This is a genomic window from Pseudomarimonas arenosa (assembly GCF_014841215.1).
Taxonomy (GTDB): domain Bacteria; phylum Pseudomonadota; class Gammaproteobacteria; order Xanthomonadales; family Xanthomonadaceae; genus Pseudomarimonas; species Pseudomarimonas arenosa.
On the sequence record NZ_JACYTR010000005.1, the window covers coordinates 115,343 to 173,013 of the forward strand.

General features: G+C 62.7%; 49 protein-coding genes and 1 riboswitch (2 of these 50 running past the window's edge). Of the genes, 18 read left to right on the plus strand and 31 right to left on the minus strand.

Features of this window, described 5'->3' with window-relative positions; genetic code table 11:
- The 4 genes in view from IFO71_RS03985 to IFO71_RS04000 are tightly spaced (at most 38 nt apart) and all read right to left on the minus strand, a layout consistent with a single transcriptional unit that may run on beyond the window.
- Positions 1-76: the start of an ABC transporter ATP-binding protein gene (locus IFO71_RS03985; protein ID WP_192028245.1), read on the minus strand. 668 nt of this gene lie to the left of the window's left edge; only the first 76 of its 744 coding nucleotides appear in the window; it begins with the start codon at positions 74-76; its stop codon lies beyond the left edge, outside the window.
- Between the two features lie 2 nt (positions 77-78).
- Positions 79-954, minus strand: a complete 876-nt coding sequence (locus IFO71_RS03990) for an ABC transporter permease (RefSeq protein ID WP_332309314.1) — start codon at positions 952-954, stop codon at positions 79-81.
- Positions 902-3,880, minus strand: coding sequence for a glycosyltransferase (locus tag IFO71_RS03995; protein ID WP_192028247.1), 2,979 nt, complete (start codon positions 3,878-3,880; stop codon positions 902-904). Before IFO71_RS03995 ends, IFO71_RS03990 begins: the two co-directional genes overlap by 53 nt.
- 38 nt (positions 3,881-3,918) lie before the next feature.
- The gene (locus IFO71_RS04000) at positions 3,919-4,470 is read right to left on the minus strand and encodes a DUF4349 domain-containing protein (protein WP_192028248.1); all 552 of its coding nucleotides are present in this window, start codon (positions 4,468-4,470) and stop codon (positions 3,919-3,921) included.
- Between the two features lie 152 nt (positions 4,471-4,622).
- On the opposite strand from IFO71_RS04000, the gene pyrC reads away from it, so the two are divergent.
- Complete coding sequence (pyrC, locus tag IFO71_RS04005; protein WP_425502866.1) at positions 4,623-5,726, plus strand: dihydroorotase; 1,104 nt, start codon at positions 4,623-4,625, stop codon at positions 5,724-5,726.
- A 434-nt stretch (positions 5,727-6,160) separates the two neighbouring features.
- Here the strand turns inward: pyrC and IFO71_RS04010 are convergent, their stop codons facing one another.
- On the minus strand, positions 6,161-7,375 hold the full coding sequence (locus IFO71_RS04010) for an acyltransferase family protein (RefSeq protein ID WP_192028249.1): 1,215 nt from the start codon (positions 7,373-7,375) through the stop codon (positions 6,161-6,163).
- A 23-nt stretch (positions 7,376-7,398) separates the two neighbouring features.
- Between IFO71_RS04010 and IFO71_RS04015 the strand changes: the two genes are divergently transcribed.
- Positions 7,399-7,629 (plus strand): hypothetical protein, encoded by a 231-nt coding sequence (locus IFO71_RS04015; protein ID WP_192028250.1) that lies wholly within the window; start codon positions 7,399-7,401, stop codon positions 7,627-7,629.
- A gap of 181 nt (positions 7,630-7,810) precedes the next feature.
- On the plus strand, positions 7,811-8,107 hold the full coding sequence (locus IFO71_RS04020; RefSeq protein ID WP_332309311.1) for a Fic family protein: 297 nt from the start codon (positions 7,811-7,813) through the stop codon (positions 8,105-8,107).
- 133 nt (positions 8,108-8,240) lie between these two features.
- On the opposite strand, the gene IFO71_RS04025 is transcribed toward IFO71_RS04020, so the two are convergent.
- From IFO71_RS04025 to thiC, 5 genes are all read right to left on the minus strand, one after another.
- Positions 8,241-9,263 (minus strand): DUF2333 family protein, encoded by a 1,023-nt coding sequence (locus IFO71_RS04025; protein WP_332309312.1) that lies wholly within the window; start codon positions 9,261-9,263, stop codon positions 8,241-8,243.
- A gap of 361 nt (positions 9,264-9,624) precedes the next feature.
- Positions 9,625-10,320: a DUF3667 domain-containing protein gene (locus tag IFO71_RS04030; RefSeq protein WP_192028251.1), complete on the minus strand. Its 696-nt coding sequence runs from the start codon at positions 10,318-10,320 to the stop codon at positions 9,625-9,627.
- A gap of 6 nt (positions 10,321-10,326) precedes the next feature.
- Complete coding sequence (locus tag IFO71_RS04035; protein ID WP_192028252.1) at positions 10,327-10,482, minus strand: hypothetical protein; 156 nt, start codon at positions 10,480-10,482, stop codon at positions 10,327-10,329.
- 22 nt (positions 10,483-10,504) lie between these two features.
- Positions 10,505-11,284: an energy transducer TonB gene (locus IFO71_RS04040; RefSeq protein WP_192028253.1), complete on the minus strand. Its 780-nt coding sequence runs from the start codon at positions 11,282-11,284 to the stop codon at positions 10,505-10,507.
- A 98-nt stretch (positions 11,285-11,382) separates the two neighbouring features.
- Positions 11,383-13,260 carry a phosphomethylpyrimidine synthase ThiC gene (gene thiC / locus IFO71_RS04045; RefSeq protein WP_192028254.1) on the minus strand — a complete coding sequence of 626 codons (1,878 nt, stop codon included), beginning with the start codon at positions 13,258-13,260 and terminating at the stop codon, positions 11,383-11,385.
- 30 nt (positions 13,261-13,290) lie between these two features.
- Positions 13,291-13,389: riboswitch (TPP riboswitch) on the minus strand.
- A 433-nt stretch (positions 13,390-13,822) separates the two neighbouring features.
- On the opposite strand from thiC, the gene IFO71_RS04050 reads away from it, so the two are divergent.
- Positions 13,823-14,719: a hypothetical protein gene (locus IFO71_RS04050; protein ID WP_192028255.1), complete on the plus strand. Its 897-nt coding sequence runs from the start codon at positions 13,823-13,825 to the stop codon at positions 14,717-14,719.
- Positions 14,720-15,366: 647 nt separating this feature from the next.
- On the opposite strand, the gene IFO71_RS04055 is transcribed toward IFO71_RS04050, so the two are convergent.
- Entirely contained in the window at positions 15,367-16,101 is a 735-nt protein-coding gene (locus IFO71_RS04055; protein WP_192028256.1) for a TetR/AcrR family transcriptional regulator, read from the minus strand.
- Between the two features lie 151 nt (positions 16,102-16,252).
- On the opposite strand from IFO71_RS04055, the gene IFO71_RS04060 reads away from it, so the two are divergent.
- Positions 16,253-17,386 (plus strand): efflux RND transporter periplasmic adaptor subunit, encoded by a 1,134-nt coding sequence (locus IFO71_RS04060; protein WP_192028257.1) that lies wholly within the window; start codon positions 16,253-16,255, stop codon positions 17,384-17,386.
- A gap of 10 nt (positions 17,387-17,396) precedes the next feature.
- Positions 17,397-20,462: an efflux RND transporter permease subunit gene (locus IFO71_RS04065; protein ID WP_332309313.1), complete on the plus strand. Its 3,066-nt coding sequence runs from the start codon at positions 17,397-17,399 to the stop codon at positions 20,460-20,462.
- Between the two features lie 518 nt (positions 20,463-20,980).
- Here the strand turns inward: IFO71_RS04065 and IFO71_RS04070 are convergent.
- The 7 genes from IFO71_RS04070 to IFO71_RS04100 all read right to left on the minus strand — a co-directional run bounded on the left by IFO71_RS04070 (position 20,981) and on the right by IFO71_RS04100 (position 27,790).
- Entirely contained in the window at positions 20,981-21,778 is a 798-nt protein-coding gene (locus tag IFO71_RS04070; RefSeq protein WP_192028258.1) for an NRDE family protein, read from the minus strand.
- 161 nt (positions 21,779-21,939) lie between these two features.
- Positions 21,940-23,103 carry a trans-sulfuration enzyme family protein gene (locus tag IFO71_RS04075; RefSeq protein WP_192028259.1) on the minus strand — a complete coding sequence of 388 codons (1,164 nt, stop codon included), beginning with the start codon at positions 23,101-23,103 and terminating at the stop codon, positions 21,940-21,942.
- 140 nt (positions 23,104-23,243) lie between these two features.
- Positions 23,244-23,435 carry a type II toxin-antitoxin system HicB family antitoxin gene (locus IFO71_RS04080; RefSeq protein ID WP_192028260.1) on the minus strand — a complete coding sequence of 64 codons (192 nt, stop codon included), beginning with the start codon at positions 23,433-23,435 and terminating at the stop codon, positions 23,244-23,246.
- Positions 23,436-23,484: 49 nt separating this feature from the next.
- Positions 23,485-24,855: a pyridoxal-phosphate dependent enzyme gene (locus tag IFO71_RS04085; protein WP_192028261.1), complete on the minus strand. Its 1,371-nt coding sequence runs from the start codon at positions 24,853-24,855 to the stop codon at positions 23,485-23,487.
- Between the two features lie 274 nt (positions 24,856-25,129).
- Positions 25,130-25,348 carry an HP1242/YdcH family protein gene (locus IFO71_RS04090; RefSeq protein ID WP_192028262.1) on the minus strand — a complete coding sequence of 73 codons (219 nt, stop codon included), beginning with the start codon at positions 25,346-25,348 and terminating at the stop codon, positions 25,130-25,132.
- Between the two features lie 1,165 nt (positions 25,349-26,513).
- Positions 26,514-27,473: an OmpA family protein gene (locus IFO71_RS04095; RefSeq protein WP_192028263.1), complete on the minus strand. Its 960-nt coding sequence runs from the start codon at positions 27,471-27,473 to the stop codon at positions 26,514-26,516.
- Entirely contained in the window at positions 27,470-27,790 is a 321-nt protein-coding gene (locus tag IFO71_RS04100; protein WP_192028264.1) for a DUF4398 domain-containing protein, read from the minus strand. The genes IFO71_RS04095 and IFO71_RS04100 overlap by 4 nt, the downstream gene beginning before the upstream one ends.
- Positions 27,791-28,060: 270 nt before the next feature.
- Here IFO71_RS04100 and IFO71_RS04105 point away from each other — a divergent pair, with 270 nt between their 5' ends.
- A complete protein-coding gene (locus IFO71_RS04105; protein WP_192028265.1) occupies positions 28,061-29,161 on the plus strand; it encodes a PilT/PilU family type 4a pilus ATPase in 1,101 nt (366 codons plus the stop codon).
- 218 nt (positions 29,162-29,379) lie between these two features.
- On the opposite strand, the gene maiA is transcribed toward IFO71_RS04105, so the two are convergent.
- From maiA to hppD, 5 genes are all read right to left on the minus strand, one after another.
- On the minus strand, positions 29,380-30,051 hold the full coding sequence (gene maiA, locus IFO71_RS04110) for a maleylacetoacetate isomerase (RefSeq protein ID WP_192028266.1): 672 nt from the start codon (positions 30,049-30,051) through the stop codon (positions 29,380-29,382).
- Between the two features lie 209 nt (positions 30,052-30,260).
- Positions 30,261-31,262, minus strand: coding sequence for a fumarylacetoacetate hydrolase family protein (locus IFO71_RS04115; RefSeq protein ID WP_192028267.1), 1,002 nt, complete (start codon positions 31,260-31,262; stop codon positions 30,261-30,263).
- Between the two features lie 56 nt (positions 31,263-31,318).
- On the minus strand, positions 31,319-32,659 hold the full coding sequence (gene hmgA, locus IFO71_RS04120; protein WP_192028268.1) for a homogentisate 1,2-dioxygenase: 1,341 nt from the start codon (positions 32,657-32,659) through the stop codon (positions 31,319-31,321).
- On the minus strand, positions 32,656-33,075 hold the full coding sequence (locus IFO71_RS04125) for an endonuclease domain-containing protein (protein ID WP_192028269.1): 420 nt from the start codon (positions 33,073-33,075) through the stop codon (positions 32,656-32,658). The genes hmgA and IFO71_RS04125 overlap by 4 nt, the downstream gene beginning before the upstream one ends.
- 70 nt (positions 33,076-33,145) lie before the next feature.
- Positions 33,146-34,240 (minus strand): 4-hydroxyphenylpyruvate dioxygenase, encoded by a 1,095-nt coding sequence (hppD, locus tag IFO71_RS04130; protein ID WP_192028270.1) that lies wholly within the window; start codon positions 34,238-34,240, stop codon positions 33,146-33,148.
- A gap of 105 nt (positions 34,241-34,345) precedes the next feature.
- On the opposite strand from hppD, the gene IFO71_RS04135 reads away from it, so the two are divergent.
- Positions 34,346-34,804, plus strand: a complete 459-nt coding sequence (locus IFO71_RS04135) for a MarR family winged helix-turn-helix transcriptional regulator (RefSeq protein ID WP_192028271.1) — start codon at positions 34,346-34,348, stop codon at positions 34,802-34,804.
- 153 nt (positions 34,805-34,957) lie between these two features.
- On the plus strand, positions 34,958-37,078 hold the full coding sequence (locus IFO71_RS04140; protein ID WP_192028272.1) for a M13 family metallopeptidase: 2,121 nt from the start codon (positions 34,958-34,960) through the stop codon (positions 37,076-37,078).
- 288 nt (positions 37,079-37,366) lie between these two features.
- On the opposite strand, the gene IFO71_RS04145 is transcribed toward IFO71_RS04140, so the two are convergent.
- From IFO71_RS04145 to kynA, 3 genes are all read right to left on the minus strand, one after another.
- The gene (locus IFO71_RS04145; protein ID WP_192028273.1) at positions 37,367-38,920 is read right to left on the minus strand and encodes a peptide MFS transporter; all 1,554 of its coding nucleotides are present in this window, start codon (positions 38,918-38,920) and stop codon (positions 37,367-37,369) included.
- Positions 38,921-39,095: 175 nt separating this feature from the next.
- On the minus strand, positions 39,096-40,676 hold the full coding sequence (locus IFO71_RS04150) for an AbgT family transporter (protein WP_192028274.1): 1,581 nt from the start codon (positions 40,674-40,676) through the stop codon (positions 39,096-39,098).
- A 41-nt stretch (positions 40,677-40,717) separates the two neighbouring features.
- Entirely contained in the window at positions 40,718-41,575 is an 858-nt protein-coding gene (gene kynA, locus IFO71_RS04155; RefSeq protein WP_192028275.1) for a tryptophan 2,3-dioxygenase, read from the minus strand.
- A gap of 230 nt (positions 41,576-41,805) precedes the next feature.
- Between kynA and pdhA the strand changes: the two genes are divergently transcribed.
- The 8 genes from pdhA (at position 41,806) to IFO71_RS04195 (ending at position 52,004) form a co-directional block, all read left to right on the plus strand.
- Positions 41,806-42,873, plus strand: coding sequence for a pyruvate dehydrogenase (acetyl-transferring) E1 component subunit alpha (gene pdhA, locus IFO71_RS04160; RefSeq protein ID WP_192028276.1), 1,068 nt, complete (start codon positions 41,806-41,808; stop codon positions 42,871-42,873).
- On the plus strand, positions 42,873-43,853 hold the full coding sequence (locus tag IFO71_RS04165) for an alpha-ketoacid dehydrogenase subunit beta (protein ID WP_192028277.1): 981 nt from the start codon (positions 42,873-42,875) through the stop codon (positions 43,851-43,853). The genes pdhA and IFO71_RS04165 overlap by 1 nt, the downstream gene beginning before the upstream one ends.
- Positions 43,853-44,230 carry an SH3 domain-containing protein gene (locus IFO71_RS04170; RefSeq protein WP_192028278.1) on the plus strand — a complete coding sequence of 126 codons (378 nt, stop codon included), beginning with the start codon at positions 43,853-43,855 and terminating at the stop codon, positions 44,228-44,230. The genes IFO71_RS04165 and IFO71_RS04170 overlap by 1 nt, the downstream gene beginning before the upstream one ends.
- Before the next feature lie 54 nt (positions 44,231-44,284).
- Positions 44,285-45,607, plus strand: a complete 1,323-nt coding sequence (locus IFO71_RS04175; protein ID WP_192028279.1) for a dihydrolipoamide acetyltransferase family protein — start codon at positions 44,285-44,287, stop codon at positions 45,605-45,607.
- A 20-nt stretch (positions 45,608-45,627) separates the two neighbouring features.
- Positions 45,628-46,014: a VOC family protein gene (locus IFO71_RS04180; protein WP_192028280.1), complete on the plus strand. Its 387-nt coding sequence runs from the start codon at positions 45,628-45,630 to the stop codon at positions 46,012-46,014.
- 92 nt (positions 46,015-46,106) lie between these two features.
- The gene (gene purD, locus IFO71_RS04185) at positions 46,107-47,390 is read left to right on the plus strand and encodes a phosphoribosylamine--glycine ligase (protein WP_192028281.1); all 1,284 of its coding nucleotides are present in this window, start codon (positions 46,107-46,109) and stop codon (positions 47,388-47,390) included.
- Positions 47,391-47,602: 212 nt separating this feature from the next.
- Positions 47,603-50,029 carry a response regulator gene (locus IFO71_RS04190; protein ID WP_192028282.1) on the plus strand — a complete coding sequence of 809 codons (2,427 nt, stop codon included), beginning with the start codon at positions 47,603-47,605 and terminating at the stop codon, positions 50,027-50,029.
- An 88-nt stretch (positions 50,030-50,117) separates the two neighbouring features.
- Positions 50,118-52,004: an MFS transporter gene (locus IFO71_RS04195; protein ID WP_192028283.1), complete on the plus strand. Its 1,887-nt coding sequence runs from the start codon at positions 50,118-50,120 to the stop codon at positions 52,002-52,004.
- A 241-nt stretch (positions 52,005-52,245) separates the two neighbouring features.
- On the opposite strand, the gene IFO71_RS04200 is transcribed toward IFO71_RS04195, so the two are convergent.
- The 5 genes from IFO71_RS04200 to IFO71_RS04220 all read right to left on the minus strand — a co-directional run bounded on the left by IFO71_RS04200 (position 52,246) and on the right by IFO71_RS04220 (position 55,693).
- A complete protein-coding gene (locus IFO71_RS04200; RefSeq protein ID WP_192028284.1) occupies positions 52,246-53,145 on the minus strand; it encodes a hypothetical protein in 900 nt (299 codons plus the stop codon).
- Positions 53,146-53,251: 106 nt separating this feature from the next.
- Positions 53,252-54,166: an NAD(+) diphosphatase gene (gene nudC / locus IFO71_RS04205; protein WP_192028285.1), complete on the minus strand. Its 915-nt coding sequence runs from the start codon at positions 54,164-54,166 to the stop codon at positions 53,252-53,254.
- Positions 54,167-54,171: 5 nt separating this feature from the next.
- On the minus strand, positions 54,172-54,531 hold the full coding sequence (gene erpA, locus IFO71_RS04210; RefSeq protein ID WP_192028286.1) for an iron-sulfur cluster insertion protein ErpA: 360 nt from the start codon (positions 54,529-54,531) through the stop codon (positions 54,172-54,174).
- Positions 54,532-54,596: 65 nt separating this feature from the next.
- Positions 54,597-55,037 (minus strand): bactofilin family protein, encoded by a 441-nt coding sequence (locus tag IFO71_RS04215; protein ID WP_192028287.1) that lies wholly within the window; start codon positions 55,035-55,037, stop codon positions 54,597-54,599.
- Positions 55,038-55,039: 2 nt separating this feature from the next.
- On the minus strand, positions 55,040-55,693 hold the full coding sequence (locus IFO71_RS04220; RefSeq protein ID WP_225444365.1) for a DUF6776 family protein: 654 nt from the start codon (positions 55,691-55,693) through the stop codon (positions 55,040-55,042).
- Positions 55,694-55,919: 226 nt separating this feature from the next.
- On the opposite strand from IFO71_RS04220, the gene IFO71_RS04225 reads away from it, so the two are divergent.
- Positions 55,920-57,671, plus strand: partial view of an EAL domain-containing protein gene (locus IFO71_RS04225; protein WP_192028289.1) — the 5' portion only. The gene runs 936 nt beyond the window's last position; the window shows 1,752 of its 2,688 coding nt (coding positions 1-1,752); its start codon is at positions 55,920-55,922; the stop codon falls past the right edge of the window.

Sequence of the window (57,671 nt, forward strand, 5' to 3'; positions counted from 1 at the left end):
AGCGCTGCCCCATCAAACGCCTTTGCATGGGAAAGGCGACGCCCACGCCGCAGAGTCGAATAGCCGAGTCAGACATGGTTATCGCGGCAGCTTGGGGTAGTAGCGGTGCAGCCGTTGAATCAGCGCCGCAGCAGCGACTGCCAGCAGCGTGCAGACAACAGTGACCTCGATGAGCCCGACGAAATCCGGCCAGCGCGAATACAGCAACACCTCGCGCGCTTCCTTGATCAGAAAAGCCGACGGATTAAGAAAGAAGACTTCCTGGATTGCCGGCGCCAACGTTGTGGCATCGTAGAAAATGCCGGAAAGAAACATCATCGCCACCAACACGTTCTCGGCAACAAAGCGCAGGTCGGGCACGAAGGGCACAAAGGCCGCCAACCACAGCGTTACCGCCGCAAGGAAAGCCAGCTCAGCTATCAGCACCAGCGGAAGCGCAAGCAGTGCGGGCGAGCGCCCGTAGCCGAGCACCAACAGTATGGCGATCAAGATACCGAGCACGATGGCGAACTTGACCGTATCACTGAGAATGGTTACCAGCGGGAAGACTACTGGAGGCAAACGTACTTGCAGGATCAACTGGTGGGCTTCAAGAATGGCGTTGGACCCATGGGATATGCAGGACTTGATCCACTGCCACATCACCAGGCCGACCAGGATAAAGGGCAGAAAATCTTCGGTGGCACGCCCCAACACTTTGGCAAACACTACCCACAGCACCACCATGAACATCAGCGGCTCGAACACCCACCACATGAAACCGAGATAGGTGCGTTCGCGCTCTGCGCGTAGGTCTGCGTAGGACTTGAAGGTGACGATGTCTACGAAGCGCCGTAGGGACATCTTCTGGTTTGGCGAACGGATCGCGGTTGTTGCCCCGGTTCTTGGCGCCAAGCCCGATTCACTTTCTTGCAACGAACTCACGCAGGATCTCCTTCCATGTCGACTGCACATGCGCTGCAAAGCACGTATCGCGCACTTCCATCTGTGCTCTTTGACCAATCGCTTGCAGCTCGTTGCTGCGCTCGCGCAGCCCCGCCAGCACCGCAAACCAGCTGGGCACATTGTCGCCGACCAGGATTGAATTTACGCCATCTTGCACGGTGAGTGGGAGTTCTGGGCAACGCGGCAGAACCGGGCACAGGCCAGCCGCCGCCAGTCTCATCTGCCACAGCTCCAACCGACCGCCGCCGCCATCCGAGGTCTCGGCCACCACAACGCCAGCGCGCCATGGGCCGCCACACATCAAGAGCTCACGCCAGTCCGACTCGGTGGCCGGCTGCAAGAATGGGTGCTCAAACTGCCAAGCGACTGGTCGCTCACACTCCAAGGCCAGCACGACGTCACCCAGTTGGTCCCCCAGCTCGACCATTGCGGCCGCGGCCGCCGACCGTTCTGCGCCCTCCAGAACGATGAACAGCAAGCGCGGTTGAGTGCCAGCCGAGGTTGGCGGCATCGAGGCAGACCAGTCATCGGACAACACCAGCGGCAGCACCTTGGCAGTCAGCCCGATCGCTTCGGCTTCCATGCGGGTCCATTCTGAGTACACCAGCGTGCCAGCCGCGTGTTGTTTGACCAGCTCTACGGCGACCGTCGACTGGCGCAGTCGACGCCATTGCTCAGCAAAGCGCGGATGAGATGGGTCGGCATCCAGCAGCCAGGGCGGACAACCGTTGCTTGCGGGCACTGGTAACGCGCCCGTGGCATCGATGTGATCGATCATTCCGCACAGGCTGGCGATAGCAAGGTCGGCCTTGGAAAGAGCATCCACGACGTCGGAACAGTGCGAGCTTAAACCTCGCCAGTGCTGTCCCACATGCTGATCTGCGAGAAATATCGAAACGCCGGCCGGCTCTGCTGGCTTGGCAGCGAGTAGGAATGCAGCCAGCTCTGAGCGCGCTGCCGCGAATGGCGTGTACTTCGCCACCGCGGCGATCGCGCGCGCTCGCATGGCGCGCAGAGAATCCTTGGCTTGCAGTGCTTCCACGATGCGCTGTACACACACGGGCTCGTCCTGCACATCCACAACCAGGCTGTTGACGCGGTCTACTGCATACTCGCCTGTCCCGCCGGCCGATGGCACCACCGGCACGCAGCCGCAGGCCATCGCTTCGGCAGCCGTTCGGCCAAATGCCTGGTAGTCGGACAAATCAAGGAACAGATCGGAACGCCGCAGCACGCCTGCTACATCGGCGCGATTGAGTTGCCCAAGAAATTCACTGCTTTCGATCACATCTGCCCAATCGTCGCTGAGCTCGTGTCGCTCGCAACCAAACAGTAGGACGCGAAGCTTGTTGCCCAGTGCCCGGGCAATTTCTCGAATAACCCGGATGGTGCGCTCCGGGCCGCGCCGAGGTGTCGAGGGGCGCAGCATGGCGGAGATCACCGGGACTCCGGTCATCACCCTATCGGCGTTGGGGTAATAGACATCGTGATCAATGCTCGGCAGGACTTTGACAACCCGTTTGGAATGCGCACTGGCAACCTGTGCGCATAGCCACTCTGTCTTGGCATATAGGACCGCAAACTCGACTCGCGTGTAGGAGGAGAATGCTTCTAACCAGGCAGGTTCTGATTCGTCGTAGAACCAGGGCTCGTAGTCCTGCACATAGTAGGCGAACGCTGCGCAGATACCGCGCTGCTGCAACTGCTCAATCATCGCCACAGAAGTGAACACCGTCGCAATGATCAGGTCGACGCCTTCGGTGAGCGCCTCGAGCTCTTCAATCTGCGCAAATGGGCGGACCCACTGGCTAAGATTCTGGATGTCCGGATAGGCATCGAGGTAACTGGCGAGGAAACTCGCCGGCACGGCCAGCCGCGCGTCAACGCCCATGCGGCGCATGGCCTGCGCTTCTTGGACGACCGAATGCACGCCACCGCCTCCGGCGCTGGCCGGCAGCACGAAAAGAATACGCCCACTGAACTTGGGAGTCCGCCTGACTTCGAGCGGAGAGACTATTCGAGATGCCCAAGCCCTCGCACGACGCAATGGCAACGACTCTCGACACTGGGCGACGGCGGAATGCAGGCGTGCAGCACCATGCAGCTCAAGCAATTTCAAGTCGGCAGCGCGAGACAGCTCCAGCCGTTGATCCGTGGTGAAACTCATCGTCTTGTGATGTGAAACAAGCACATCATTGGCGACTGCAAGCTGAAACCCTGCGTACCCCGCACGCAGACAGAAATCGTTTTCTTCACCGTAGCCACGAGGGAAGTTGGCCTGATCGAAAGTGCCCACCGCTCGAAACACTTTCGACTTAACCCCCAGGCAGAAACCATTCAGCAAGGGCACTCTTGGATAGGTCGGGGGACTCTCTGCCGCGAGATCCGTCGCCCAGCGCTTAAGCTGTTCAGTTGTCGGCACCTGATTCTTGCTGAAGCTGCCGCTTTCATCGAACACCTCGGGTACCGACTGCCAGGAAGCGGCGTTCGAAAGGGGCCCAACCAGCCCGATATGGCGATCACTCAGGGCGCAGCGCAGCAGGCCTTCCATCCATCCCGGAGCCACTTCCGTGTCGCTATTGAGTATCACCACAAACTCTGAACGAATCTCGGCGAGACCCGAATTGAGTGCAGCGGTGTATCCGAGATTCTGGTCATGGCGCAAGAGGGAGCCGAACTCGACTTTGTCCACCCACTCTCGCAAAATCTTGGCGACCGTGGGTTCCGAGCCGTCATCGATAATCTGCACACGGTAGGGGACCGTTCGGGCGAAGATAAGTGAATCCAAGCAGCGGGCCACGACGTCGGCGGCATTGAAAACGCAGACCAGCACGACCGGCCCCACTACATCTTGTTCGACCTTGAAGCCGAGCCTTCCCTCGACGTGAGACAGCCACCAGCGCAGCAGCGGCCCATCGGAATCTTCGTGAACCATGGCGCTTGGCGATGCTTGTTGGGCGCCCCTTCTTGAACTCATGACTCCCGCGACCAGCGAGCAACACGGGCATGCGCATGCTCCAGCGCACTGGGTTGCAGGTTCAGGCCTACTCGATTCAGCATCTTGACTGCTAGCCGTGCCAATCGCCATTGCCAGGATCGCATGAACGCCTCGATGCTCAGCTCGACTTCACTGGCCGCGCTTTTCACCTCGGCGCGATAGCTCGCCAGATCGCCCTGGGCCTGGTCAAGCTCGGACTTCAGTTCGGCAATCTGTTTCTCAAGGGTACTGACCAATTCCCAAGATGCGCTTGACATCGCCAGCAAGCGACGCAGCCTCGACACCTCCGCCTGCAGCAAACGTTCCGAAGCGCAATCGCCAGCTTGGCTCTGCGAACCAAACAGGCGGTTGAGTGCGGCCATCGCCACCAAGGCCTCATCGGCGACCAGATCGCTCCGGGCTTCGCGGGCGAGGAGATCAACAAAGAACGACCGAAAGCGCGAGGTCAGTACATCATCCGGTTCGTTTGCATTCAACGCACCTAGAACCGATTGCAATTCTTCGCTGAGCCGGGGTGATTCAGTCAAAACTAGCACCTGTGTTGCGATCGAGGCCACAAAGCATTCCGCCGGGACCGGCCTCAGCCGGCTGCATTTTCACCTGTCGCTCACAGGTTATTCGGCGCACAGTAACAAAAAACGGCTATGCATAGGCAACAAGCCAGAAAGAATGCTAGCAGTTGCCGGAGCGCTCGACGAAGGACCATCATGGTCGACTTGCACTGCACGCCGATCCGAACATGAATACTAAACAACGAATCTCACTCACCCGCCCCGACGATTGGCACCTTCACCTGCGCGATGGCGATGCGTTGCAGGCTGTTCTGCCAGACACCGCGCGCCAGTTTGCCCGCGCCATCGTGATGCCAAATCTGCGCCCCCCGGTAACGACAACGGCGCTGGCATCGGCGTATCGGGAGCGGATCTTGGCAGCCTTGCCTTCCGGCATGAGGTTTGAGCCGCTGATGACGCTGTACCTCACCGACAACACCTCGGCCGATGAGATCGTGCGGGCACGGGAGAGCGGCTTCGTGCATGCGGTGAAGTTGTATCCGGCGGGGGCGACGACCAATTCGGATGCTGGGGTGACGGATCTGCGGCGGTGTTCGGCCGCGCTGGAGGCGATGCAGCGGGTTGGTATGCCACTGTGTGTGCATGGGGAGGAGACGGAGTCGTCGATTGACCTGTTCGATCGCGAGAAGGCGTTTATCGATCGCACCCTGATTCCGTTGCGGCGTGATTTCCCGGGCTTGCGAGTGGTGTTCGAGCACATCACCACGGCGGATGCGGCTGCCTACGTGGCTGAGGCGGAGGGCGAAATCGGAGCCACCATCACCGCGCATCATCTCCTCTTCAACCGCAATGCGATTTTTAAGGGCGGGATTCGGCCGCACTACTACTGCTTGCCGGTGCTGAAGCGGGAGCGGCATCGCGAGGCGCTGGTGGCGGCGGCGACGTCGGGCAACGCGCGGTTCTTCCTCGGCACCGATTCGGCGCCGCATGCCAAGGGCGATAAGGAAGCGGCCTGTGGCTGTGCTGGGTGCTATACCGCGCTGCACGCGCTGGAGCTGTATGCGACGGCGTTCGAGCGGGCCGGCGCGCTCGACAAGCTGGAGGGCTTTGCCAGCTTCTTTGGCGCCGATTTCTATCGCTTGCCGCGCAACAGCGGCACGGTGACCTTGGAAAAGGTGGAGCTGCGTATTCCTGAGTCGCTGCCGTTTGGCGAGAAGCAGCTGGTACCGCTGATGGCCGGGGAGACCTTGGGCTGGCGGTTTGTGGGTTGAGGGGGTGCGGCGGTTTGCTTGGGTTGCGGCGGGGTCATCCCCCTCTCCCCAACCCCTCCCCCTCCAGGGGGGAGGGGCTTTGAGCTTGGCGGGCGGCGGCGTTTGGCGCGACGGTTGCGCCCCGGAACTCCCTCCCCGGTGTTCGGGGAGGGCTGGGGAGGGGTTAGGGAGCCGGCCTTTCCCTACCCAGGCCTCGCGCAGCGAGGTTCCTGGGGAGGGGCTTTGAGCTTGGCGGGCGGCGGCGTTTTGCTGGGTGAGTCGCTGCGTCGATGCCGGCTACCGCGGGCCCGTTCCCAAAGGGGTGGTGCGGCAGATTGTTTGGGTTGCGGCGGGGTCATCCCCCTCTCCCCAACCCCTCCCCCTCCAGGGGGGAGGGGCTTTGAGCGTGAGGGCCTGCGGCGCCTATGGCGGCGGTGACGCGCCGCTGATACCTGCTACCAGGGGCCCTTTCCCACCGCGGGGGCGGTGCTACGGTGGCCGCGGGCCCAGCGCATGACGGGGCGTTCCAGCCAATGCCAGGAGAGGGCCGAGAGGGCGAAGGTGGCGATCACGACCACCGCTGCCAGTTGCCACGGGGTGTCGGCCAGCCAGCGCTGGGCCAGCAACAGCACGCCCATATGCCAGAGATAGATGCCGTAGCTGAGGTCGCCGAGACGCTTTGAGTGGCGCGATAGCGCGGCGCCGGGGTTGGGTGCACGCAGCGCCCAGTGCACGCTGAGGCCGGCGGCAAGGGCAACGCCGCCGTACAGGGCGATCAAGCCGCGTGGCTGGTTCAGGCCTTGGCCTGGATCGGTTACCAGGACAAGAATCCACTGCAGAACCACGGTCCAGGCCAGCACCACCGGCAGCAGCATCAGCAGGGCGCGGCGCCAGCTCCAGGCGCTGCGGGTGGTCAGGGCGAAGCGCCCGGCCAGCATGCCGCCGCCGAAGGTGATCAACACGCCCGGCAGCTGGGTGGAGACGTAGAACACCAACAGCCCGGGGTCGGCGCCTTCGGGACGTACGTGCAACCACCAAAGCCCGAACCGCCAGAGCAGCGAGATCAGCAGACAACTGGCCAGCAGCAGGGCCAAACGCACTCGCAGCAGCGGCCCACCGATCAGCAACAACAGGGCGTAGAACTGCATCTCCACGCCGAGACTCCAGCTCGGGCCATTGATGGCACCGTGGGCCGCGGGGAACCAGTTGTGCACCATCAGTAGATGGGTGATCAGCTGGAACAGGCGATCGGGCGCGGTCAGTTGCTCGGGCGCCACGAAGAGCACGAAGGCGATACAGGTCAGCAGGTAGAGCGGCATCACCCGCGCCACGCGACGACGCCAGAACGGTCGCCGCCAGGCCTCGCCGTAGCGCGCCTGGAGTTGCGCAATCGAGATCACCATTACCGCGCCGCTGATGGCAAAGAACAGATCCACACCCCAGAAGCCGGCGTGAAACCAGATGAGCGGGCCGATCGCCGGCAGCGGCACCTTGCCGATCGCCACGAGGTGGAAGAACAGCACGCTCAACGCCGCAAAGCCGCGCAGGGCATCGAGCCAGACGTAGTGTTTGGCCGCGGCGTTTGGCGGCGGTGACGCGGTCTTCAGGCGAACCTCGCGAATGGGCGGTGTCGGGGGAAGCGGTTCCAGGGTTGCGGCATGATGTCCCATCAAGACAGATCAAGATACTCGCCATGGCCCGAGTTCTTCGCGAAAAGTTCGCCTCACAGGCTGCGCCCGAAGTGTTGGCGGCGCTGCGCAAGATTGCCGAAGTCCAAGGTCGGCAGTTTCAGGCCGTGCTCGATGATGCGCTGCGGGAGTATATCGACCGTCAACAGTCCGAGTCCCCGCGGCGACACGTCATGACGTCATTCGCGACAAGCCTGGAAGAGTTTGATCATCTCTATCGCCAGCTGGCGAAGTAGGCTGTGCCACGCGATTTCCTGACGGTGGCCGATGTACTTGGCATGCACACGGCGCTCATCCAGCGCTACGGTGGCGCGCCGGGCTTGCGCGACCCAGGGGCATTAGCAGGCTGCTGAGACTGATTTCACCCGCCTGCTTTTTGCGCGCCAAGGACGGCGCGCGCGAAAATCAAACGCGTACGTGTTTGATTTCCGGCAAAGGTGGCGCGGCTTCGCCGCGACCGTTTGCGCTGGAAAAACTCCCGGAAGGAGTTTTTCCAGCCTGTTAAAGTCGGCGCTATTTCGGCCTCAGACCGGCTACTACGAAGATGTTGTGGCGGAAGCGGCCGCCCTGATGGAGAGCCTTGCCATCAATCATCCCTTTATCGATGGCAACCAGCGCATCGCGTTTGCCACGGAGGATGTCTTCGCGAATCAAGGGCTGGCGGCTACAACGCTCGTCGGATCAAATCTGCACGGAGATGATGCAGATGTTTGATGCCGGGGGGGATTGATATTGGCCGTCTGCAGCCGTGGCTACCCGCGTTCGCGGGTGCGCTTCTTGTATGACTCGCTCGGCTTCCCCCTCTCCCCAACCCCTCCCCCGCCACGGGGGAGGGGCTTTCAAAGCGTTAGCCGCGCTCCAGCAGTTTGCGCAGATCGATGACGGCGGCGTTGGCGCGCGAGATGTAGTTGGCCATCACCAAGCTGTGGTTCGCGAAGAAGCCGTAGGGTGAGCCGTTGAGCACGATCGGCGATGACAAAGGCTGCTGCGCCTCTTCGAGTTCGCGGATGATCTGCCTCAGCGAGACCAAAGCGTTCTTGTCGCGCAGCACAGGCTCGAAGTCGACTTCAACGGCGCGCAGGAAGTGGCTGAGTGCCCAGACTGAGCCGCGAGCTTCATAAAACACATCATCGACTTTCGACCAGGGGGTTTTCACTACACGGGGACTTTCGCCGGGGGTGGACTGCTGGGCATCCTTGTCGCCGGCAAGGTCGGTGTCGATGCGCTCCTGACCGACACTGGCGGAGAGGCGCTGCGACAGCGAGCCAAGACGCTTCTCCACCACGGCCAGCCAGTCGGCCAGATTGTCGGCGCGGGCGAAGAACTGGGCGTTGTATTCGTCGGCATCGCTGAGACGATCGAGGTAGGCCTCCATGTGGCCAATGGCCTTGCGGTACTGACCTTCCGAGGCGGGCAGCAGCCAACGATCGCTGGGAGTGGAGAACAGCGGATCGGCTTCGAGCAAATCCACGTCTTCGGTGCTCTGGGTCTGCGAGCGCGAGAACTCGTTGCGGAAGGCCTTGGCCAAGTCTCGTACCTGGATCAGCGCACCAAACTCCCAGTTGGGAACATTGTCCATCAATACGCCGGGTGGGCCGAAGTCGTTCGACAGGTAGCCGCCGCGTTTGTCGAGCAGGGTGTTGCCGACGTCGATCAGGGCGACCGTGGTCGCCGTGCCTACGACCACCGGTCGGCCGTCAGCTGCGGCACGTTGCTGGGCAGCCTTGGCCACATCGAAGGGTTCGGGCTCGTAATCCCACCACCACATCAGCGAAAGCGTGATCAGCGCTGCTGCGGCCAGAAAATACGAAACGACCCGCAGCCACACGCGGGCGCGGCGATGCTTGTTGTCGAGTCCAGCTACTTTCACGTGACTCTCCTGTTCAGCGCCGACACGGCGGGTCAGACTGAGATTCTACCATTCGAGCCGGTAGCCATCCCTTACTGTCGATGTTCGACGCTCGCACCAGCTCTAGCGTGACACAGCCGGTAGTTTGCGCGGCATAGCCTCACGCAGGCGCGGTCGGCCAGCACGACTGCACTAGGGAAGGCCTGAACAAGTCCATCCTGGAATTTTCAGACGCGCCGAGTTCGGCACGAATCCGAACTCGTTTCGGCCGCTCCGCGGCTACGTCGAGCTTCGCTCGAATACGCTGATCAACAACGTACGTTGTTGATCGCGGCGGTGCATCCTTGCACCGCGGGAAACTCTGAACTTGTTCAGAGATTCCCTAGGGAATCAAGTGGGCGAACGCGGCCAGGGCGAACAGGCCACTTAGCAGGCCCAAGAACAAGACGACTTGCGCCAGTACGCCACACAACAGGGCCCGCGCCCAGCCGAAACCGTCGGCTCGCGCGTATCCATAGGCGGCGTGGGTAATGACCAGCAGTGGCAATAGGTAGATCAAGTAGACCCACTCGGCAGCCCACGCAACCAAGACCCAGACCAGCAACTGCAAAGGCACGAACAGACACAGGGTGTACAAGCCGAACACCAGGGACTCGGCCAGATTCAAGTTGAGCGAGCGATAGCATTGTTGAACGGCGCCGCCGGTCGCCGGTGCCCAGAGCAAAGTGAGTAGCAAGCTGAAGTGATTCAGCACCCACTGAGCGGCGCCAATCACCTGCGCGTTCATATGGCTGGCTTCTAGTTGGCCAAAAAAGCCTGCGAAGAAATCTTCACCCACGCCATCTGCCTGCCACATCAATGCCGCGATGGCAAATAGCACCAGCAACAGACGACTCGGCCTGACGATCCGGGGATCTCGCCAATCAACATAAAGGCGGATCAGTTGACCTGGTCGAACTACCAGTTGCGCAATCGTCCATAACAGGCCGCGGTCCAGACTGAATAGTTCTTGCCCCCACTCGCTCAGCAGCTGCCGGGCATCGAGTCGAGCGGGACGCGCAGGTTCAGTGCTGGACATCGCGAGCTAGCGTGTGAATGCGAAATAGATCACATAGAACCAGGAAAACAGGCCGTGGATGATCGCCCAGAGGATGCTTTGATGCGCGTGCCAGGAAATGGCGATGGCCAGGGCCGAGCCGAAGCTGATGCCGGCTTTGGCGATGATGGTTTTGTCTTTCATGGTCATCGAGCCCAGCTGAAGACTAGCGATCAAATCCACTAACCAGCCTGAATCGTTCACTTTCAAGCTCGCCATCATTGTCGAGCTTAGCTATCGGCTGGCCTTGATGGGCAATGACCCAGGGCGCCGGCTCGACGTCAACTCGATACGCGGGCCGCCAAGCCCCCGACGCCCGCAACACGAAATATACCGGTAATTGAAGGACCTCATGCCCTTCGGCGGCCAACTCTGGGAAGGACCATTTTTTTACGGCGCTTTCGGCAGCCTTTACGAAAATCCCAAAATGCCGCTTCCTTTCGCTTGTCGAAGTTCTCGGCCCGGTTAGCCAACCGCTCTCCGAACTGGTCTCTTTTACGACTCCGTTCTCGTCAATTCGAACGTTGAGCACGATTTCTGCGCCGAAGCGGCGCACCGAGGATTCTCTTGGGTAAACCGGGGCAGGACGATTTGGATCCGTCTTTGATCGTTTCCCGCTAGGAGGTTCGCGCAAGCGGAAATTTTCGATTCGAACTTCCTGACTACTTAAGTCTGCTTGCAGCCATAAGCTGACATAGGCCACGGCCACTGCCGGCTTGCCATCAGAGAGAACCGGCTGAAGTACCCACCTGCTGATCTTCTGGGTAAGCGCGGCGTCAAAATTGTCCCCCAGCGAAGTCTCAAACGTAACGTCCATTACACTGCCGTCAGTGTCGATAACCACCGTGCCTTCGAGCGGTGCACGGTAAATCTTCGGCTCCCGCGCTGAGGCGAGCAAAGGCAGACACAGAAGGAGGACGGTGAACAGCGCTTTGGACGTTTTCATGCTCGCTACCGAAATGAATCTGCAAGGTGGCAGTCAGGTGGAATGCAGAGTGAGTGTAGAGGTCGTTCGTTCAAACAGTGAATTCGCGCTAACCATTCCTACTCCGGCTGATACACCTCAGCCCCCTTGGCGCGGAACTCGGCGGCTTTTTCTTCCATGCCCTTGGCCAGCGCCTCGTCTTCGTTCAACCCCTTTTCGGCGGCGAAGTCGCGGACGTCCTGAGTGATCTTCATCGAACAGAAGTTGGGGCCGCACATGGAGCAGAAATGCGCCTGTTTGTGCGCCTCTTTGGGCAGGGTTTCGTCGTGGAATTCCTTGGCTTTCTCTGGATCGAGGCCGAGGTTGAACTGATCTTGCCAGCGGAATTCGAAGCGGGCCTTGGACAGCGCATTGTCGCGGGCCTGGGCGGCGGGATGCCCCTTGGCGAGATCGGCTGCATGGGCGGCAATCTTGTAGGTGACGATGCCGTCGCGAACATCCTGTTTGTTCGGCAGGCCGAGATGCTCCTTCGGGGTGACGTAGCAGAGCATGGCGGTGCCGTACCAGCCGATCATCGCTGCGCCGATCGCGCTGGTGATGTGGTCGTAGCCGGGGGCGATGTCGGTGGTTAAGGGGCCGAGGGTGTAGAACGGCGCCTCACCGCATTCGCGCAGCTGCTTGTCCATGTTCTCCTTGATCAGCTGCATCGGCACGTGACCCGGGCCTTCGATCATGGTCTGAACATCGTGTTTCCACGCAATCTGGGTCAGCTCGCCCAGGGTTTCGAGTTCGGCGAACTGGGCGCGGTCGTTGGCATCGGCGATGCTGCCGGGGCGCAGGCCGTCGCCGAGCGAGAAGGCTACGTCGTAGGCCTTCATGATCTCGCAGATTTCCTCGAAGTGGGTGTAGAGGAAGCTTTCCTTGTGATGGGCCAGGCACCATTTGGCCATGATCGAGCCGCCGCGCGAGACGATGCCGGTGACGCGCTTGGCGGTGAGCGGGATATAGGGCAGGCGCACGCCGGCATGGATGGTGAAGTAGTCCACGCCCTGCTCGGCCTGTTCGATCAAGGTGTCGCGGAAAATCTCCCAGGTCAGCTCTTCGGCGCGACCGTCGACTTTTTCCAGCGCCTGATAGATCGGCACGGTGCCGATCGGCACCGGCGAGTTGCGCAGAATCCATTCGCGGGTTTCGTGAATATGCTTGCCGGTGCTGAGATCCATCACCGTGTCGGCACCCCAGCGGATCGCCCAGACCATCTTTTCGACTTCTTCGGCAATCGAGCTGGTGACCGCCGAGTTGCCGATATTGGCATTGATCTTCACCAGGAAGTTGCGACCGATGATCATCGGCTCCGATTCCGGGTGGTTGATGTTGTTGGGAATGATGGCGCGGCCGCGAGCGACTTCGTCGCGCACGAATTCAGGGGTGATCAGCTTTGGCAGGTGGGCGCCGAAGTCCTCGCCCGGATGCTGCTTGAGCAAATGAGCTTCGCGGATGGCCTCCAGCTTCTGATTCTCGCGAATGGCGATGTATTCCATCTCCGGCGTGATGATGCCGCGCTTGGCGTAGTGCATCTGGCTGACGTTCATGCCAGCCTTGGCGCGCAACGGGCGACGCTCGCCGGGGAAACGCACTTCCGCCAGCTTGGGGTCGGCGGCGCGCTTCAGGCCAAACTGCGAGCTAAGGGTGGCGAGCTGCTCGGTATCGCCGCGTTCGGCAATCCATTGAGCGCGCAGCGCCGCGAGGCCGGCGGTGAGGTCGATATCGGCAGCTGGATCAGTGTACGGGCCGGAGGTGTCGTAGACGGTGAACGGCGCGTTCTTGTCGGCGCCGAACATTTTCGGCGTATCGGCCAGCTGTACTTCGCGCATCGGCACCTGAAGATCGGGCCGCGAGCCCTGAACATAGACCTTGCGCGACCCGGCAATCGGGCGGGTGACATCGGCCGACAGGGCCTGGGTGGCAAGGAAAACGTCAGACGGTTGGGCATTCATGGCTTCGTTCCTACGGTACGGGGACGAAGCAGAGGCGAGCTCGAAGCTCCCTACGGCGGTGCGAACCGCATCAGGTGCCAAGGGACTCTCTCAGCCCGACCTGGTGGATGGGCACCCCTGCTTCAGGGGTGCATTTCAACATGAAGCGGGGTTGGAGGCGAGTCAGATGAGAGTTTGAGCGAGCGGGCTCGCGTTGCGGGCGTTGTGGCGTGATTGGCTCAGGTGCGCTTGCCCCCCTATCTAGCCCTCGTCGAACATCGGGGAGGGAGTTCCGGGTCGCCAGCCGGTGCGGCGAAGATCGCCACACATCGGTCTCTCCCGGGAGGGGGGACGGGGGTGAGGGTCGGGCGAAGCTACGCGCGCGGCTATGCCGAAGCGGACGGGCTATGAATCGGACGTGAGGACACCCGGCCCTCACCCCAACCCCTCTCCCACGGGGGCCTGCTCACTTCGGTTCAAGATTTGTGCTTCGGCCCCTCCCCTTGCGGCGCGAAGCGCCGGAGGGGAAGGTTGGGAGGGGGGACGTATACTCGGGGCGATCCGTTGTGGGGGTGACTCGCCGATGCCAAAGCCGTTCAATGCCTGGATTACGGGCACCTGGCTGTTGCTGACGTCGCCGGTGCTGCCAGCGCAGTCGCTGCCGGTGAGTGAAGGGGTCGATCGGGTCGGCGTGCACAGCGAGGAAGGCTGGGCGGTGCGTTATGTGGGGGCCAGCAGTTTGATGACCGGGTTCGGTGCCCTGCCCGAGCTGGCGCCCGGCGAGTGGCTGTTGGCGGGGGAGCTGGGGCATATTCCCAGTCTGTCGGCCAGGCAGCAGGAGGTTGGCCTGGGCGGAATCAAGCAGGAAGATCTGAACAAGTCGCCGATATTTGGCCGGGTTCGCGGCTGGATGGGCTTGCCCGGCGGGTGGGTTGCCGAGCTGGGTTACACACCGCCGCTGGAGATCGATGGCGCCAAGCCGGTTGACTTGTTCGCCGCTGCCGTCGGCAAGCGCTTCAGCGTCGGCGAACGCGCCGCATTGTCATTGCGTGCACTGGGCCAGCATGGCGCGGCGCGGGGCGATATCACCTGCTCCGATCATCTGGTCGGCCGCGATGTCGAGGCCAATCCGTTTCGATGTGCCAGGCCGTCGGATGATCGGATCGCGCTTAGCTACTACGGTCTGGAAGCTACCGGCAGTTGGCGATTCGCTGACTGGGAGGCCCATTTGACCGGCGGAACGGTGCGTTATGAGCCAGAAGTGCAGGTGAATGCGCAACTGGAGAGTTATATCGAGCGGATTCGGCTGATCAATCGCGGTCAGATGCCCTATTTTGCCTTGGGCGCGCAGCAGAACTCGGGAACCTGGCGCTTCGGGGCTGAGCTGCTGTATGTGCCGCTGGACGTGCGACGCGATGGTGGGCCGCTGGAAAATGATCCGTTGTGGAGCCTACGGTTAAGTTTGCGCTGGCGGCCATAGGAGGCGATGGTGGGCCACAGGCCTGTCGTGAGCTTGTCGAACGGCCTGTCGTGAGCCTGTCGAACGGCCTGTCGTGAGCCTGTCGAACGGCCTGTCGTGAGCCTGTCGAACGGCCTGTCGTGAGCCTGTCGAACGGCCTGTCGTGAGCCTGTCGAACGGCCCACCCTACGTCGGTGCGGTGTGATGGTGGGCCATAGGCCCACCCTACGAAGGGCGAGCCGCGCTGGCGTAGGGTGGGCGTGTCGCCCACCATCGTAACCTTCGGATTTGCGCTGACGTCGGGTCTTGCGCCGGTGGGCCACAGGCCTGTCGTGAGCCTGTCGAACGGCCCGTCGTGAGCCTGTCGAACTGCCCACCCTACGTCGGTGCGGTGTGATGGTGGGCCATAGGCCCACCCTACGAAGGGCGAGCCGCGCTGGCGTAGGGTGGGCGTGTCGCCCACCATCGTAACCTTCGGATTGGCGCTGACGTCCGGTCTTGCGCCGGTGGGCCACAGGCCTGTCGTGAGCCTGTCGAACGGCCCACCCTACGTCGGTGCGGTGTGATGGTGGGCCATAGGCCCACCCTACGAACGGCGACCCGCGCTGGCGTAGGGTGGGCGTGTCGCCCACCATCTAGCTCGTGCGCGGCGTTGGCGCACCCTATGGTTACGATTTGCGGGCGTAGGCGCGCAGGAACAGATCGACCACGCTGTCCACATGCGCGGCGCAGGCGGCGCGCGGCAGGCTGTCGCAGCAGCCCACGACCAGGCGGGAGAAATCCTCGCCTTTCAGCAGGCAGAAGAAGTGCCCGGCAGCGCGATGCGGGTCGTCGATCTTGAGCAGGCCCAGCTTGACCGCCCGGCGCAGGAAGGTTTCGAACTCCAGCACGGTCCGACGCGGGCCGGCTTCATAGAACAAGGTCGCCAATCGCGTATCGGTGAGCGCGCGGGCGGCCAGGGTGCGGTGCAGCTGGACCGCCTCTTCACTGGTGATCAGGGCATGAAATGCGCGGCCGATTTCCAGCAGTACCTCGCGCAGCGGCGAAGCCTGCAGGTCGACCTCGAACAGACGATGCGGCAGCTGTTCCTCGCAGCGGCATTTGACCGCCTCACTGAACAGCGTTTCCTTGTCCTGAAAGTGGTTGTAGACAGTGAGCTTGGAAACGCCGGCTTCAGCTGCGATCGCCTCCATGCTGACCCCTTCGTAGCCGCGCTCGGGAAACAGGCGCTTGGCGGCATCGAGAATGGCGGCGCGCTTTTCCAGATCTTTTGGTCGACCAGGCCCGGCGGCGCGATCGGCATCCTGCGCCAATGCACGATTCTGACGCGGCTTGGCAACGGCGCTCGACGTTGCCTGCAAGGTGGAACGGGATGTTTTTCGGGCGGGCTTGGAAGATGGCATGATGCTCAAAGTGTGAGAACGATCACGCATCGCAATGCGGACCTGAACCTATGACTGAATTCAGCATAGCCGAACTTGACTGAATAGTGGACTGCTCGGTTTTTTAATTTTAGTATACCGGCCAGTTCACTAACCACCAGGGACCTCCCCCATGGCCCGACGCTCGTCGCAATTTAGCCTTCTCTCGATGGCCCTGATCCTGTCGGGCAGCCTGCTGCTCGCTGCCTGCAGCCCACAGGATGACGCCGAATCACGACCGCGGCCGGCCCTGGTGGTCAAGCCGCAGCCGGTGCAGTCGCGCTTTGCGGTGTTTCCGGGCGAGGTGCACGCACGCACCGAGAGCGCACTCAGCTTTCGCGTCGGCGGCAAGCTGGCAACGCGCCACGTCGACATGGGCGACCGCGTGGTAAAGGGCCAGGTACTGGCCGAACTCGATCCCGATGATCTCAAGCTGCAGGCCGGATCGGCGCGTGCGCAATTGGCCGCGGCTGAGGCCGATCTGGCCCTGGCCCGCAACGAACGCGATCGGCACAAATCCTTGCTGGATCGACAGCTGATCAGCGAAAGCCTGTTCGACGCCCGTGAGAGCCAGTTCCAGGCCGCCTTGGCGCGCCGTGAGCAGGCCAAGGCGCAGGTCGACGTGGCGCAGAACCAGGCCAGCTATGCCAAGCTGCGTGCCGATCGCGATGGCGTCATCGCCCAGCGCAACGCCGAAGCCGGCCAAGTGGTGGCCGCCGGCCAGCCCGTGTTCGTCCTCGCCGCCGATGGCGAACGCGAAATCTCGATCAGCCTGCCGGAGTTCGGCATCGATAACTACAAGGTCGGCCAGCCGGTATTGATCAGCCTGTGGTCAAAGCCTGATCAGCGTATCGCCGGGCGACTGCACGAGCTGTCGCCGGCGGCCGACGCCGGCGCACGCACCTATGCCGCACGGGTGGAGATCGAAGGCGACAGTAGTGGCATCGAGCTCGGCCAGAGTGCCCGCGCCATCTTTGCCCTGAATGGCGCCCAGGCGCTGGCCGTACCGCTGCCGGCAGTCACCGCCGATGCCGGGCGTCACTACGTGTGGGTGGTCAATCCGGACACCTCGACCGTGCACCGGCGCGAAGTGCAGATCAGTGCCTTTCTCGATGAACAGGTACCGGTGACCTCGGGCATCGAGGCCGGTGACTGGGTGGTGGCAGCCGGCGTACATCTGCTGCAGGAAGGTCAGCCGGTGCGGCCGGTCGACTACGACAACCGGCCATTGCAGGCCGACCCGTCCGCCGACGCACCGGCAGGTTAAGGAGTCGCCCGTGGCCTCGCGATTCAATCTCTCCGAATGGGCGCTGAAAAACCGCTCACTGGTGCTGTTCAGCATGCTGGTGCTGGCCATTGTTGGCGCCTTCTCCTACACCCGGCTTGGGCAAAGCGAAGACCCGCCGTTCACCTTCAAGGTGATGGTGGTGCGCACCCTGTGGCCGGGAGCGACCGCGGAAGAAATGTCACGCCTGGTCACCGAGCCGATCGAAAAGAAGCTCATGCAGACCGGGCAATACGAGTTCATCCGCTCGTTCTCGCGCCCCGGCATCTCGCAGGTGATGTATGTGGCACCCGACGGCATGGTCTCCGAGCACATTCCCGATCTCTGGTACCAGATCCGCAAGAAGGTCGGCGATATCAAACACACCCTACCCCAGGGCGTGGTCGGGCCATTCTTTGATGATGAGTTCGGCGACACCTACGGCAACATCTACGCGCTGACTGGCGAAGGTTTCGATTACGCCACGATGAAGGACTATGCCGAGCGCCTGCAGCTGGAACTGCAACGGGTGCCGGATGTGGCCAAGGTCGAACTGATCGGCCTGCAGGACGAGAAGATCTGGATCGAGATCAGCAACACCAAGCTGGCCCTGCTTGGCGTGGCCTTGCCAGCGGTTCAGCAGGCGCTGAACGAGCAGAATGCGGTGATTGGCGCCGGCTTCTTCGAAACCAACAGCGAGCGGGTGCAACTACGTGTTAGCGGGCGCTTCAGCTCGGTGGAAGAGATTCGCGGCTTTCCCATTCGGGTGGGTGACCGCACCTTCCGCATCGGCGATGTGGCCGAGGTGAAACGTGGCTTCTCCGATCCACCGGCCCCGCGCATGCGCCTGTTTGGCGAAGACGCCATCGGCCTGGCGGTGTCGATGCGCAAGGGCGGCGACATCATTCAGCTGGGCAGAGCACTGGAAAAGGAATTCGATCAGCTACAGCAAACCCTGCCGATCGGCCTTGAGCTGCGCAAGGTCAGCGACCAGCCCGCCGCAGTGAAGGCCTCGGTCGGCGAATTCGTGCAGGTGCTGGCCGAGGCGGTGGCGATCGTGTTGCTGGTCAGCTTCTTCTCGCTGGGATTCCGTACCGGTCTGGTGGTGGCCTTGTCGATCCCGCTGGTTCTAGCCATGACCTTCGCCAGCATGCAGTACTTCGGCATCGGCCTGCACAAGATCTCGCTGGGTGCGCTGGTGCTGGCACTGGGCCTGTTGGTCGACGACGCCATCATCGCGGTGGAAATGATGGCGGTGAAGATCGAACAGGGCTTCGATCGCCTGCGTGCCGCCGGCTTTGCCTGGGAAACGACTGCCTTTCCGATGCTCACCGGCACCCTGGTGACGGCGGCCGGCTTTCTGCCGATTGCCACGGCACAAAGTGGCACCGGCGAATACACTCGCTCGATTTTCCAGGTGGTCACCCTGGCCTTGATAGTGTCCTGGATTGCCGCCGTGGTGTTCGTACCCTATCTCGGCGAACGCCTGCTGCCGGCCAAGGGGCACGGCCATGGCGGCGAGGGGCACGATCCCTATCAAACCAGGTTCTACAGCCGCTTCCGCCAGGTAATCGACTGGTGTGTGCGGCGGCGCTGGCTGGTGATCGGCCTGACCATCGGCCTGTTCGTCGGCTCGGTGGCACTGTTCCGCTTTGTGCCGCAGCAGTTCTTCCCCTCTTCAACGCGCCTGGAGCTGATGGTCGACATGCGTCTGGCCGAGGGCAGCTCGCTGCGCTCAACGGAAGCCGAGGTCAAGAAACTCGAGGCCTTGCTCGAAGGCAAGGAAGGCATCGAGAACTATGTGTCCTATGTCGGCACCGGCTCACCGCGCTTCTACCTGCCGCTGGATCAGCAGCTGCCAGCGGCCAACTTTGCCCAGTTCGTCATCCTGACCGAGGATATCGAAAGTCGCGAGGCGCTGCGTCGCTGGCTGATCGATATTCTGCCTGAGCAGTTTCCGACCTTGCAGGGCCGCGTGACGCGCTTGGAGAATGGCCCGCCGGTCGGCTTCCCGATCCAACTCCGTGTTAGTGGCGAGCATATTGACGAAGTGCGGCGCATCGCGCGCCGGGTGGCCGATCAGATTCGAGATCACCGGGCGCTGACCAATGTCAGCCTAGATTGGGAAGAGCCGAGCAAGGCCATTCGCGTTGAGATCGACCAGGAGCGCGCACGCGCCCTGGGGGTGAGCTCGGCCCAGGTGGCACAGTTCATCCGCGGTTCCTTGTCCGGCTCGCACGTCAGCTACTTTCTGGAAGGCAACGAACAAATTGAGATCCTGCTGCGCGGCCCGGAGGAAGAGCGCCGACGCATGAGCCTGATCGGCAGTCTGTCGGTGCCAACCGCCAGCGGGCAGAGCATCCCGCTGTCGCAGATCGCCACCCTGGACTACGTGTTCGAAGAAGGGGTGATCTGGCATCGCGACCGTCTGCCCACGGTAACGGTGCGCGCCGACATTTACGGCGAACAGCAGCCGGCCAGCGTGGTGCAGGAATTGATGCCGGTGCTTGAGGCTGAACGCAGCGGCTTGCCGGATGGCTATCGCCTGGATGTCGGCGGCACAGTGGAGGATTCCGCCCGCGGCCAGCGTTCGGTGAACGCCGGCGTGCCGCTGTTCGTGCTGGTGGTGCTGAGCTTGCTAATGCTGCAGCTGCGCTCGATGTCGCGCACCCTGATGGTGTTCCTGACCGCGCCGCTGGGCTTGATTGGCGTGGTGCTGTTCCTGTTGGTGTTCCAGGTGCCATTCGGCTTTGTGGCGATGCTCGGCACGATTGCGCTATCCGGCATGATCATGCGCAATTCGGTGATCCTGGTGGATCAGATCGAACAGGACATCGCCCATGGACTGGAGCCGGCCAAGGCGGTGATCGAAGCCACGGTGCGCCGCTTCCGCCCGATTGTGCTCACCGCACTGGCGGCTGTGTTGGCGATGATCCCGCTGTCGCGCAGCGTGTTCTTCGGACCGATGGCAGTGGCGATCATGGGCGGATTGATGGTGGCCACGGTGTTGACCCTGTTGTTCCTGCCGGCCCTTTATGCGGCCTGGTTCAGGGTGAAGCCGTTGGCTAAGGGGGCGTGATCGCGGGCCGCTAGCTAGGATGCGTCATAGGGTGACGTGTCGCCCAGCGATGTGGCGCGATGGTGGGCCACAGGCCCACCCTACGAGGCCGGAGCATGGTGAATCCGTTGGCTAGGGGCTCGTGATGGTGGCCGCGGCGATGCTTCGTAGGGTGGGTCACGCCCACCGATGGTGCTCGATGGTGGGCCACAGGCCCACCCTACGAGGCCGGTGCATGGTGAATCCGTTGGCTAGGGGCTCGTGATGGTGGCCGCGGCGATGCTTCGTAGGGTGGGTCACGCCCACCGATGTGGCGCGATGGTGGGCCACAGGCCCCACCCTACGAGGCCGGTGCATGGTGAATCCGTTGGCTAGGGGCTCGTGATGGTGGCCGCGGCGATGCTTCGTAGGGTGGACGTGTCGCCCACCGATGTGGCGCGATGGTGGGCCACAGGCCCACCAAGTCGCCGTCCATGGGGTGCGCCTTGGCGCACCGACGAGACTTGCATAACGCAACATTGGTGCGCCCAAGGCGCACCCTATATCTGGCCGCTGTATTCGCTTTGACCGAGATCGATGCCCAGCGGGCCGAAGCGGCGTTCGATAAACAGCCAGCGGCCATCGGCCCATTCGATGATCAGGGTGGTGCAACGCGTGCCGTATGACTCCGACTCGATGAATGGCGAGGACAATAGCCGCTCGCGTTCCAGGCCTATGCCGGTATCCGGCAGATCCTCGTCGGGCGCCGGAGAGGTATCGCGCATCAACACAAACAATGGGTTAAGGAGAAGCGGATCCAGCGCCTGCTCTGCCTGCAGTTGATCGCCCACGGCCTGCAGCCACTGCCGCATTGCCTGGGTGATTTTTTGCAGCTTGGGCCAGGGCGTGTCCAGGGCGGCATTGGAGACGGCGTGGACGCCGTGGGTCAGTGTGTCGGCGTGCCAGGCCGGTCGATTACCGCAATAGCGCAAGGCTTCGTCATCGCGCAACAGCAGGTTGTAGGGACCGGTGTCGGTGGATTCGGCGTCGGCCTTCTTGGCGAAACTTGCCCAGTCCTGCCCGAGGCTCATCCAATCGACCACCAGGCGGCCGCGCGAGTGCCGCCAGTCATCGCGAAACGGCAGCTGACGCACATTGGTCACCGCCGCCAGTCGTCCTCCGGGTTGATAGGCCAGCCAACTGCCACCGGCCTTGGCATCGAGCCCGGCCAGATAAGGCGGGGCGGCCGCGCGCCAGTCGGCCGCAAGGCTGGGTCGGGCATGCAGCTCGTCGCGATTGGCCAGCAGGACGAAGGGCAGTCCGGGGTGGACGCGGTCAGCCCAGGTGATCAGGCACATCGAGGCTTGCCCCCTTCCCAGGAACCGATGTCATAACCCATTGTTTCGCCAACACATCGCTCTGCCCCTCTCCTCGTGGGAGAGGGGCTTGCTCGCCGCGACTCAAAATCCGCGTACAGTTTGCCGCAGAGAAGCTCGCCTAACATCAATCAAGACTGATGTTAGGCGAGTGCGTTGGCCAACTCGGCCTGCAGATCTGCCACATCTTCCACGCCGACACTGAGACGGACCAGATTGTCGCTGATGCCGAGCACAGCACGGCGTTCCACTGGAACTGAGGCATGGGTCATCAAGGCGGGGTGATTGGCCAGACTCTCGACGCCGCCCAGCGACTCGGCACAGGTGAACAGTTCCAGACGCTCCATGAAGCGCCTGGCGCCTTCAAAGCCACCTTTGACGTAGACGCTGATCATGCCGCCAAAACCCTTCATCTGCTGCTTGGCCAGGGCGTGCTGCGGATGCTGCGGCAAACCAGGATAGATAACCTTCTCCACCGCGCTTTGAGTGGTGAGAAACTCAGCCAGCTGCTGGGCGTTCTCGCAGTGGGCACGCATGCGCAGATGCAAGGTTTTCAGACCACGCAGGGCAAGGAAGGAATCGAACGGACCCTGCACGCCACCGACCGAGTTCTGCAGGAAGGTCATCTGCTCGCGCAGTTCGGCATCGTCGCCGACCACGATCATGCCGCCCACCATGTCGCTGTGGCCATTGAGGTACTTGGTGGCCGAGTGCATCACCAGATGCGCACCCAATTCCAGTGGCCGCTGCAAGGCGGGGGAACTGAAGGTGTTGTCGACCGCGAACCAGATGCCGCGACCGCGGCAGAACTCGGCCAGGCGGGCGATATCGACGATCTTCAGCGTCGGGTTGGTCGGCGTTTCGCACCAGATCATCTTGGTGTTCGGCTTGACCGCCGCTTCGACTGCGGCCATGTCGTTCAGATCGACAAAGCTGAAATCGAGCCCGGCACTGCGGCGACGCACTCGCTCAAACAGCCGATAGGTGCCGCCGTAGACGTCGTCCATGCAGACCACATGACTGCCGGTGTCGAGAATATCCAGCACCGTCGAAGTGGCGGCCAGACCGGAGGCGAACGCGTAGCCATTCGTTCCGCCTTCGAGCGCGGCCACGCAGCGTTCGTAGGCAAAGCGGGTCGGGTTGTGGCTGCGAGAGTACTCATAGCCCTGATGCACGCCCGGACTGGACTGGGCATAGGTACTGGTGGCGTAGATCGGCGGCATCACCGCGCCGGTGCTGGGATCAGGCGACTGACCACCGTGGATGGCCAGGGTGCCGATGCCGTGATTGGAGTGGTTTGCGCTCATAGGATGCCGAGTTATTTCCTGATGTGTTTGGCCAGCGCATCATCGATCTCTCGATGGCGTGGAATGGGCTGCTTCTGCCCGGTTTGCGGATTCTGGTAGATGTCCTGCCGCCAGAATGAGTCGAATTAGCTCATTGCGCTTCAAAGCGCGATGTACTTGACCTCGAACTCCTCCGCAACGTCGTCAAGCAGCATCTCGCGATAGGCGCTACGAAGATTCTCTTCAAGTTCCTCCAGAGACTCCCCCTGGCTCAATATTTCCGGGTGGTCGACGAGCTTGCCGATCCAGTATTGCTCGCCTTTCCAAAAATCAATCTTGAGCTGCGCGGACACAGGGCACCTCGCTGCCTGGGGCAACTGAATTATCTCACCAGCGCAGGCCCTACTGCACCCGCCGGCGCAGATAGTTCAGCAGGTCAATACGGGTAATGAGACCGAGGAAGCGCTCGCCGTGCATGACAATGGCGACGTGGCCCTTGTCGAACACCGGCATCAGCGCCTCGATCGGCGACTTCACATCGAGTTTGTCCAGGGTGGTGATCATCGCGGTGGAGACCGGATTGCGGAACTTGGCTTCGTCGCCGTACACATGCAACAGCACATCGCTTTCGTCGATGATGCCAACGATGCGGTCTTCCTCCATCACCGGCAGCTGACTGACGTCGTACAGTTTCATCCGCTGATAGGCCACGGTGAGCAAATCATTCGGCGCCACCACGACGGTATCGCGCTGCGAGTAGGGGCGCAGGATCAGATCACGCAGATCACCATGCGTATCGCGCTGGATGAAGCCGTTGTCCAGCATCCAGTAGTCGTTGTACATCTTCGAGAGGTACTTGTTGCCGGTGTCGCAGACAAACACCATCACCCGCTTGGGCATGGTTTGCTCGCGGCAGTACTTCAGCGCAGCGGCGAGCAAGGTGCCGCTGGACGATCCGCCCAGCACGCCCTCCTTCAGCAGCAGTTCGCGGCCTGCAGCAAAGCTCTCGGCATCGCTGATCGAATAGGCTTTCTTGACCCGGCTGAAGTCGGAGATGCTGGGCAGGAAATCCTCACCGATGCCCTCCACCAGCCAAGAGCCGGATTTCTCGCTCAGGGTGCCTTCGTTGATGTACTGGGTCAGGATCGATCCAACCGGGTCGGCCAACACCAGTTCGGTATCTGGTGAAGCCTCGGCGAAGTACTTCGACAGGCCGGTCATGGTGCCGGAGGAGCCGCAGCCAAACACGATGGCGTCGAGCTTGCCGTCCATCTGCCGCAGGATTTCCGGACCGGTGCCTTCGAAGTGGGCGCGCGGGTTATCCGGGTTTCCGAACTGATTGATGAAGTAGGCGTTCGGCGTTTCCTTAGCAATTCGTTCCGCCATGTCTTGATAGTACTGCGGATGTCCCTTGGCAACATCCGAGCGAGTCAGCACAACCTCGGCCCCCATCGCCTTGAGGTTGAAGATCTTCTCGCGACTCATCTTGTCCGGAACGACCAGGATCAGCTTGTAACCCTTCTGCTGGGCCGACAAGGCAAGGCCGATACCGGTGTTGCCGGCGGTGCCTTCGACCAGGGTGTCACCGGGCTTGATCTTGCCGGCCGCTTCGGCCGCTTCGATCATCTTCAGGCCGATGCGGTCCTTGATCGAGCCGCCAGGATTCTGGCTTTCCAGCTTCAGGAAAAGCTCGCAGGGCCCGGTATCCAGGTTGCGTGCGCGCACCACCGGAGTGTTGCCGATCAAATCCAACACACTGTTATGAATCGTCATGCAGCGGTTCTCTTGGCAGATCGCCGACAGACTCCATGGCGGGAGTCGTTCGGCTTGAACGGTCGCGGCCAGGCCGCACCACCTGTGACCTCCGCGTGCCTGCAACGGCCGACCGCGGGGAATGGGGCAGCATGATAGCCCAGGCCAGACTTTCTCTCAGGCAAAAAACAAATCGCCGCCCGTGGGCGGCGATTGTCCTGGCAGCCGGCTCGGCGTGGTCGGCGCGGCGCACTCCTGTGCGGCGCGACCGCCGGGCCCATCAACTGAGAGAGTGTCAGTGCACCCGTTGCTCGAACATCCGGGTCAAGCGGTCTTTGGCAAACAGCTTCTCTTTCTTCATACGCGCAAGGGTGACGTCGTCGAGCGGCAACACGCCCAGCTCGGCGTCGAGAACTTGCTTGTCGAGCTCCTGATGACGGCGATACAGGCGGCGAAACTCAGCATCGCGCTGCATCAGATTCTCGAGTTCCTTGTGCGGCTGTGATTCAAACATCGGCAGACCTCCTCAGGCTGAAAACAACAACGCCCCGCTGGCGTAGCCGGCGAGGCGTTGGCGGAACGAGCAATGTGTGGATGCGGGTACCGGTGGTGCACTCGGAACCCGCCACCTGTCGTGAGGCGGCGGTCTCGGCGCTGTCGCAGTCATGCTTCATCGGCCTGCACCCTCTTACTCTGTGCCAGAGCACAGGCCTCTCACCCTACGCCTGCCCCGAAGGGGTCGCAACCACCGCTCGTCGGGTGGCGGGGCCCGGCGCGGCAGGCTCATTCAAGCACTTGGCCGGGCCAGCGAAGGGTGGTCCGAGAACCCTTGCGAGGGTGTCAGATCCTGTCGCTCCGTCGAGGCTGGCTTCGGCAGGCTCAGCCAGCGGGGAATGGCGCTTGCTGTCAGTCGCGGCGCCGGCGTAACGCGCCCGGAGCATCGAAGGGCGCCTCATCTCGCCGCTTCGTCGAGGCTGGCTTCGGCGAGCTCAGCCAGCGGGGAATGGCGTTTGCTGTCAGTCGCGGTCCAGCGTAACGCACCCGGAGCATCGAAGGGTGCCTCATCTCGCCGCTTCGTCGAGGCTGGCTTCGGCAGGCTCAGCCAGCGGGGAATGGCGCTTGCTGTCAGTCGCGGTCCAGCGTAACGCACCTGGAGCATCGAAGGGGCCTCACTCGCCGCTTGGTCGAGACTGGCTTCGACTGGCTCAGCCAGCGGGGAATGGCGCTTGCCGTCAGTCGCGACGCCCCGGCGTAACGCGCCCGGAGCGTCGAAGGTTGCCTCATCTCGCCGCTTGGTCGAGGCTGGCTTCGGCAGGCTCAGCCAGCGGGGAATGGCGCCTGCTGTCAGTCGCGACGCCCCGGCGTAACGCGCCCGGAGCGTCGAAGGGTGCCTCATCTCGCCGCTTCGTCGAGGCTGGCTTCGGCGAGCTCAGCCAGCGGGGAATGGCGCTTGCTGTCAGTCGCGGCGCCCCGGCGCAACGCGCCCGGAGCATCGAAGGGTGCCTCATCTCGCCGCTTCGTCGAGGCTGGCTTCGGCGAGCTCAGCCAGCGGGGAATGGCGCTTGCTGTCAGTTGCGGTCCAGCGTAACGCACCCTGAGCGCGTCGAAGGGTGCTTCATCATGCCGCTTGGTCGAGGCTGGCTTTGTCTGGCTCAGCCAGCGCAGGACGGCCTCGGCCACTAGCCGCCGCTGAGGACAATCTCCACCCGACGGTTGCGGGCGCGGCCGTCGGCACTGCCGTTGTCAGCCACCGGCTGATCCATACCACGGCCCACGGCGGTCATCCGACTGCCGTCGACGCCCTCTTCGATCAGGGCCTGACGCACGGCGTCGGCGCGCTTTTGCGACAGCACCTGATTGAGATTGGCGCTGCCGCGGTTGTCGGTATGCCCCTCGATGATCACGGCGCCGGGCTTGCTCTGTAGAAACTCGACGATGCGCCCGAGATTGCCGCGGGCTTCCGGGCGCAGGTTCGATTGCCCACTGGCGAAGGCATCGCCGGACAGGGTCATGACCTCGCCGCGGGCATCGCGCTTGGAGGTGATGCTCTCCAGCTGGATACGCAGGCTGTCGGCGGCAGCCAGGGCCAGTTCGGCCTCGCGCTTGGCCAGATTGGCCTCGGCGGCCTGCGCTTCGGCCAGTCGCTTGGCTGCTTCGGCTTCCGCCGACGACAGCTCGCTGGCCAGCCGGGCCGCTTCGGCCTCTTCTTGTGCGCGCGCTGCTTCTTCGGCTCTGGCCAGGCTCTGCAGACGCAGTTTCTCGGCCTCCAGACGATTGCGCTCGGCATCGCGCCGGGTCGCTTCCAGCATGATCCGGTCGCGCTCGCGCTCCAGCTGCTCGAGCTGATCGGCAGCCATTTCGGCCTGGGCGGTGATACGCGCGATATCCAGCCGTCGCTCGGCGATGTAGAGCCGATCCGGACGCGATTTCTTGTCGGCCTGACGCAGGGCCGCCAGCGCCTGCCGGGCCTGCAGGCGCTCGGCGGCGGCGTAGTTGGCCAGGGCCGCATCCGCGTTCAAGGCGCTGAGCGAGGCCTCCAGACGTTCCACCGCAAGGTCCTTCTGTGGCGTGCTGGCACAACCGGCCAAGCCCATGGCGAAGATCAGCGCCGCTGCAAGTCTCGCACTCAGATGGATCATTGGTTGTCTCCCAGCAGCTCACGGCGCAGCCGGGCGTTGGCCTCGGTCTTTTCCTTCACTCGCGCCCGCGCATCGGCCGCCTTGCTCTTGGCCAGCGCCAGCTCGGCATCTACCTGTGCCTGCTCGGCGGCACTGCGAGCGCGATCGTTCTGGCGCTGATCCAGGGCCTGCTTGGCGGTCTGCAGTTTTTCCTCGGCAAAGCCGAATTCCACCGGCGCGTGGTCGGCGGCACGCGCCGCGCGAGCCTGGGCCACCGCTGACTGCGCCGCGTTGAGCTCACTGGTCGGCGGCGGCGTTGAAGCACAGCCGACAAGCATGCTGAGCACCAAGACTATGCAGCCGAACTGGCCTGTTGAGGTGTGGCCTGTCATATCATTCCGTGATGGCGGGCGATCATTCGCTGTAGGCTATTGTGAGAAGCCAGGCGCAGGCTTGCAACGGCGGCCGGTTTCTAGCAGCGTGAGAGACTCGAGAGGGCGGGTCGGTTGGGCAACGCGACCTGCATTCTCGAGTGAATTACGGCACACGCTGCACAGTCAGCGGCAGATCAGACCGCCGTCGTCAGGGGGACGTAGGGAGCGCGATCGATGGATATCGGATATTTCCTCAAGCTCATGACCGAGAAGAATGCCTCGGACATGTTCCTTACCACCGGCGCGCCGGTGAACATCAAGGTCGAGGGCAAGCTGTACCCGCTCGGCAATACCGGCCTGCCGGCGGGCATGGTGAAGAAGATCGCCTACTCGCTGATGGACGAAGGCCAGGTGCCGGTGTTCGAACGCGAGCTGGAGCTGAACATGGCCATCTCGGTACGCGAAGCCGGCCGCTTCCGCGTCAACGTGTTCAAGCAGCGTGGCGAAGTCGGCATGGTGATCCGCGCGATCAAGAGCGAGATTCCCAGCATCGATGCGCTGAAGCTGCCGGATGTGCTGAAAGAAATCATCATGGACAAGCGCGGCCTAGTGCTGGTGGTGGGTGCGACCGGCTCGGGCAAGTCCACTTCGCTGGCGGCGATGATCGATCACCGCAACACCAATGCCGCCGGCCATATCCTCACCATCGAAGACCCGATCGAATTTCTGCATCGACACAAGAAATCGATCGTCAATCAACGCGAGGTCGGCCTCGATACCCATGGTTTCCACAATGCGCTGAAGAACGCCATGCGTGAAGCGCCCGACGTGATCCTGATCGGTGAGATCCTCGATCAGACCACGATGGAAGCAGCCATCGCCTTCGCCGAAACCGGCCATCTGTGCCTGGCCACCCTGCACTCAAACAACGCCGACCAGACCCTGGAGCGCATCCTCAACTTCTTCCCCGAGTCAGCGCACAAGAACATCCTGATGAACTTGTCGCTGAATCTGAAGGCAGTGATCAGCCAACGTCTGGTCATCGCCAAGGACGGCAAGCGCGTGCCCGCGGTGGAAATCCTGGTCAACACACCCCATATCCGCGACCTGATGCGCCGCGGCGAGGTGCATGAGATCAAGGAAGCAATGGAGAAATCGCTGGAAGCCGGCATGCAGACCTTCGATCAGGCGCTGTATCGCCTGTACAAGGAAGGCAAGTGCGAACTGGAAGAAGTGCTGCGCAACGCCGACTCGCGCGATGGCCTCAACCTGAAGATCCGCCTCTCCGAAGGCGCCGAAGGTGAGCACGACCCGTATGCGGATGTGTTTACTTAGCGGGCTGCTGAAATACTCATTTCAGCAGCCTGATATCGCGCGCCAAGGACGGCGCGCTCAGAAAGCAAGCACGCAAGTGATTGATTTCCGGCAAACCGTTCGACAGGCTCACGGCAGGTGTGGTGCGGCTTTGCCGCGACCGGCTTGTCGTGAGCCTGTCGAACTAAGCTGGAAACCGAGCGCCGCTCTTGCGGATCCCGAATCCCGAATCCCGGCTCTCAAGAATCTCCGCTTCCAGGCGCATCGGGCTGATTTTCCGGCCGCGCCTTGTCGAAGGGTTCGCTGGCCAGGCAGTTGGCTTCGATGCGCGCGATGGTTGGGTATTGGTCGATGTCGATGGCGAAACGGCGGGCGTTGTAGACCTGGGGGATCAGACAACAGTCGGCTACCGAGGGGATGTCGCCTTCGCAGTAGTCGCCAGTGGACGGGTTGTCGCGCAGCATGTCTTCGATGGCGCTGAAGCCGGTGTTGATCCAGCGCTTGACCCAGGCGTCTCGCTCGGGCTGTGGCACGTTCCAGTCGTGCTCCAGAAACTGCAGAACACGCAGGTTGTTCAGCGGGTGGATATCGCAGGCCACGGCCAGCGCCAGGCCGCGCACGCGCGCACGATCGCGGGCGGTGGCCGGCATGATCGGGTGGTCGGGAAAGGTTTCTTCCAGATATTCCATGATCGCCAGTGACTGGCGAACGATGCGTTGCCCGTGCATCAGCACGGGCACCAGCTCTTGCGGGTTGAGCGCGTGGAAGGCTTCGCTGTGCTGCTCGCCGCCATCGCGCACCAGGTGGACTATTTTCAGGTCGTAGTCCAGCTGTTTCAGGTTCAGCGCAATGCGCACCCGGTAGGCGGCGCTGGAGCGCCAGTAGCTGTAGAGCGTCAGGGCACTGCTCAACGTGGCACCTCCCTCTGGATCCCCTACCAGGCTGCTGAGACCTCCATCCTGAAGGTCTTCAGCGCTAACGGTCGCGGCAGAGCCGCGCCACCTTTGCACCAGGCTGCTGCAATCAGTCTCATCAGCCTGCTACGCGCAGACTACGCCGCTGAATGTGAAACGTGAAGCAATTTGCTGCATTCAGCCCACAACCCGATTCCCACGCGGTTTCAGACTGTGTGGGCCTTCACAGTTTGTTCGATGGAGCCAAAGATCGAACGGCCGCCGGCATCGCACATGTCGATCTTCACCCGATCACCGAATTTCATGAACGGCGTCTTCGGCGCCCCGTCATTCAGCGTTTCAACGGTGCGCTGCTCGGCCAGGCACGAGGCGCCCAGCGACGTATCTTCGTTCGCTACCGTGCCCGAGCCGACGATGGTGCCAGCGCTCAGCGGCCGGGTCTTGGCGGCATGCGCGACCAGTTGGGCGAAGTTGAACTGCATGTCGACACCGGCCTCCGGGTGACCGAACCACTGCTCATTGATCCAGGTACGCATGGCCAGGTGGACCTTGCAGTCCTTCCAGGCCTCGCCCAGCTCATCCGGGGTGACGAACACCGGCGACAGCGCCGAGCGTGGCTTGGACTGCAGAAACCCAAAACCTTTGGCCAGCTCCGGCGGAATCAGATTGCGCAAGCTGACGTCGTTGACCAAGCCCACCAACTGGATGTGATCCACGGCCTGCTCCGGCGACACCGCCATCGGCACATCGTCGGTCACCACCACCACTTCCGCTTCCAGGTCGATTCCGTAGTCTTCCGAGGGCACCAGGACCGGATCACGCGGACCGTAAAAGCCCGCACTGACCGCCTGGTACATCAAGGGATCCGTGTAGAAGGTCTCAGGCACGGTGGCGCCGCGAGCCCGGCGCACACGCTCAACATGGGGCAGATAGGCCGAACCATCGACAAACTCGTAGGCGCGCGGCAGGGGCGCGGCCAGCGCTTCGACATCGAGGGCAAATACGGCTTCGCCATTGATCGAGTCAGCCGAGCTGGCGTTCAGCACCTCATACACATGGTTCAAGCGCGGCGCCAGATTCGACCAGTCTTCCAACGCGCGCTGCAGGGTCGGCGCGATGTCGCTCACCCTGACGGCTTTGCTGAGGTCCCTGGAAACGACGATCAGGGTGCCGTCGCGGCCTCCCTCTTTCAGGCTGGCAAGTTTCATTGCTTATTCCTTAGTGCAGTAGGGCGGGCCCCGGCCCGCCGATGACACGTCTTGAGCTACTCGAAATCGCGGCGCGCCGGGTCGAACTGCTTCTGCAATCCTTCCCAGCAGGCCTGATAGTGCCGCTGCCGCTCCGGCATTTCCATCGCCTGCGCGGTCGGACAAATCAGCCAGCGCGACTCCAGCATGAAGGCCATGGTGTCGGTGATGATATCGGGCTTCGACAGATCGGCGTGACTGGCCTTGTCGAATGTCGCTGCGTCCGGCCCGTGGCCGCTCATGCAGTTGTGCAGCGATGCGCCGCCGGGCAGGAAACCATCAGCCTTGGCGTCGTAGGCACCGTGCAGCAGGCCCATGAATTCACTGGCCACATTGCGATGGAACCAAGGCGGGCGGAAGGTGTTCTGCATGGCCAGGATACGCGGCGGGAAGATCACGAAATCAATGTTGGCCGTGCCAGCGGTATCGGTGGGTGACGTCAGCACGGTGAAGATCGACGGATCCGGGTGGTCGTAGCTGATCGAACCGATGGTGTTGTAGCGCCGCAGATCGTACTTGTAGGGCGCGTAGTTACCGTGCCAGGCGACGACGTCGAGCGGCGAATGCGCAATCGGCGCACGCCACAGCTGACCATCGAGCTTCTGCACCAGCTCGAAATCACCTTCGACATCTTCGTAGCACGCCACCGGTGTGCTGAAGTCGCGCGGGTTGGCCAGACCATTGGAGCCGATCGGCCCGAGATCCGGCAAGCGTAGGTGAGCACCGAAGTTCTCGGCGGCATAACCTCGAGCCTCACTATCCAGCAGCTCAACCCTGAAGCGAATACCGCGCGGCACCACCGCGATCTCCTGCGGCTCGATGTCGAGGTGCCCGAGCTCGGTGGCCAGACGCAGCCGGCCAAGTTGCGGGATGAACAGCATCTCGGCATCGGCGTTGCAGAAAAACCGGCCCTGCATCGAGCGGTTCGCCACATAGGTATGGATGGCCAGTCCGCTCTGTCCGCGCGCCGAGCCTGCGCCGGCCATGGTCAGCAGGCCGTCGACGAAATCGATGTCGGCGGACGGCAGTTCGCGCGGCGACCAACGCAGCTGATTCGGCGAAACGGCCTGTTCATCGAAGCGGTTGTGAAACGCCGGTCGCGGGAATGGCTGGAACTCGCCATGCATCACCCCGGGACGCAAACGGTAGGTCCAGCTGCGCCGGTTCACGTGGCGTGGCGCGGTAAACGCCGTACCCGAGATCTGCTCGGCGTACAGACCGTAAGGGCAGCGCTGCGGCGAATTGCGCCCCTCCGGCAAGGCACCCGGCAGGGCCTCGCTGGCGAACTCCTGAGCGAACCCGGTCTGGTAACGCAAGGGCTCGACGGCTTGGGTTTGAGGTTTGAGTTGTGCGTTCATGCTGATACTCCACCGCTGTTCTCCCCTCTCCCCGTGGGAGAGGGGTCGGGGGTGAGGGTTCGGGCCTGCGCCCTGGTCAATATGTATTCGAGCGCCGAGTTCAAATCGGAGCAGACTTGGTTGTTGCAGACCCGAATCACCTCGAAGCCTTGTCCTCGCAACTGTGCATCGCGGCAACCGTCAATCTCATTGCTCTGTTGCGAACCATCCAACTCGACGATCAGCTTTGCTTGCAGGCAGCAAAAATCAGCAATACAAGGCGGAACCGGGTGTTTTCTTCGAAACCTGATGCCGGCGAACCTGCCACCACGAAGCTGAAACCAAAGTGCCTGCTCAGCTTCGGTTGCCATTGACCGCAAGTCGCGCGCGCTGTTCTTGGCCTCACTCGGCAAGGGCAGAATCACGCGATTCGCCATGCGATCACCCTCCGGCAACTACGTATCCACCCCAACCCCTCTCCCACCGGGAGAGCGGCTCACGGCGTGGTTACAACACTCCGCGGCGCATCTGATCCCGCTCGATACTTTCGAACAGGGCCTGGAAGTTGCCTTCGCCGAAGCCTTCGTTGCCCTTGCGCTGGATGATCTCGAAGAAGATGGGTCCAATCGCATTCTGAGTGAAGATCTGCAGCAGCAGACGCTGCTTGGTTTCCGAGTCGGCATCGATCAGGATCTTGTTACGCGCCAGTCGAGCCACGTCTTCGCCGTGATTCGGAATGCGCTGATCGATCACCTCAAAATAGGTCGCCGGGGTATTGAGAAACTCGATGCCCTGGGCGCGCATGGCTTCGACGGTCTCATAGATATTGTCGGTAAAACAGGCGATGTGCTGGATGCCCTCGCCCTTGTACTCGTCGAGGTACTCATTGATCTGCGACTTCGGATCGCTGGATTCATTGAGCGGTATACGGACGATACCGTCTGGCGCGGTCATCGCCTTCGAGACCAGACCCGTCTTGGCACCCTTGATGTCGAAGTAACGGATCTCACGGAAGTTGAACAGCTTCTCGTAGTAATCCGACCACTTCTCCATGTTTCCAAAGTAGAGGTTATGGGTGAGGTGATCGATGAAGGTCAACCCAAAGCCTTTCGGAGTCTGATCAGCGCCGGGCACCGGCGCGAAATCGGCATAGACCTTGGCCGGGTCGGCATAGTCATCGACCAGGTACAGCATGGCGCCACCGATGCCCTTGACCACTGGGCGGTCAATCGCCTTGGTGTCGGCCATCTCCACGTCTTCGCCGCCGGCTTTCATCACGTGCGCTCGGACCTCGTCCGCATTCTTCTTGAAGCGGATGGCGAAGCCGGCGGCACAGGGGCCATGCTGCTGGGCAAACTGAGCGGCAAAGCTGTTCGGGTCCTCATTGACCAGGAAGTTGACGCCGCCTTGCCGATACACTGTGATCGGACGGCTGCGGTGCTTGAGCACGGCGGTGAAGCCCATCTTCTGGAACAGCGTATGCAAAAGACCGCACTGCCCCTCGGGAGCGGCAAACTCGACGAATTCGAAACCGTCGATGCCCATCGGGTTTTCGAACGTGGTGACGTCCATTCCAAGGTTAGGCTTGAGCTGTGCGTTCATGATGACCTCCGGCAAAAAGATGCAGCGCGCCCTGGCGCGCTCCCCACCCTCCCATGTTAGTTTCGTTTGAAACTAGTTGCAAGCTCACCTGACTCGGAATGCCCCATGACCGAAACGCCTCATGCCGTGCTCGCCCTCGAGACCTTCCTGCCCTATCGGCTGTCGGTGCTGTCGAACCGCATCAGTAACGACATCGCGCAGTTCTACCAGCGCCGTTTCGGGCTGTCGGTCACCGAGTGGCGCGCTATGGCCGTGATCGGACGCTATCCCGGCATCTCGGCTGTCGATGTGACCGAGCGGACGGCAATGGACAAGGTCGCAGTCAGCCGCGCCGTGAACGCCTTGCTACAGCGCCAGTTGGTCGAACGCCGCTTCGACGAGACTGATCGGCGGCGCTCGATTCTGCGCCTGACCGACGCCGGCGTATCAATCTATGACGAAATTGCGCCGCTGGCCCTGAAGCTGGAAGCCTCGCTACTGGAGAGCTTCGCCCCCGGCGAACGCGAAGTGCTGATGCGCCTGCTCGACAAACTCGATGCCGCCGAAATGCGTGCTCACTTGTAGGCGAAGTCACAAACTCAGCACCACCGAAGCGCCAGCGTGACTTCTGGCCCATGCCGAGGCGCCGCGCAGGCGTCAGCGTCGGCAGTCCGCTTGAATCGAGGCAGGAGGCTTCCGGCTCGAGCGATCACCGCATCCACCCTGGGGAGACCCTTCATGTACCCGTCCAAGACCCGTCCGGCGCTACTCAGCGCCGCCATCGTATTCAGCCTGGCCGCCTGCTCCCAGCAAAGCGAAGCGCCGCAAGCCAGCGCGCCGAGCGCCACTGCCGCCGCCAGCGCACCGGCGCCCCTTAGCATCGACTTCAGCCGCGTACCGGAGCCGATCCGCTTCCAGGCCAGCGACCTCGACACCTCGATTCGCGCCTGCGAGCACTTTGGCAATCACGTCAATAGCCGCTGGCTGGCCAGCAATCCGATTCCCGGTGACCGCACTACCTGGGGTGCGTTCCCGGCCCTGGGCGAGCGCTCGTTGGCCATTCAGCACGAGATCGCCAAGGCGGCCGCCACCGCGCCGGGCGCGTCAGGTGAGGTGCGCAGTCAGGTGGGTAATTTCTTCAAGTCGGGCATGGACCAGGCTGCCATCGAGGCCGCCGGCATCACGCCGATTCAGGCCGAACTCGATGCCATCGCCGCACTCAGCAGCAGTGAGCAGATCGCCGAGTATTTGCGCCAACGCTATGCCCGCGGTACCGGCATGCTGTTCGGTTTCTACGGCAGCGCCGACATCAAGGATTCCACCACCAATATCGCCTACGCCATGCAAGGCGGCCTGTCGCTGCCCGAGCGCGCCTACTATCTGGAGGATCGCGAGGACTATCTGAAAGCCCGCGCCGCCTTCCTTGAACATGTGGCGAAACTGCTGGTGTTGGCGGGCGGCAGCGAAGCTGAGGCCAAGACACAGGCCGAGCAGGTAATGGCCTTTGAAACCGAGCTGGCCAAGGCCTCTCTGGCCCGACTCGAACTGCGCGACCCGGCCAATCGCTACAACCCGGTCGACCTGGCAACGGCCGACGCCCTGACGCCGAACTTCAGCTGGACCGCCTTCTTCAGCGCCATCGACGTACCGGCGCCGAGCATGTTCTCGCTGGCCATGACCGACTTCTTCAAGCAGGTCGATACCATGCTGGCGGAAACGCCGGTCGAACATTGGCAGACCTGGCTGCGCTTCAAGACCATCGATGACGCATCGCCTTACCTCAGCTCGGCATTCGAAGAGCAGAACTTCGAGTTCTATCGCCGCACCCTGGCTGGCCAGAAAGAGCAGCAGGAGCGCTGGAAGCGGGTTCTCAGTGCGGTCAACGGTGGCATCGGCGAGGGCCTGGGACAGCTGTATGTCGAGGTGGCCTTCCCACCGGCCTCCAAGGCCAAGATGGAACAGCTGGTCGACAACCTGCGCGCGGCGCTGAAGGTGCGATTGGAGAACCTGGCCTGGATGGGCGAGGAAACCAAGGCCAAGGCATTGGAGAAGTGGTCGACCTTCACCCCGAAGATCGGCTATCCGGACAAGTGGCGCAGCTGGGCTGGGCTGGAGATTCGTCCGGATGACTACATCGGCAATGTCCAGCGCGCAGTCGCCTTTAACTATCGGTTCAATCTCGACAAGATCGGCAAGCCGGTCGACCGCAGTGAGTGGGGCATGAGCCCGCAGACGGTGAATGCCTATTACCGCTCGACCGCCAACGAGATCGTGTTCCCGGCCGCCATCCTGCAACCGCCGTTCTTCGATGCCGAGGCCGATGACGCGTTGAACTACGGCGGCATTGGCGCGGTGATCGGCCACGAGATGTTGCATGGCTACGATGACCAGGGCAGCAAGTTCGATGCTCAAGGCAACTTCAGCAACTGGTGGACCGACCAGGACCGTGCCCAGTTCGAGGCCAACACAGCGAAACTGGCTGATCAGTACAGCAGCTACGAAGCCCTGCCCGGCATGTTCGTCAATGGCAAGCTCGGCCTGGGTGAGAACATTGCCGACCTCGGCGGCGTCACCGTGGCGCTCGATGCGCTGCACCGAACCCGTGCAGAAGGCTTCATCGACCCGATGGTCGAGGGCCTGAGCCAGGATCAGCGCTTCTTCATGAACTGGGCCACGGTATGGCGGATCAACTACACCGAAGAGCAGCTGAAAGTGCAGCTCACGGTCGGCCCGCATTCGCCGGGCACCTTCCGCGCCTACGGCCCGGCGCAGAACATTCCGCAGTTCGCCACGGCCTTCCAGTGCAGCGAGAAGGATCCGATGGTGCGTGCCGGCGAGGAGCGGGTGACGATTTGGTAGTAGAGCGCTAAGCCTCTTTCCCTCTCTCCACGAACCGATATCGCAACTTGCGTTTCGCTCCCCTCTCCCCTTGAGGGAGAGATCGATGCGCACTGATTTTCGCGCGCCGGCGGGTGCCCCGGAACTCCCTCCCCGATGTTCGGGGAGGGCCGGGGTGGGGTTAGGGAGCCGATCTTTGCCTGCCCAGGGGCTTTGAGGACGCGGTCGTTTGGCGCACTCGCGGAGAACTGATGGATAGAAAAACGGCGACCCTGAGGTCGCCGTTCTTGTTTCGATGAAACGGTTGGTTTATTTCACGCCGTGCATCAGTTTGTTGATCAAGGGCGCCGCTACGAAATACAGCGCGGCAATGACGATGCCCAGCCAGAACAACTGATTGAAGGTATCGGCATACTGCATCAGCGAGCCGGCAGCTTCACCATGTCCACCGCCGCCCGATGCGATCGCGGCGATCCGGCCGGCAACGAAATTGGCCATCGCGATGGAGAGGAACCAGCCGCCCATGGCCAGACCGGTTTCGTGTGGGCGCGCGAGCTTGGTCACCATCGCCAGGCCAATCGGCGACAGACAAAGCTCGCCCATGGTGTGAATCAGATAGGTCAAGGTCAACCAGATCCAGCTGATCTTGCCGTCATCACCCACGCTGTTGCCGATGGCGAACACCAGGATGTAGAAACCCAGCGCCGCACCGACAAGCCCGTAGGCAAACTTGCGCGGGATCGAAGGGTTCCAATCCGCCTTGTCCAGCTTGATCCACATCGAGGCGAACAAGGGCGCGAGCACCACGATGAAAATGGGATTCACCGACTGAAACACTTCGAATGTCGGCGTCCAACCGAAGATCGACACGTCCGGCATGCGCACGTGATCTTGGGCGAGGAAGTTCAACGAAGAGCCGGCCTGCTCAAACAGCGCCCAGAAGAGAATGTTGGCCGCAAACAGGATCAGCATGGCGATATAGCGGTGCAACTGCTGCTTGTCGCCGCTCTGGATGCCGCTCCAGACGAAATACGCAGCCAGCCCCAGCATCAAGACGATCAGCACGACAGCCAGCACATCGCTCATGCTGAGCAGGATGTAGACCGGGGCAACCAGTACTGCCGAGGCGACGAAGATCTGCATGATGGGGCCGACGCCCTGCTTGCCTTCCGGCGCAGTGCCGACATGACCCAGCCAACCCTTAACCACCTGAAACACCACAAGACCGAAGATCATGCCCATGCTGGCGGCAAAGAAACCCCAGCGATAGCCGTATTGCTGACCAATGATCGAGGCGCAAATGAACGGGGCCACCAGGGCGCCGAGGTTGATGCCCATATAGAAGATGGTGAAGCCCGAGTCCCGCCGCACATCGCCCGGCCGGTAGAGCTTGCCGACCATGGTCGAAATATTCGGCTTGAACAAGCCATTGCCGACAATGATCACCGCCAGACCGACCAGGAACGTGGTCAGATCGGGCGCCATCAACATGAAGCAACCGATCGCCATCAACACGCCACCGAGCATGATGGAGCGCTGATAGCCGAGGATACGGTCGGCCACGTAGCCGCCCAGGATGCCGGTCATGTAAACCAGCGAGGTAAAGCCGCCGTAGGTCAGGCTGGCTTCTGCACGAGCGTTCTCTCCCAGATGAGCAAAAAACGCCGATGCCACATGCACCGCCAACATGGCGCGCATGCCGTAGTACATGAAGCGTTCCCAGAACTCGGTGCCAAACAGGTTCCAAAGTGCATTGGGGTGCCCCAAGAATTCGCCAGCCGGCGGCGGTCGGAAAGCGTGGTGATCGGGGGCGAGTTCCTGTGGTTCCGGCGCGGGCCGGCTGGGGGGCATCTGTGCACTCATCAAGGCGATTCCTGGGTCTTGCATTGGAACGGAACCGGGTGCAGTCGTGCCGCCCGCGGGCGGCGCGTTCCGCCACCCGGCACGGAAAACAGCGCGCAAGGTGTACCCGCACTCGGGTTCGGAGTCAAACGGCAGCTGAACAGGGCTGCGGCAAAGCGAGTTTTGTCAGCGACGTTCAGCCGCTGCCGTAGGTGTAACTGGCGCCAATGCCAAGCGGGATACCCAGCGCCCAGAACAGCAGCAGAAAGCCGGTCCAGATCAACAGCAGAGCCACCGAGTAGGGCAGCATCAGGGCGACCAGGGTGCCGATGCCGCTGCCGGTGACGTACTTGCGGCAAAACACCACAATCAGCGGGAAGTAGGGCATCAAGGGCGTGATGATATTGGTGCTGGAGTCGCCAACACGGTAGGCAGCCTGAGTGAAGTCAGGCGAAACACCGAGCTCCATCAGCATCGGCACCATGATGGCACCGATCAAGGCCCATTTTGCCGAGGCCGAACCGACCAGCAGATTGACCGAGGCGGTGAGGAACACGATACCGGCCAGGGTGAAGCCCAGCGGCAGGCCCGATTCGCGCAGGAAATTGGCCCCCTTGATGGCCAGCAGCACGCCAAGATTGGACTGACCGAAGGCATGAATGAACTGGGCGCAGAAAAAGGCCATGACGATGTAGTAACCCATGCCGCTCATCGCCTTGCTCATGCCCTGCACCACATCGCGATGGCTTTTCACCGTGCCGGCGACATAGCCATAGACGATGCCGGGAATCAGGAAGAACACGAAGATCAGCCCGACAATGCTCTGCATCAACGGCGCCGCCGAGACCAGCAGCCGATGGCCGCCTTCCGGCACCTGGGCCGGCGCCGCGCCCCAGGGCGAGGATTCCGGCCACATGCTCAGCGCCAGCAGCGCAGCGGCCACCAGCATGGCCAGCAGAGCCATCCACAGCCCTCGCGTTTCCTCCGGCTTCAGCGCATCGAGGCTGGGCATGTCGGCGGGATCGCCATCGACTGCAGTGCGACGCAGACGCGGCTCGATCACCTTGTCGGTCAGCACCCAGCCGATCAGGACGATCAATAGAGTGGAACTGGTAGTAAAGAAGTAATTGTTCAGCGGATTGACCCGCACGCTGGGATCAATCAGATGCGCCGCCACCTGGGTGATGCCGGCCAGCATCGGATCGAGACTCGATGGCACGAACAAAGTGGCTGAAAAGCCGCCCGAGACGCCAGCAAAGGCCGCCGCAATACCGGCCAGCGGATGGCGCCCGGCGGCGTAGAAAATCACTGCACCCAGGGGAATCACCAGCACGTAGCCAGCATCCACCGCCACGTGACTGAGAATGCCGACCGCAATCAGCATTGGGGTCAGCAGAAATCGCGGCGTCACGCCCAGCATGGCGCGCAGGCTGGTCTTGATGAAGCCGGTATGCTCGGCCACGCCCAGACCCAGCATCGCCACCAGCACCACACCGAGCGGATGGAAGTTGACGAAGGTCCGCACCATGTCGGCCATGAATCCGGTCAACGCCGTGCCTGCCAGCAGGTTGCGCACCACAATTGGCTCGCCATTGCGCGGGTCGACTTCGCTGAAGCTGACACCGGAGAACAACCAGCTCAGGGCCCACACCAACACCATCAACAGCAGGAACAGCACCGCCGGATCGGGCAGCTTGTTGCCGACGCGCTCGATCATGTCAAGCGACCGGCCAACCCAATTCGGCCGCGATTCCGCGGAGACAGAGGTTTCAGTCATCGGCTGTACTCACTCAGGCAAGAAGGGAAGACGGCGCGGGATCAGCCCTGGCCGAGAACGGTGCGAACCTCGATCAGTTCGGGGAAGAAGGTCAGCTCCAGAGCCTTCTTCAGGAAAGCCACGCCGCTGGACCCCCCGGTGCCGCGCTTGAAACCGATGATCCGCTCGACCGTGCGCATGTGTCGGAAGCGCCACATCTGGAACGCATCTTCGATATCCATCAGCTGTTCGCACAACGCGTAGGCCGACCAGTGCTGCTTGGTGTCTTCGTAGATCGCCTTGAACACCGGGATCAGTTGTTCACAACGCTGATGCGGCTGGGTGACATCACGTTCGAGCAGCGATTTCGGCACCGAATGGCCGGTGCGGGCCAGATAACGCAGGAACTCGTCGTACAGGCTGGGCGCTTCCAGCACTTCGCGAAGCTGGGCTTGTACCTCAGGGTGATAGTCGAATACCGCCAGCATCTCGGCATTCTTGTTGCCGAGCAGAAACTCCACCGTGCGGTACTGATAGCTCTGAAAGCCCGATGACGGCCCCAACACATCGCGAAACTCAGCGTATTCGCTGGGTGTCAGCGTTTCCAGCACCGCCCATTGTTCGAACAACTGACGCTGCACCTGCTTGACCCTCGCCAGCACCTTCTGCACCGGGCCGACGCGATCCTGGCGCAAGAAAGCGATCGCCGCCTTGAGTTCATGAATGATCAGCTTCAGCCACAGTTCGGCCACCTGATGCTGGATGACGAACAGCATTTCGTCATGGTGCGGCGGATTGGACAGTGGATGCTGGGATGACAGCAGGCGATCCAGCTGCAGATAGCCGGCGTAACTCAGGCGCCCGCGCAAGTCGCGGGTGATGCCCTCTTCCAGATCTCGTTGATTGCGTGATTCAGACATGGTGGCGTCATCGAACAGAGGCGTGCATGGTAGTGCATGCGGCGCGGCCCTGCAGGCGGGAAGGACGGCCACCACCCACGCCGCCGCTGGCATGGAATCGGCATGATGTCTAGTTGCACTGCGGCTTGCGCCGCCACCCTCCGCGCTGCTATCAAGGTGAATGTTGCAGGGGAAACCGAGTGCCGATCAGGGTCGCGGCTGCAACGCGGAGCAACCAGGGAGAAGCAAGGATGAGCGTGGCCGCCAGTTTTTCCATCGAGTATGTCGAGCATTTGGCCGCCGATGGCCGGCTGAAAGGCGAGCGTCTACCGAATTGGGTGGAATCACCGCAGCAGTTGGTCGATCTGTATCGTCATATGCTGTTCACCCGTAGTTTCGACAGCAAGGCCGTGGCACTGCAGCGCACCGGCAAGCTCGGCACCTATGCCTCCTGCCTCGGCCACGAGGCTTCCCATGTCGGCGTGGCCTCGGCTATGCACGTCGATGATTTGCTGGCGGTGTCGTATCGCGAGATCGGCGCCATGCTGATGCGCGGCGTGCGCCCGCGCGAGATCCTGATGTACTGGGGCGGCGATGAGCGCGGCAGCTGCTTCGAACAGGCAATCAACGACCTGCCGATCTGTGTTCCGATCGCCACCCAGTGTCTGCATGCCGCCGGCTCAGCCCTGGCCTTCAAGCTGCGCGAGGAACCGCGCGTCGCCGTGGCCTTCGTGGGTGATGGCGGCAGTTCGAAATCCGACTTCTATGCTGCGCTCAACTCGGCCGGCGCCTACGCCCTACCGCTGGTACTGGTGGTGGTGAACAACCAGTGGGCGATTTCGGTGCCTCGTCGGGCGCAGACCGGGGCACAGACCCTGGCGCAAAAAGGCCTGGCCGGCGGACTGGAGTCGATTCAGGTCGATGGCAATGATCTGCTGGCGGTGCGCGAAGTCGCCGAGCACGCGATCAAGCGCGCCCGCAACGGTCACGGCGGCACGGTGATCGAATGCATCACCTATCGCCTGTCCGATCACACCACGGCCGATGATGCGCGACGCTATCGCGATGAGGCTGAGGTGAAAGCGGCGTGGGAAAAGGAACCGATGCTGCGCCTGCGCCGCTACCTGATCGAACAAGGTCTGTGGAGCGAGAGCGAAGAAACCGAATGGAAGCAGGAGTGCAACCAGCGCGTCGACGAAGAAGTGAACGCCTATCTTGAACTGGCGCCGCCGCCGGCCACCGACATGTTCGACTACCTCTACGCTGAATTGCCGGATGATCTTCGCGGCCAGCGCGCGCAACTGGAGGGCCCACGCTGATGGCCGCCATTACCTTGATCGAAGCGGTCACCCAGGCCCTGGCCTATGAGATGGCCAATGACGGCGCGGTGCTGGTGCTGGGCGAGGACGTCGGCGTGAACGGCGGCGTATTCCGTGCCACTGCCGGCCTGCAGCAACGCTTTGGTGATCAGCGGGTGATCGACACCCCGCTCGATGAAACCACCATTGCCGGCTTAACTGTCGGCTTGTCCCTGCAAGGCATGAAGCCAGTGGCCGAAGCGCAGTTCGATGGCTTCGTCTATCCGATGCTCGATCAATTGATCTGCCACGCCGCCCGAATGCGCAACCGCACCCGCGGCCGCCTGACCTGCCCGCTGGTGTTGCGCGTGCCCTGGGGCGGCGGTATCCGAGCCCCCGAGCATCACAGCGAGGCCAACGAGGCGATGTTCACCAACGTGCCGGGTCTGCGCGTGGTGCTGCCGTCCTCGCCGCAGCGCGCCTACGGTCTGCTGCTGGCGGCGATTCGCGACCCCGACCCGGTTATCTTCTTCGAGCCAAAGCGGATCTATCGGCAGTACAAGGAAGAGGTACCGGATGACGGCGAGGCCCTGCCGCTGGATGTGTGCTACGTGTTGCGCGATGGCATCGATGTCACCCTGGTGACCTGGGGCGCGCAGGTCAAGGAATGTCTGGAAGCGGCCGAAAAGCTGGAGTCGGATGGCATTTCCGCCGAAGTGATCGACGTCGCCACCCTGCGACCGCTGGACTTCGCCACCATCGCCGAATCCGTGGCCCGCACCGGGCGCTGCGTGATCGTTCACGAGGCGCCACGCACCGGCGGCTTTGGCGCCGAGATCGCCGCCCGCCTGGCCGAGCAGTCGATGTTCGATCTGGTCGCCCCGGTGGAGCGTGTCACCGGCTGGGACACGCATATCCCACTGTTCCGGCTGGAGATGAAATACTTGCCCAGCGTCGAGCGGATTTGCGCTGCGGCGCGCCGCACCATGGAGCGCAGCTGATGTTAAGAGCAATCACCGGCACTGTTACCCGTGACGTCGACGCCGAAGACGCCCTGCCACTGACGCTGCAGGCGGGCGATCAGGTACGCGTCGGCCAGGCGCACCCCGACTGGCCCGACTATTTCTGGTGTGACGATGGCGGCCTGTGTGCCGGCTGGGTACCGCGATCGGTACTGCAGATCACCGGCATGCTCGGCATCGCCAAGGTGGAATACTGCAGCAATCACCTCAGCGCCCGCGCCGGCGATCCGGTGCGGATCATGTGGAAGGGCGATGGTTTCCCCTCGATCTGGTGCGAAAACCGCGATGGCGATCGTGGCTGGATTCCCTACGATGCCCTGGACATTCCGCCCGACCAGGGCGTTGAAACCCAGTAGGCCCGACTGCGGGCACCACCCATCTGAACATATCGATTCACCCCGGAGTCGAACATGAGTGAACGTTACGCCTTTCATCTACCCGACCTCGGCGAAGGCCTGCCCGATGCCACGGTGGTGGAATGGCTAGTAAAGCCCGGCGAATCGGTGCAGCTGGATGAACCCCTGGTGGCGATGGAAACCGCCAAGGCGGTGGTCGAAGTGCCGTCACCGTGCTCGGGCAAGCTGCTGAATGTGGCCGGCGAGGCCGGCAGCGTGATCACTACCGGCCACGTGCTGGCCGAATTCGAGATTGATCCCAGCGCACGCCAACGTGCGGCCGGCCATGACACCGGTCATCACCATCACGCTCCCGCGAAACAAGAGACCAAGGAAGCCGCGCCCAGCAAGGCGGCCGAGCAGGATGCCGGTACCGTCGTCGGCGCGATGAGCGCCAGCGACCAGGTGCGTGAACAGGCGGCAGTATCGGTCGGCGGGGTGAAAGCGATGCCGGCGGTGCGCGCGTTGGCGCGCAAGCTCGGCGTCGACATCGCACGGGTAACGCCGAGCGGTGCCGATGGCATCGTCACCCTGCAGGACGTCAAGCATGCTGCATCGGCGGGCACGGCAGCGCCAACTGCAAGCGGCGCACTGCCGCGCAAGGTGGCCAGCGAGCCCGCGCCAGCCCCGGCGGCCGAGCGCACCGTCACCTCGGCCAGCGGCCGACCCATGCGCACCCAGCCGCCGGGCGTGGAGGTCAGCGGCCAACCGCAGCCACTGACCGGGGTGCGCCGCAATATGGCGCGGGTGATGGCCCAGGCCCAGGCTGAAGTGGTGCTCACCACCCTGAGCGACGATGCCGATATCCAGGCCTGGAGCCCAGGCAACGATCTCACCGCTCGGCTGATTCGCGCCCTGGTCGCCGCCTGTCGGGTCGAACCCGCCCTTAACGCCTGGTTTGATGGCGAGAAGCTGACCCGCACCCTGCATTCTCAGGTCGATGTCGGGCTTGCCGTTGATACCGCCGAAGGCTTGTTTGTTCCAGCCCTGCGCAATGCCGACATGCTCGATCTCGCCGCCACCCGACAGGCCATCGGCCGGCTGCGCCAGCAGGTCGAGCAACGCAGCCTGCCGGCCAGCGAGCTGACCGGCTACACCATCAGCCTGTCAAACTTCGGCAAGTTTGCCGGTCGCTATGCCACCCCGATCGTGGTGCCGCCGACCGTCGCCATTCTTGCCGCCGGTCGTCTGCGCTACGAAGTGGTGCCGGTGATGGGCGGCGTGGAGACGCACCGGCTGATTCCGCTGTCCCTGAGTTTCGATCACCGCGCCGTGACCGGTGGCGAGGCGGCGCGCTTTCTGCGTGGCGTGCTCGACGACCTCGCTCTGCCGCAGTAGTCGCGAAGGCCGATCAACTCATGACCCATCGCTCGCGCCTCGCCGGTTTCATCATTGACTGCCAGACCGACAATCTCGGTGCCGCGGCCGACTTCTGGTCGCAGGCCCTGGGCCTGGCGATAGTCGACCCGGACGAAGGCGGTGAAGACCGCTATGCCCGCCTCGACAAGGGGCCTGGCGAGCTGCATATCGAAGTGCAGAAAGTCGATCACGCCTCGCGCGTGCACCTTGATATCGAAACCGACGACATTGAAGCAGAAGTCAAACGCCTAGTTAAGCTGGGCGCGGTGCAGATCTCACGGCCACGCGGGGGGCGCTGGGTAGTGATGCAGGCACCGACCGGCCAGCGTTTCTGCGTGGTGCGGATGAAGGGCGAGCCGCCAGGCCTGAATCATTGGCAGGAATAGACGCTTTGTTGCCCTGATAGTGGGCCAGAGGCCCACCCTACGACCGGCGGCCTCGTCGTACAATCGCGGCCCTTGCCTGATGGGAACCCGCGATGAAAGTCTTGCTGATCGGCTCCGGCGGCCGCGAACATGCCCTGGCCTGGAAACTGGCGCAGTCGCGCAAGGTCAGCGAGGTGCTGGTCGCCCCGGGCAATGCCGGTACCGCTACCGAGGCCAAGTGCCGCAATGTACCGGTCAAGGCGACCGATATTGATGGCCTGCTTCAGCTGGCAAAGAGCGAGCAGGTGGCGCTGACCGTAGTCGGCCCGGAAGCGCCCCTGGTCGCTGGCGTGGTCGACCGCTTTCAAGCGGCACGACAACGCATTTTTGGGCCAAGCGCAGCTGCCGCTCAGCTTGAGGGCAGCAAGGCCTTCGCCAAGGACTTTCTTGCTCGGCACGGTATTCCGACCGCGCATTACGCGGTGTTCAGCGAGGTCGAGCCGGCGCTGGCGTACTTGCAGGAAAAAGGTGCGCCGATCGTGGTGAAGGCCGATGGCCTGGCCGCCGGCAAGGGCGTGATCGTGGCCATGGAGCTGGAAGAGGCACAAGCCGCGGTGCGCGACATGCTATCCGGCAACGCCTTCGGCAGCGCCGGCGCGCGCGTCGTTATCGAAGAATTCCTCGATGGTGAAGAGGCCAGCTTTATCAGCATGGTCGATGGCAAGACTGCGCTACCGATGGCCACCTCGCAGGATCACAAGCGAGTCGGCGACGGCGACACCGGTCCCAACACCGGCGGTATGGGGGCGTACTCGCCGGCGCCAGTGGTCAGCGCCGATGTGCATGCGCGAGTGATGCGCGAAGTGGTTGAGCCCACCGTCCGCGGCATGGCTGCCGATGGGGTTCCCTTCACCGGTTTTCTTTACGCCGGCCTGATGATCGACAAGTCTGGCGCACCGAAGGTGATCGAGTTCAATGTGCGCTTCGGCGACCCGGAAACCCAGCCAGTGATGCTGCGCCTGCAATCGGATCTGCTCGACCTGGTCGAAGCCGCGATCGACGGCAAGCTGGCGCAGCAGCTGGTGGGCTGGGATCCGCGCCCCAGTCTCGGCGTCGTGATGGCCGCCGAACACTATCCGGGCACCCCCGCCAGCGGCGACCAGATCCTCGGCCTTAACACCGACCTTGGCCCCGATGCCAAGGTCTTTCACGCCGGCACGGCAACCGATGCCGAAGGCCAGGTCATCACCGCCGGCGGCCGGGTGCTATGCGTCTGCGCCCTGGGCAGCGACATCGCCGATGCGCAGCAGCGTGCCTACGCGGCGGTCGACAAGATCTCCTGGCGCGGCGAGTTCCATCGCAGCGATATCGGCTGGAGAGCGGTGCGTCGCGGGTAGCAAACCTCTCCTGACGTGGCGCCAGAACTACGAGCCCATTTCACGGCGCTTGGTGGTCGAGCTGCGGGCAATCGAGGTACCTGTGTTCAGCGGGAGCTTCGAGTAAGCTGGAGAGCAGTCGGACCGCGCGTTTGGCGCTATAGAGCCAGTTCGCTTGCGAACCGAGTGGGGTGATTGAGGCGTTGGTTTCCAACCGGCCAAAGGATCCAGCTATGAGCGGCGCGGCACACGGCCATCTGGAGGAGCTGCAGCAGTCCTATCGTCGCTCCTTGCCGCTGAAAGCGCAGCAGGTGCGCGAGCTGTGGGACAAGCTGAAGTTTCTCAACTGGAGCGAGGACGGGGTCACCCTGTTGCAATCGCTCTCGCATCGCCTGGCCGGCAGCGGTGGCGCCTACGGCTTTCCGCTGATCTCCGATCGCGCCCAGGCACTGGACCAATTGCTGCAGGCGCTGGATCACCAGCATGTCGGCGATACGCAGCGGGCGAGGGTCGAAGAGCTGGTCGAAGACCTGTGCCGAACCTTGCTTGCCGCCCGGGAAGTGGAGCGCCCGGCAGCTCATCCGCTGGGCCCGAGCCGAAGCGAGCTGCCGGTGCTGGTGGTCGACGACGACCCCGATTTGCGTGCGCTGTTGAATGTGCACCTGGCAGCGGCCGGCTATCGCGTGGTTTCAGCCGACGCCCCGTCATCTGCGCTGCAATGTCTGGACCACGAAGACGTGGCGGCGGTGGTGCTGGATTGGCATTTCCCGCCGCCGGCCGTCAGCGGCGCCGATGCGGTTGAACTGATTCGAGGCAAGGCCGGCCCGGATGTGCCGATCATCCTGCTGTCGGCGCGCACCGATCTGACCGCCCGGCTGCAGGGATTGCGCTCTGGCTGTAGCGGCTATCTCTGCAAGCCGGTCGATGTCGAGTTGCTGCTCAGTGAACTGGCCAGCTTTGCCGAGAACGGTCGCGAACCAGATCGGGTGCTGCTGATTGATGACGACCCGGAAATCCTGCGCTACTTTCAACTGGTGCTCAGCGAGGCGGGGATGGACGTGCAGAGCCTGCGCAGCCCGCTGCAGGCGTTGCAAAAGATTCAGCGCTTCAAGCCGACGGCCATCCTGCTCGATCGCCACATGCCAGGCTGCAGCGGCGAGGAACTGATTCGGCTTCTTGCCGATGTGCCCGAGTGCGAAACCGTGCCCCTGCTGCTGATCAGCGGCGAGCTCGATCAGGGTGTAATCGAACAGGCCTTGCACCTGGGCGTGACTGCATGTCTGCCCAAGACCATCGAGCACACTCAGCTGGTACAGGAAGTCCGCGGCGCGCTGGCTCTGGGGCGGCGGCGTGCCGCCCGCATGAGCGGCCTGTTGCGCGCCCGCAATCACCACGGCGCCATGGATCGGCAGCATCTGATGGAGCACATCGACCGACTGCTGGGTCGGCAGGATGAAACCAGCGAACAAGCCGCGTTGATCTATCTCGGTCTGGACCAACTGGATCTTGTACGCGCGCAGCACGGTGCGCCGGCCTGGTGGGCCATGCACGAACAGCTGGAACAGCTGATCGACGAGTGGCTGGAGCCCGAGGCGGTGTGGTCGCCGATCAGCGATACAGTGATTGCGATCCTTTGCCAGGATCGCCCAGGCGGGCACGCCGAACAACTGGCTGACTTGCTGCGCCGCAAGATCGAGCAACTGCCGTTTCGCTATCGACGCCATATTCTGCACACCTCGGCCAGCGTGGCGATTGTGCCGGCCAACGGCTACCGCAATGGCTATGACTGGCTACGCGACGCGGAAAAAGGCCAGCGTGAATCCCAGCGACAGGGTGGCAATCGAGTGGTACGTCTGGTGGCAGACGCCGACGTCACCGGCCTGCGCCTTGGAGACAGCCTGGATACCGCTCAGCTGGCGTTGACCCTGCGGGCCTATGTCGATGTCGACGGCGGCGCTCCGAACACCTTCAGTGCTGAGGTGCAGTGCCTGAGCCCCGACGGCGAATGGCTTTCACCTGCGGTATTCAGGCCAGCGATGCAACAGCGCGGTCTGCTGGCGGCGGTCGACCAATGGGCCCTGACCGCGGCGGTACGTCTGTTGAAGCGCGAGCAGGATCAGCCCGATCTGGCCCGGGTGGTGGTCACGCCGCTGCAGCGCAATCCGGACCTGACCCCATTGGTAGCCCACCTGGCCGACTTGCTGGGCCGCGCGCCCCTGCCCAGGCACCGTCGCCTGTATCTGGAGGTGAGCGAAGACTGGCTGCGCCTGCATCGACGCAGCGTCGAGCTGCATGCCGGGCGTCTGGAGGAACTCGGCTGCGCCCTGTCCTTGATGGGCTATGGCAGCAGCGAGCCGACGATCGACGCCGAGCTGCTGCAGCCATTCTCGCAGCTGCGTCTGAGTCGCAACCTGATCGAGCAGGTCGGCAAGGAACCGGCCGCACAGGAGCGTGCCAAGCGCCTGATCAGCCTGGCGCTGGCGCACGAGTGCGAAGTACTGGCCGGCGACATCGACGACGCCCGTACCATGTCCTTGCTGTGGCAAGCCGGTGCCCGTCTGTTCCGCGGCGGATTCGTCAGCGGCAGCGAAGTCCAGCGACAATACCTTGCCGATCAGCTCGAAGCTGACAACCAGGTGGCGCTGGAGCGTCGGCGCTAGAACACCTGAACCGTTGGCCCGGTGTGCGGGCGACATTTCGGCGGTCGATTTGGCATGATCGGCCGCAGCTTGCTGCAAAGGACCCTGCATGGCCGGCCATAGCCAGTTCGAACTGCTGCGTACCCGCCGATTCCTACCGTTTTTCCTCACCCAGGCCCTGGGCGCGTTCAACGACAACGTGTTCAAGAACGCCCTGGTCATCCTGATTGCATTCAAGATCGCCGGTCTGACCAGTGCCGATATCAACTTCTGGTCAAATCTGGCAGCCGGCCTGTTCATCCTGCCGTTCTTTCTGTTTTCGGCCAGTGCCGGTCAATGGGCCGAGCGCCAGGAGAAAAGCAGCGCAATCCGCAAGATCAAACTGCTGGAGGTGCTGATCATGATGCTGGCGGCGGTCGGCTTCTGGCTGAACTCGCTGCCCTTCCTGATCGGCGTGCTGTTTCTGATGGGCACACAGAGCACCCTATTTGGCCCCATCAAGTACTCGGCCCTGCCGCAGATCCTGAAACCTGAGGAACTGGTGGGTGGCAACGGCCTGATCGAGGCCGGCACCTTCCTGACCATCCTGCTCGGCACCCTGCTCGGCGGCTGGCTGATGGCGGGCTTCGAGTGGGGGGCGACCTGGGTGTCGATGGCAGTGATTGGCTTTGCCGTGGCTGGCTGGCTGAGCAGTCGAGCGATTCCGCCGCTGCCGGCGACCGCCAACGACATTCGCATCGATCCGAATGTTCCGCGCGCCATCCTCAACACCCTGGGCCAGCTGCGCGGCAATCGCGCCGTACTGAACTCGGTGTTAGGGATCAGCTGGTTCTGGTTCTTTGGCTCGATCTTCCTCGCCCAGCTGCCGAACTACACCAAGGAGTACCTCGGAGGCGACGAGAGCGTGGCGCCGATGGTGCTCACCTTGTTCTCGCTGGGCATTGGCCTGGGCTCGCTGCTGTGCGAAAAGCTGTCCAGCCGCACGGTCGAGATCGGCCTGGTTCCGCTGGGCGCATTGGGGCTGACCGTGTTCGGCGTGGACCTGTACTTCGCCCGCCCCGAAGCGGCCAGCGTGAGCGGACTCGATTGGCGCGCCTTTCTCGATCTTCCCGGCAACCTGCGCATCGCCATCGATCTGGCCCTGATCGGCTTCTTTGGCGGTTTCTATATCGTGCCGCTGTATGCCCTGGTTCAGCAGCGTTGCCCGCGCGAGAAGATTTCGCGGGTGATTGCTGCCAACAATATTCTCAACGCCCTGTTCATGGTGGTCGCCTCGGTGATGGCGATCATCCTGCTCAACGCCGGCCTCAACATCCCACAGCTGCTGCTGATCACGGCCATTCTGAACGCGATCGTGGCGATCTACATCTTCAGCCTGGTGCCTGAGTTCGCCATGCGTTTCCTGGTCTGGATCGCGGTGAATCTGTTGTATCGGGTCAAGGTCGAAGGCATCGAAGAGCACGTGCCGGATGAGGGGCCGGCCCTGCTGGTATGCAATCACGTCAGCTTCGTCGATGCGCTGGTGCTGGGCGGCGCCGTACCGCGTCCGGTGCGCTTCGTCATGTACTACAAGATCCACCGACTGCCCATTCTGGGCTGGATATTCCGCACCGCCAAGACCATTCCGATTGCCGGCTCGAAGGAAGATCCCGAGTTGATGCAGCGGGCGTTCGAAGCAGTCGAGCAGGCGCTGAAAAATGGTGAGATCGTCGGCATCTTCCCTGAAGGCGGCTTGACCCGTGACGGCGAGATGGCGCCGTTCCGTCCTGGCGTCGAACGCATTCTGGCCAAAACCCCGGTACCGGTGGTGCCATTGGCGATCACCGGGCTGTGGCGCAGCATGTGGAGTCGCCGCGACAGCCTGCTCGGCCGCATGCGTTTGCCGCGACGACTGCGCGCCCGGATCGGCGTGCGTGCAGCGCCCGCGCTGCCGCCGAACAGCAGCGCAGCGGAACTTGAAGCCAAGGTGCGCGAACTGCGCGGCGACCTGCAGTAGCCGCGCCGATGAATCAGAGCTCGCTAGTGTCATGTCGCAGAAATACGTTTCGCAAGGCGCGCGATCTCTTGCAAGATTGAGTCGGCGGTGGCGATCCACTGGAAAGGGGTTGCGTCAGCGTTGTATCGGGTTACGAAGAGCTCAATCTCACCATCCGCGCGCAATCGGCCCATCAGCGTTTCCCGCAACCAAGCCCGCAAAAGTATACGTCATTTATGAATGTTATTTATGCGACATGACACTAGCTGGCGATACCCGCCAGCAGCAAAACAGCTAGCACCACCAGCCAGGCGGTCAGAATCCGCCACAGCAAGACTTGGGCATCGTGCAAGGCGGTGCCCAGAGGATCGGGCCCCTCATCGTCAGCCGGTGGCGGGATGCCCTCATCTTCGGCCTCCTCACGCGCCTCCTCCAACTGTTCGTGCCGCTCCACCACCACGCTACATTCGGCCACTGGCTGCAGGAACTCGACCGAGCCTGTCCACCAGCCGCGATGGTCGGCCAGGTGCCAGCGCCGCCAAGCCGCGGCCACGGTGTCGAAGTCACCGACCACCGCCAGGGCCAGGGTCATCAGATGCGCCACCGGCCAGTCGACGATCAGCCGCAACTTGGCCAGCGCGCTATCCGGTCGGGGCAAAGGATCGCTGGCCAGGCGCGTCAGGCGGAACAGAATGGCGCCGGCCGGACCCAGCACCACGAACCAGAACAGTGGACCAAACCACCGGTTAAGGGCGACATAGAACAGGCGGCCCGGCGCTGAAGGCGCGTCCGGGTCTGCAAGCCCGAGATTCTGCAGCGCCAGACGCCGCGAGCTGGGCTCGCGGGTGTCGACGACGGCGGCGACGTCGGCATCGAGATCGCGCGGCCCCCAGCACAGGAACAGCACCACCACGCCGAGCGCCAGCTCGGCCAAACCCAGCCAGCGCTCAGCCAGAAATTGCTGCAGCAAGAGCAGTAACACGCTCGGCAGGACGATCAGCAGCAGCACACTGATCAGACCCTCGCGCTGGTCCAGGCCCAACCGGTTACCCAGGGCCGACAGTGCGTCGGCGACCCGGTCAGGCCGTCGCCAGCCGGCCCATTGCGGTCGGTAGTGGCTGACCAGTAACACCACGGCAAGCGCAATCATCGCTATCGACATCAGGGCACTCCGCAAGGCGCCATCGAGCCGCGTGGTTTGGCGCGTCCAATAGATCGACTTGAGGCTAGGCCATGCGCCGGGCCCATTCAAGGGCTGCGAGCGCCGATCAGTGGCTGCCCAGCGCCTCGAACACCGCTGTCTCACCAAGCTGATCGATCAGCCAGTCCTCGATCAACCGATAGCTCACCGATACCGGAAACGGCAACAGCAAGCGCTTGGCGGCGGCTTCCTCGACAATCTGCGTGGCGCTGAACCAGCGTGCCTCGACCAGTTCGTCGCCCAGACGCAGTTCGGTGGACTCAGCCTCGGCATAGAAGCCCAGCATCAGCGAAGCAGGAAACGGCCAGGGCTGTGAGCTTCGGTAGCGGCAACGCCCGACCCGAATGCCGGCCTCTTCGAACACTTCACGGCGCAGCGCGTCCTCTAGCGATTCACCGGGCTCAACGAAGCCGGCCAAGGTGGAGAATCGCTTTTCCGGCCAGGTCGCGCCACGGCCGAGCAAGGCGCGTTCGCCATCGCAGACCAGGGTGATGATCGCCGCATCGGTGCGCGGAAAGTGCTCAAGTTGACAGTCGGGATTGCTGCACAGCCGGGTATGCCCGGCGCGTTTGATCTGCGTTTCCGCGCCGCAGGCACCGCAGAAGCGCGCTCGCGTATGCCAGAGCAGCAACGCCTTGGCATAGGCAAACAGGCCAGCCAGAAAAGGTGGGCATTGCATCGCGGCTTCGCGCAGACCGATGCGTGCTGCCCCTGGCTCGGTTGCTGGCAGCGGCAAGGCGAACCAGGGAATATCCTCCGCCGCTCCCAGAAACACGGCCTCTTCCGGCAGCGCATCGGCCACCTCGCAGGCGTGCTCGAGCAACAACTGGCGCTCCGCGCTGAGCGCCATCCGGCCTTCAAAATCCACTCGAATCAGGCGGGCGCGAGACCAGGCCTCAGCCAGCCATTGCGGCCGCTGGCGAAAATCGGCACTGCGATCGAGAGCCAGACCCTCGAACAGATTGGCACGCACCGGGCGCATGGCGGTTAGACGGTGAACGAAGAGCCGCAGCCGCAGGTCGTCTTGGCGTTGGGATTGCGGATCACGAACTGCGCACCCTGCAAACTCTCGGTGTAGTCCACTTCAGCGCCCATCAGGTATTGCAAGCTGAGCGGGTCCACCAACAGGGTGACGCCCTCGTTCTCTATCGCCAAATCGTCGTCGGCGCGCTGCTCATCGAACTCGAAGCCGTACTGGAATCCGGAACAGCCACCGCCTTGGATGTACACCCGCAATTTCAGCGCCTGATTGCCCTCTTCCTCAATCAGCTGGCGCACCTTGTGAGCGGCCGCGTCGGTGAAATTCAGCGGCGCTGCGATGTCTTGGTAGGTTGGAACTGCATTCATACGCAGAGTATCGGCCAGATACTGATCAAGTGGGTGTAGAGAATGGAAAATCAAGCAGGCTGGGTTCAGGCAGCCTCGTCCTTCACCGCCTTCAGCTGCTCACCCTTGACCTGCTCTGGATTCGGCAATTGCTTGGGCGCCTGTTCGGCGTGCACCATCCGACCGGTGATCTGCGCGCCGGCGGCCATTTCGATTGATTTGTAATGCACATTGCCATGGATGCGCGCATTCGGGCCCAGCTCAATCCGCTCGCTGGCGTAAACATCGCCCTCCAGATTGCCATTGACGATGACATGCGGCGCGCGCACTTCGCCGTGCACGCGGCCCTGGTCGGCGATGGTCAGGGTGGCGCCGGCCGCCTGGGCATCGGCAAATACGCCGCCCTCGATCTGGCCTTCCACATACAAGCCACCGGTGAACAGCACATCGCCACGGATGGTCGCCTGCGCGCCGATCAGCGTTTCGACGCCTGCCGCCGCGCGGCTCGCCTTATCTTTGCCAAACATGATCAACCTCCCTTGGTCTTGGTCGTATCTTCCCACGAAAGCGTTTCGCGCACGTCCGCACCATCGCGCTCAACGGTGACGTGCACGCGATGCGGAGTGAAGCCTTCGGGAAACATCACGCTCCCCTCGACTTGCTGAAAGTAGCGAAATTCGAACGGCAGTCCAGCAGCACCGGGCTGCTGACGCAGCGCCGCCCAGTCCAGGCGGGTGAGCTTGCCAGACTGCACGCCTTCCACCGCCACCGACAGGCTGCCCTTGGTGACGCCGGACTTCTTCAGGTTCTGGGTCAAGGTCACTTGAAAATGATGATCGCTCGCGGCGCCCGGCTCGAACCTCACGCTATGGATCGACAAACCCTTGCGCTGTGCACTGCCGCCTACCAAGCGCTCGTAGAACACCACATCGGCGCGCAGCCCGGCGATTTCCTCATCACGCGCAGCCAGATCGGCCTGCAACTCGTTGAGCGCCTCGCGCGAGACCTGATCTGACCGGCCCAATACCGAAACCTGCTGCTTGAGTTCGCCGTTCTCGCCGCGCAGCACGGCCAGTTCCTGCTCCAGGCGCTCAACGTCTGTGGCAACCGAGCCGAATCGGCCGGCCGACCAGACATAGGCAGCGGCCGCGGCGGCCAGCAAGGTGAGCAGCCAAGCCGCCATCATGAGCCAGCGGCGCCCCGCCGATGCCTGCTGATGCGGAACGATTACGAAACGAGTTGGAGGTGTTGCCACGGGAGCCTGATGCGTCAAAGCGTTGTGAATGGGGCCGCAGTTAGCCATCGGCCTGCCTCAGCGTCAAGCAAAATGCCGACAGCGAGCGCTTTCAGGGCTTACGGGTCAGCGGTATAGTCGTGATCAATCATCGGAACTGCGAAGACCATCACACGTGTCCAGCCTTGCCCAGGACGACAGCCAGCAGCGTGCGGAACTGCGAATCGCGTTCTTGAAGCACCTGCCCAAGCGGTTGCAACAGCTGGCCCGGCGTGGGCATCGCTACTGTACCGAAGGCTGGGATATCAACGGCCTGTCGGTACTGCACGAAGACGTACAGCGCTTGGCCGGGGTCGCCGGTCGCTACGGCGAATTGGAAGTCAGCCAGACCCTGCATAGCCTGGAAGGGCTGCTGGAGCGCAGCCTGGGTGTCGAACAGCTCCCCAACGCAGAATCCAGCGAACAGATGCTCGGCCTGTTTGAAGCGCTGGCCCCGGAGCGGGCCGTCGCGCCGCCACGTGCCAAGCAGGAAAGCGCGGCGCACTCCGGGCAGGTCGCACGAGCTGAAGCCTCGCCTTCGCACTACTGGCGCCGCTGGGCGCCGGACAACCGCTCGGCCCTGCGTCTGGTGGGGCAAACCGCGCCCGCAGCGCCCGCAGCGCCCCTGACCTTGGCCTTGGAAGGCGAGCCTCCTGAGGAGTTCTCCGCAGCCAAGCCAACACCCGGACCGGCTGTCAGGCCAGTAGCTGCGGTGCCAGCCCCTGCGAAAGCGCCGACCACGACCACGCCGCGCAGGCCAGCAGCGGCGGTCAAACAGGCGGCGCGCATCTATCATTTGACCGATGCCGGCGAACTTAGCCTTGAGTTGGACCAGAAACTCGAAGCCATGGGCTATGAGCTCGAACTGCTGGAGAACGCCGCAGAGCTGAAGGAGATTCTCACCGCCCTGGCGCCCGATCTGGTGGTGGTGGATGCGGAATTTCTCGGCGATCTGGAAAGCGTCGGAGCAGTGTTGCGGGTAACCCGCGAGCGCACCGGAACCAAGCTGCCGCTGCTGGCTATCTCGGCAGAGGACAACGTCCCGGCCCGACTCACCGCCCGCCGAGCTGGCGCCGACGCCCTGCTGATCGCACCGAAGTCCGCCGCCGATGTACTGCAGAAGCTGCAAGAGCTGCTAGAGAGTGGGCGCGAAGAAACCTATCGGGTGCTGATTGTCGAGGATGACCGATCGCAAGGCTTGTTTGCCGAGTCCATTCTGCGCAATGCCGGCATGGAAGCCCGGGTTATTGGCAACGCTTTTGAAGTGCTCGATGCGATGGACCAGTTCCATCCCGATCTGGTGCTGATGGACCTGTACATGCCGGATTGCGACGGCACCGAATTGACCGCCCTGATTCGCGAGCGTGATGAGTTCCTGCACACTCCCATCGTGTTTCTGTCCGGCGAGAGTGATATCGACAAGCACTACCAGGCACTCGATGCCGGCGGCGATGACTTTCTGTCCAAGCCCATTCGCCCCAAGCACCTGATTTCAGCCGTCAGCAACCGGGTGCGTCGCGCTCGGGCGATGTTGCGCCGGGTTTCGACCCGCGACCCCAAGGACGCACTCACCGGCCTGTTCACCCGCAGCTACACCCTGGAACGACTGAACGAACTGTTAGGTTCGGAAGACGCGCGCAGCCGTCCCGGCGGCGTGCTGTTCTTCGATCTCGACGGCGTCGCTGCATTGCGCGACAAGCTCGGGCTGTCGCACGTAGAAGGCCTGCTCGGCGAGGCCGGCACGATGATTTCCGAGGCCCTGGACGGGGTCGAATTCGCCTGCCGCTACGGCGACGGCTGTTTTGTTGCGGTATGTCCTGAGCGACCCGACGGCAGCATGGAGTCAGTGGCTACCGAGGTTCGCAACCTTCTGCGCTCGCATTCGTTC

Coding starts and splice junctions, on each gene's coding strand:
- IFO71_RS03995 (WP_192028247.1), bottom strand. CDS start 3,880: ATGGTTCACGAAGATTCCGATGGGCCGCTGCTGCGCTGGTGGCTGTCT.
- IFO71_RS04195 (WP_192028283.1), top strand. CDS start 50,118: ATGGCCGGCCATAGCCAGTTCGAACTGCTGCGTACCCGCCGATTCCTA.
- IFO71_RS04135 (WP_192028271.1), top strand. CDS start 34,346: ATGACCGAAACGCCTCATGCCGTGCTCGCCCTCGAGACCTTCCTGCCC.
- IFO71_RS04105 (WP_192028265.1), top strand. CDS start 28,061: ATGGATATCGGATATTTCCTCAAGCTCATGACCGAGAAGAATGCCTCG.
- IFO71_RS04010 (WP_192028249.1), bottom strand. CDS start 7,375: ATGGGACATCATGCCGCAACCCTGGAACCGCTTCCCCCGACACCGCCC.
- nudC (WP_192028285.1), bottom strand. CDS start 54,166: ATGCGCCCGGTGCGTGCCAATCTGTTCGAGGGTCTGGCTCTCGATCGC.
- IFO71_RS04170 (WP_192028278.1), top strand. CDS start 43,853: ATGTTAAGAGCAATCACCGGCACTGTTACCCGTGACGTCGACGCCGAA.
- IFO71_RS04215 (WP_192028287.1), bottom strand. CDS start 55,037: ATGTTTGGCAAAGATAAGGCGAGCCGCGCGGCGGCAGGCGTCGAAACG.
- IFO71_RS04085 (WP_192028261.1), bottom strand. CDS start 24,855: ATGACGATTCATAACAGTGTGTTGGATTTGATCGGCAACACTCCGGTG.
- IFO71_RS04030 (WP_192028251.1), bottom strand. CDS start 10,320: ATGTCCAGCACTGAACCTGCGCGTCCCGCTCGACTCGATGCCCGGCAG.
- IFO71_RS04190 (WP_192028282.1), top strand. CDS start 47,603: ATGAGCGGCGCGGCACACGGCCATCTGGAGGAGCTGCAGCAGTCCTAT.
- IFO71_RS04175 (WP_192028279.1), top strand. CDS start 44,285: ATGAGTGAACGTTACGCCTTTCATCTACCCGACCTCGGCGAAGGCCTG.
- IFO71_RS04035 (WP_192028252.1), bottom strand. CDS start 10,482: ATGAAAGACAAAACCATCATCGCCAAAGCCGGCATCAGCTTCGGCTCG.
- IFO71_RS04165 (WP_192028277.1), top strand. CDS start 42,873: ATGGCCGCCATTACCTTGATCGAAGCGGTCACCCAGGCCCTGGCCTAT.
- IFO71_RS04055 (WP_192028256.1), bottom strand. CDS start 16,101: ATGCCATCTTCCAAGCCCGCCCGAAAAACATCCCGTTCCACCTTGCAG.
- IFO71_RS04070 (WP_192028258.1), bottom strand. CDS start 21,778: ATGTGCCTGATCACCTGGGCTGACCGCGTCCACCCCGGACTGCCCTTC.
- IFO71_RS04015 (WP_192028250.1), top strand. CDS start 7,399: ATGGCCCGAGTTCTTCGCGAAAAGTTCGCCTCACAGGCTGCGCCCGAA.
- hppD (WP_192028270.1), bottom strand. CDS start 34,240: ATGAACGCACAGCTCAAGCCTAACCTTGGAATGGACGTCACCACGTTC.
- IFO71_RS04075 (WP_192028259.1), bottom strand. CDS start 23,103: ATGAGCGCAAACCACTCCAATCACGGCATCGGCACCCTGGCCATCCAC.
- IFO71_RS04140 (WP_192028272.1), top strand. CDS start 34,958: ATGTACCCGTCCAAGACCCGTCCGGCGCTACTCAGCGCCGCCATCGTA.
- IFO71_RS04200 (WP_192028284.1), bottom strand. CDS start 53,145: ATGTCGATAGCGATGATTGCGCTTGCCGTGGTGTTACTGGTCAGCCAC.
- pdhA (WP_192028276.1), top strand. CDS start 41,806: ATGAGCGTGGCCGCCAGTTTTTCCATCGAGTATGTCGAGCATTTGGCC.
- thiC (WP_192028254.1), bottom strand. CDS start 13,260: ATGAATGCCCAACCGTCTGACGTTTTCCTTGCCACCCAGGCCCTGTCG.
- IFO71_RS04040 (WP_192028253.1), bottom strand. CDS start 11,284: ATGAAAACGTCCAAAGCGCTGTTCACCGTCCTCCTTCTGTGTCTGCCT.
- kynA (WP_192028275.1), bottom strand. CDS start 41,575: ATGTCTGAATCACGCAATCAACGAGATCTGGAAGAGGGCATCACCCGC.
- IFO71_RS04145 (WP_192028273.1), bottom strand. CDS start 38,920: ATGAGTGCACAGATGCCCCCCAGCCGGCCCGCGCCGGAACCACAGGAA.
- IFO71_RS04180 (WP_192028280.1), top strand. CDS start 45,628: ATGACCCATCGCTCGCGCCTCGCCGGTTTCATCATTGACTGCCAGACC.
- IFO71_RS04125 (WP_192028269.1), bottom strand. CDS start 33,075: ATGGCGAATCGCGTGATTCTGCCCTTGCCGAGTGAGGCCAAGAACAGC.
- IFO71_RS04095 (WP_192028263.1), bottom strand. CDS start 27,473: ATGATCCATCTGAGTGCGAGACTTGCAGCGGCGCTGATCTTCGCCATG.
- IFO71_RS04150 (WP_192028274.1), bottom strand. CDS start 40,676: ATGACTGAAACCTCTGTCTCCGCGGAATCGCGGCCGAATTGGGTTGGC.
- hmgA (WP_192028268.1), bottom strand. CDS start 32,659: ATGAACGCACAACTCAAACCTCAAACCCAAGCCGTCGAGCCCTTGCGT.
- IFO71_RS04115 (WP_192028267.1), bottom strand. CDS start 31,262: ATGAAACTTGCCAGCCTGAAAGAGGGAGGCCGCGACGGCACCCTGATC.
- IFO71_RS04220 (WP_225444365.1), bottom strand. CDS start 55,693: ATGGCGGCTTGGCTGCTCACCTTGCTGGCCGCCGCGGCCGCTGCCTAT.
- purD (WP_192028281.1), top strand. CDS start 46,107: ATGAAAGTCTTGCTGATCGGCTCCGGCGGCCGCGAACATGCCCTGGCC.
- IFO71_RS03990 (WP_332309314.1), bottom strand. CDS start 954: ATGTGCAGTCGACATGGAAGGAGATCCTGCGTGAGTTCGTTGCAAGAA.
- IFO71_RS04100 (WP_192028264.1), bottom strand. CDS start 27,790: ATGCTTGTCGGCTGTGCTTCAACGCCGCCGCCGACCAGTGAGCTCAAC.
- IFO71_RS04050 (WP_192028255.1), top strand. CDS start 13,823: ATGCCAAAGCCGTTCAATGCCTGGATTACGGGCACCTGGCTGTTGCTG.
- IFO71_RS04090 (WP_192028262.1), bottom strand. CDS start 25,348: ATGTTTGAATCACAGCCGCACAAGGAACTCGAGAATCTGATGCAGCGC.
- IFO71_RS04060 (WP_192028257.1), top strand. CDS start 16,253: ATGGCCCGACGCTCGTCGCAATTTAGCCTTCTCTCGATGGCCCTGATC.
- erpA (WP_192028286.1), bottom strand. CDS start 54,531: ATGAATGCAGTTCCAACCTACCAAGACATCGCAGCGCCGCTGAATTTC.